Origin of the sequence: Pseudomonas sp. RHF3.3-3 (assembly GCF_048069595.1) — a bacterium.
Classification (GTDB): domain Bacteria; phylum Pseudomonadota; class Gammaproteobacteria; order Pseudomonadales; family Pseudomonadaceae; genus Aquipseudomonas; species Aquipseudomonas fuscovaginae_B.
Genome location: NZ_CP182250.1, coordinates 5,775,320 through 5,830,615, shown reverse-complemented (window position 1 = coordinate 5,830,615; position 55,296 = coordinate 5,775,320). Strand labels below are relative to the sequence as shown.

The 55,296-nt window shown below is 63.6% G+C and carries 54 protein-coding genes (2 of these 54 only partly in view); 38 read left to right on the top strand and 16 right to left on the bottom strand.

The genetic code is table 11. The features are described from left to right. From groL to ACMGT0_RS25520, 6 genes are all read left to right on the top strand, one after another. On the top strand, positions 1–1,478 hold the 3' portion of the coding sequence (groL, locus tag ACMGT0_RS25545) for a chaperonin GroEL (RefSeq protein ID WP_054057579.1). It extends 169 nt beyond the left edge of the window; the window shows 1,478 of its 1,647 coding nt (coding positions 170–1,647); its start codon lies beyond the left edge, outside the window; the stop codon is at positions 1,476–1,478. 238 nt (positions 1,479–1,716) lie between these two features. Beyond that, a complete protein-coding gene (gene colR / locus ACMGT0_RS25540; protein ID WP_054057578.1) occupies positions 1,717–2,400 on the top strand; it encodes a two-component system response regulator ColR in 684 nt (227 codons plus the stop codon). Further along, positions 2,390–3,670, top strand: coding sequence for a sensor histidine kinase (locus ACMGT0_RS25535; protein ID WP_054057577.1), 1,281 nt, complete (start codon positions 2,390–2,392; stop codon positions 3,668–3,670). The genes colR and ACMGT0_RS25535 overlap by 11 nt, the downstream gene beginning before the upstream one ends. Before the next feature lie 194 nt (positions 3,671–3,864). After that, complete coding sequence (locus tag ACMGT0_RS25530; protein ID WP_416770316.1) at positions 3,865–4,545, top strand: class I SAM-dependent methyltransferase; 681 nt, start codon at positions 3,865–3,867, stop codon at positions 4,543–4,545. A 4-nt stretch (positions 4,546–4,549) separates the two neighbouring features. Beyond that, positions 4,550–5,266 (top strand): lipopolysaccharide kinase InaA family protein, encoded by a 717-nt coding sequence (locus ACMGT0_RS25525; protein ID WP_054057575.1) that lies wholly within the window; start codon positions 4,550–4,552, stop codon positions 5,264–5,266. After that, entirely contained in the window at positions 5,266–5,493 is a 228-nt protein-coding gene (locus ACMGT0_RS25520) for a hypothetical protein (RefSeq protein ID WP_054057574.1), read from the top strand. The genes ACMGT0_RS25525 and ACMGT0_RS25520 overlap by 1 nt, the downstream gene beginning before the upstream one ends. 71 nt (positions 5,494–5,564) lie before the next feature. Here ACMGT0_RS25520 and gap read toward each other — a convergent pair whose 3' ends face one another. Next, positions 5,565–6,566: a type I glyceraldehyde-3-phosphate dehydrogenase gene (gap, locus tag ACMGT0_RS25515; protein WP_054057573.1), complete on the bottom strand. Its 1,002-nt coding sequence runs from the start codon at positions 6,564–6,566 to the stop codon at positions 5,565–5,567. A 212-nt stretch (positions 6,567–6,778) separates the two neighbouring features. On the opposite strand from gap, the gene edd reads away from it, so the two are divergent. From edd to ACMGT0_RS25495, 4 genes are all read left to right on the top strand, one after another. Next, complete coding sequence (gene edd, locus ACMGT0_RS25510) at positions 6,779–8,605, top strand: phosphogluconate dehydratase (RefSeq protein WP_416770313.1); 1,827 nt, start codon at positions 6,779–6,781, stop codon at positions 8,603–8,605. Further along, positions 8,602–9,561 (top strand): glucokinase, encoded by a 960-nt coding sequence (locus ACMGT0_RS25505; protein WP_054057571.1) that lies wholly within the window; start codon positions 8,602–8,604, stop codon positions 9,559–9,561. The genes edd and ACMGT0_RS25505 overlap by 4 nt, the downstream gene beginning before the upstream one ends. A 189-nt stretch (positions 9,562–9,750) precedes the next feature. Next, a complete protein-coding gene (locus tag ACMGT0_RS25500) occupies positions 9,751–10,482 on the top strand; it encodes a response regulator (protein ID WP_054057570.1) in 732 nt (243 codons plus the stop codon). Continuing rightward, on the top strand, positions 10,472–11,932 hold the full coding sequence (locus ACMGT0_RS25495; RefSeq protein WP_054057569.1) for a sensor histidine kinase: 1,461 nt from the start codon (positions 10,472–10,474) through the stop codon (positions 11,930–11,932). The genes ACMGT0_RS25500 and ACMGT0_RS25495 overlap by 11 nt, the downstream gene beginning before the upstream one ends. Here the strand turns inward: ACMGT0_RS25495 and ACMGT0_RS25490 are convergent. Beyond that, the gene (locus tag ACMGT0_RS25490; protein ID WP_273820271.1) at positions 11,901–12,542 is read right to left on the bottom strand and encodes an AP2 domain-containing protein; all 642 of its coding nucleotides are present in this window, start codon (positions 12,540–12,542) and stop codon (positions 11,901–11,903) included. The genes ACMGT0_RS25495 and ACMGT0_RS25490 overlap by 32 nt on opposite strands. Before the next feature lie 342 nt (positions 12,543–12,884). Between ACMGT0_RS25490 and ACMGT0_RS25485 the strand changes: the two genes are divergently transcribed. From ACMGT0_RS25485 to ACMGT0_RS25455, 7 genes are all read left to right on the top strand, one after another. Next, positions 12,885–14,153, top strand: coding sequence for an AGE family epimerase/isomerase (locus ACMGT0_RS25485; protein WP_416770309.1), 1,269 nt, complete (start codon positions 12,885–12,887; stop codon positions 14,151–14,153). A 125-nt stretch (positions 14,154–14,278) separates the two neighbouring features. Next, positions 14,279–15,565 carry an ABC transporter substrate-binding protein gene (locus ACMGT0_RS25480; protein WP_054057567.1) on the top strand — a complete coding sequence of 429 codons (1,287 nt, stop codon included), beginning with the start codon at positions 14,279–14,281 and terminating at the stop codon, positions 15,563–15,565. A 155-nt stretch (positions 15,566–15,720) separates the two neighbouring features. Further along, positions 15,721–16,629 carry a carbohydrate ABC transporter permease gene (locus ACMGT0_RS25475; protein ID WP_026145004.1) on the top strand — a complete coding sequence of 303 codons (909 nt, stop codon included), beginning with the start codon at positions 15,721–15,723 and terminating at the stop codon, positions 16,627–16,629. Next, positions 16,622–17,467, top strand: coding sequence for a carbohydrate ABC transporter permease (locus ACMGT0_RS25470; RefSeq protein WP_054057566.1), 846 nt, complete (start codon positions 16,622–16,624; stop codon positions 17,465–17,467). Before ACMGT0_RS25475 ends, ACMGT0_RS25470 begins: the two co-directional genes overlap by 8 nt. 2 nt (positions 17,468–17,469) lie before the next feature. After that, the gene (locus ACMGT0_RS25465) at positions 17,470–18,627 is read left to right on the top strand and encodes an ABC transporter ATP-binding protein (RefSeq protein ID WP_054057565.1); all 1,158 of its coding nucleotides are present in this window, start codon (positions 17,470–17,472) and stop codon (positions 18,625–18,627) included. A gap of 90 nt (positions 18,628–18,717) precedes the next feature. Further along, a complete protein-coding gene (locus ACMGT0_RS25460; RefSeq protein ID WP_416770306.1) occupies positions 18,718–20,067 on the top strand; it encodes a carbohydrate porin in 1,350 nt (449 codons plus the stop codon). 125 nt (positions 20,068–20,192) lie between these two features. Further along, complete coding sequence (locus tag ACMGT0_RS25455) at positions 20,193–21,086, top strand: D-hexose-6-phosphate mutarotase (protein WP_054057563.1); 894 nt, start codon at positions 20,193–20,195, stop codon at positions 21,084–21,086. Here the strand turns inward: ACMGT0_RS25455 and ACMGT0_RS25450 are convergent. Beyond that, complete coding sequence (locus ACMGT0_RS25450; protein ID WP_192842675.1) at positions 21,059–21,919, bottom strand: MurR/RpiR family transcriptional regulator; 861 nt, start codon at positions 21,917–21,919, stop codon at positions 21,059–21,061. The genes ACMGT0_RS25455 and ACMGT0_RS25450 overlap by 28 nt on opposite strands. 211 nt (positions 21,920–22,130) lie before the next feature. On the opposite strand from ACMGT0_RS25450, the gene zwf reads away from it, so the two are divergent. From zwf to ACMGT0_RS25435, 3 genes are read left to right on the top strand one after another with little or no spacing between them, the layout of a single operon-like run. Continuing rightward, on the top strand, positions 22,131–23,600 hold the full coding sequence (zwf, locus tag ACMGT0_RS25445; RefSeq protein ID WP_054057561.1) for a glucose-6-phosphate dehydrogenase: 1,470 nt from the start codon (positions 22,131–22,133) through the stop codon (positions 23,598–23,600). Then, positions 23,587–24,300, top strand: coding sequence for a 6-phosphogluconolactonase (gene pgl / locus ACMGT0_RS25440; RefSeq protein ID WP_054061619.1), 714 nt, complete (start codon positions 23,587–23,589; stop codon positions 24,298–24,300). Before zwf ends, pgl begins: the two co-directional genes overlap by 14 nt. 17 nt (positions 24,301–24,317) lie before the next feature. Then, complete coding sequence (locus ACMGT0_RS25435; RefSeq protein WP_054057559.1) at positions 24,318–24,983, top strand: bifunctional 4-hydroxy-2-oxoglutarate aldolase/2-dehydro-3-deoxy-phosphogluconate aldolase; 666 nt, start codon at positions 24,318–24,320, stop codon at positions 24,981–24,983. Between the two features lie 193 nt (positions 24,984–25,176). On the opposite strand, the gene ACMGT0_RS25430 is transcribed toward ACMGT0_RS25435, so the two are convergent. Further along, positions 25,177–26,361, bottom strand: coding sequence for an aminotransferase class V-fold PLP-dependent enzyme (locus ACMGT0_RS25430; protein ID WP_054057558.1), 1,185 nt, complete (start codon positions 26,359–26,361; stop codon positions 25,177–25,179). A gap of 27 nt (positions 26,362–26,388) precedes the next feature. Then, positions 26,389–26,625 (bottom strand): DUF3820 family protein, encoded by a 237-nt coding sequence (locus tag ACMGT0_RS25425; protein WP_054057557.1) that lies wholly within the window; start codon positions 26,623–26,625, stop codon positions 26,389–26,391. A 204-nt stretch (positions 26,626–26,829) separates the two neighbouring features. Between ACMGT0_RS25425 and ACMGT0_RS25420 the strand changes: the two genes are divergently transcribed. After that, positions 26,830–27,294 carry a PA2169 family four-helix-bundle protein gene (locus tag ACMGT0_RS25420; protein WP_054057556.1) on the top strand — a complete coding sequence of 155 codons (465 nt, stop codon included), beginning with the start codon at positions 26,830–26,832 and terminating at the stop codon, positions 27,292–27,294. A gap of 115 nt (positions 27,295–27,409) precedes the next feature. On the opposite strand, the gene ACMGT0_RS25415 is transcribed toward ACMGT0_RS25420, so the two are convergent. Then, complete coding sequence (locus tag ACMGT0_RS25415; RefSeq protein ID WP_017905299.1) at positions 27,410–27,886, bottom strand: MaoC family dehydratase; 477 nt, start codon at positions 27,884–27,886, stop codon at positions 27,410–27,412. 60 nt (positions 27,887–27,946) lie between these two features. After that, positions 27,947–28,891 (bottom strand): lysophospholipase, encoded by a 945-nt coding sequence (locus tag ACMGT0_RS25410; protein ID WP_416770300.1) that lies wholly within the window; start codon positions 28,889–28,891, stop codon positions 27,947–27,949. A gap of 239 nt (positions 28,892–29,130) precedes the next feature. Between ACMGT0_RS25410 and fadD2 the strand changes: the two genes are divergently transcribed. Next, complete coding sequence (gene fadD2, locus ACMGT0_RS25405) at positions 29,131–30,819, top strand: long-chain-fatty-acid--CoA ligase FadD2 (protein ID WP_054057554.1); 1,689 nt, start codon at positions 29,131–29,133, stop codon at positions 30,817–30,819. Between the two features lie 545 nt (positions 30,820–31,364). Then, positions 31,365–33,062 (top strand): long-chain-fatty-acid--CoA ligase FadD1, encoded by a 1,698-nt coding sequence (gene fadD1, locus ACMGT0_RS25400; protein ID WP_273820297.1) that lies wholly within the window; start codon positions 31,365–31,367, stop codon positions 33,060–33,062. Between the two features lie 62 nt (positions 33,063–33,124). On the opposite strand, the gene ACMGT0_RS25395 is transcribed toward fadD1, so the two are convergent. Beyond that, complete coding sequence (locus ACMGT0_RS25395; RefSeq protein ID WP_054057552.1) at positions 33,125–33,502, bottom strand: hypothetical protein; 378 nt, start codon at positions 33,500–33,502, stop codon at positions 33,125–33,127. Positions 33,503–33,700: 198 nt separating this feature from the next. On the opposite strand from ACMGT0_RS25395, the gene ACMGT0_RS25390 reads away from it, so the two are divergent. The 3 genes from ACMGT0_RS25390 to def all read left to right on the top strand — a co-directional run bounded on the left by ACMGT0_RS25390 (position 33,701) and on the right by def (position 35,554). After that, a complete protein-coding gene (locus tag ACMGT0_RS25390) occupies positions 33,701–33,892 on the top strand; it encodes a CsbD family protein (RefSeq protein ID WP_054057551.1) in 192 nt (63 codons plus the stop codon). A gap of 175 nt (positions 33,893–34,067) precedes the next feature. Beyond that, the gene (locus ACMGT0_RS25385) at positions 34,068–35,012 is read left to right on the top strand and encodes a YihY/virulence factor BrkB family protein (protein ID WP_273820301.1); all 945 of its coding nucleotides are present in this window, start codon (positions 34,068–34,070) and stop codon (positions 35,010–35,012) included. A 2-nt stretch (positions 35,013–35,014) separates the two neighbouring features. After that, positions 35,015–35,554 (top strand): peptide deformylase, encoded by a 540-nt coding sequence (gene def / locus ACMGT0_RS25380; RefSeq protein ID WP_054061614.1) that lies wholly within the window; start codon positions 35,015–35,017, stop codon positions 35,552–35,554. Positions 35,555–35,569: 15 nt separating this feature from the next. On the opposite strand, the gene ACMGT0_RS25375 is transcribed toward def, so the two are convergent. Further along, positions 35,570–36,406 (bottom strand): class I SAM-dependent methyltransferase, encoded by an 837-nt coding sequence (locus tag ACMGT0_RS25375; RefSeq protein ID WP_054057548.1) that lies wholly within the window; start codon positions 36,404–36,406, stop codon positions 35,570–35,572. A gap of 58 nt (positions 36,407–36,464) precedes the next feature. After that, positions 36,465–36,902, bottom strand: a complete 438-nt coding sequence (locus tag ACMGT0_RS25370) for a GNAT family N-acetyltransferase (protein ID WP_054057547.1) — start codon at positions 36,900–36,902, stop codon at positions 36,465–36,467. A gap of 173 nt (positions 36,903–37,075) precedes the next feature. Here ACMGT0_RS25370 and ACMGT0_RS25365 point away from each other — a divergent pair, with 173 nt between their 5' ends. The 7 genes from ACMGT0_RS25365 (at position 37,076) to ACMGT0_RS25335 (ending at position 44,206) form a co-directional block, all read left to right on the top strand. Then, on the top strand, positions 37,076–38,017 hold the full coding sequence (locus tag ACMGT0_RS25365) for a fatty acid desaturase (protein ID WP_416770296.1): 942 nt from the start codon (positions 37,076–37,078) through the stop codon (positions 38,015–38,017). A gap of 9 nt (positions 38,018–38,026) precedes the next feature. Continuing rightward, positions 38,027–38,848 carry a phosphate/phosphite/phosphonate ABC transporter substrate-binding protein gene (locus ACMGT0_RS25360; RefSeq protein WP_416770295.1) on the top strand — a complete coding sequence of 274 codons (822 nt, stop codon included), beginning with the start codon at positions 38,027–38,029 and terminating at the stop codon, positions 38,846–38,848. Between the two features lie 148 nt (positions 38,849–38,996). Next, a complete protein-coding gene (locus ACMGT0_RS25355; protein ID WP_054057544.1) occupies positions 38,997–39,551 on the top strand; it encodes a sigma-70 family RNA polymerase sigma factor in 555 nt (184 codons plus the stop codon). 187 nt (positions 39,552–39,738) lie between these two features. Next, positions 39,739–40,752: an ABC transporter substrate-binding protein gene (locus tag ACMGT0_RS25350; RefSeq protein WP_054057543.1), complete on the top strand. Its 1,014-nt coding sequence runs from the start codon at positions 39,739–39,741 to the stop codon at positions 40,750–40,752. Continuing rightward, a complete protein-coding gene (locus ACMGT0_RS25345) occupies positions 40,752–41,681 on the top strand; it encodes an aliphatic sulfonate ABC transporter substrate-binding protein (RefSeq protein ID WP_054061609.1) in 930 nt (309 codons plus the stop codon). Before ACMGT0_RS25350 ends, ACMGT0_RS25345 begins: the two co-directional genes overlap by 1 nt. Positions 41,682–41,705: 24 nt before the next feature. Beyond that, complete coding sequence (locus ACMGT0_RS25340) at positions 41,706–42,710, top strand: ornithine cyclodeaminase family protein (RefSeq protein ID WP_416770292.1); 1,005 nt, start codon at positions 41,706–41,708, stop codon at positions 42,708–42,710. Next, on the top strand, positions 42,707–44,206 hold the full coding sequence (locus tag ACMGT0_RS25335; RefSeq protein ID WP_416770290.1) for an aromatic amino acid lyase: 1,500 nt from the start codon (positions 42,707–42,709) through the stop codon (positions 44,204–44,206). The genes ACMGT0_RS25340 and ACMGT0_RS25335 overlap by 4 nt, the downstream gene beginning before the upstream one ends. 73 nt (positions 44,207–44,279) lie before the next feature. On the opposite strand, the gene gstA is transcribed toward ACMGT0_RS25335, so the two are convergent. Further along, a complete protein-coding gene (gene gstA, locus ACMGT0_RS25330; RefSeq protein WP_054061389.1) occupies positions 44,280–44,885 on the bottom strand; it encodes a glutathione transferase GstA in 606 nt (201 codons plus the stop codon). A 106-nt stretch (positions 44,886–44,991) separates the two neighbouring features. On the opposite strand from gstA, the gene ACMGT0_RS25325 reads away from it, so the two are divergent. Beyond that, positions 44,992–45,858, top strand: a complete 867-nt coding sequence (locus ACMGT0_RS25325) for a LysR family transcriptional regulator (RefSeq protein ID WP_416770288.1) — start codon at positions 44,992–44,994, stop codon at positions 45,856–45,858. A gap of 158 nt (positions 45,859–46,016) precedes the next feature. Here the strand turns inward: ACMGT0_RS25325 and ACMGT0_RS25320 are convergent, their stop codons facing one another. Next, entirely contained in the window at positions 46,017–46,568 is a 552-nt protein-coding gene (locus ACMGT0_RS25320) for a hypothetical protein (RefSeq protein WP_054061604.1), read from the bottom strand. 240 nt (positions 46,569–46,808) lie between these two features. Here ACMGT0_RS25320 and ACMGT0_RS25315 point away from each other — a divergent pair, with 240 nt between their 5' ends. After that, the gene (locus ACMGT0_RS25315; protein WP_054056522.1) at positions 46,809–48,254 is read left to right on the top strand and encodes an NAD-dependent succinate-semialdehyde dehydrogenase; all 1,446 of its coding nucleotides are present in this window, start codon (positions 46,809–46,811) and stop codon (positions 48,252–48,254) included. Here the strand turns inward: ACMGT0_RS25315 and ACMGT0_RS25310 are convergent. Next, on the bottom strand, positions 48,249–49,046 hold the full coding sequence (locus tag ACMGT0_RS25310; RefSeq protein WP_054061603.1) for an NAD-dependent epimerase/dehydratase family protein: 798 nt from the start codon (positions 49,044–49,046) through the stop codon (positions 48,249–48,251). The genes ACMGT0_RS25315 and ACMGT0_RS25310 overlap by 6 nt on opposite strands. Before the next feature lie 119 nt (positions 49,047–49,165). Next, on the bottom strand, positions 49,166–50,197 hold the full coding sequence (locus ACMGT0_RS25305; protein WP_054056520.1) for a LacI family DNA-binding transcriptional regulator: 1,032 nt from the start codon (positions 50,195–50,197) through the stop codon (positions 49,166–49,168). 227 nt (positions 50,198–50,424) lie between these two features. Between ACMGT0_RS25305 and ACMGT0_RS25300 the strand changes: the two genes are divergently transcribed. Together ACMGT0_RS25300 and ACMGT0_RS25295 are read left to right on the top strand one after the other, a co-directional pair. After that, the gene (locus ACMGT0_RS25300) at positions 50,425–50,955 is read left to right on the top strand and encodes a gluconokinase (RefSeq protein ID WP_054056519.1); all 531 of its coding nucleotides are present in this window, start codon (positions 50,425–50,427) and stop codon (positions 50,953–50,955) included. Positions 50,956–51,052: 97 nt separating this feature from the next. Continuing rightward, positions 51,053–52,405, top strand: coding sequence for a GntP family permease (locus ACMGT0_RS25295; RefSeq protein ID WP_054056518.1), 1,353 nt, complete (start codon positions 51,053–51,055; stop codon positions 52,403–52,405). 56 nt (positions 52,406–52,461) lie between these two features. Here the strand turns inward: ACMGT0_RS25295 and alaC are convergent, their stop codons facing one another. Beyond that, a complete protein-coding gene (alaC, locus tag ACMGT0_RS25290) occupies positions 52,462–53,679 on the bottom strand; it encodes an alanine transaminase (RefSeq protein WP_017905281.1) in 1,218 nt (405 codons plus the stop codon). A 161-nt stretch (positions 53,680–53,840) separates the two neighbouring features. Between alaC and ACMGT0_RS25285 the strand changes: the two genes are divergently transcribed. Further along, the gene (locus ACMGT0_RS25285; protein WP_416770283.1) at positions 53,841–54,326 is read left to right on the top strand and encodes a GyrI-like domain-containing protein; all 486 of its coding nucleotides are present in this window, start codon (positions 53,841–53,843) and stop codon (positions 54,324–54,326) included. Between the two features lie 370 nt (positions 54,327–54,696). Here the strand turns inward: ACMGT0_RS25285 and ACMGT0_RS25280 are convergent, their stop codons facing one another. Further along, positions 54,697–55,296 carry the end of a hemolysin gene (locus ACMGT0_RS25280; RefSeq protein WP_416770281.1) on the bottom strand. Its footprint extends 618 nt past the window's final position, so only the last 600 of its 1,218 coding nucleotides appear in the window; its start codon lies beyond the right edge, outside the window; its stop codon occupies positions 54,697–54,699.

Here is a 55,296-nt window from a genome sequence, read left to right as displayed (position 1 = left end):
CCAAGGAAATCGAGCTGGAAGACCGCTTCGAGAACATGGGCGCGCAACTGGTCAAGGACGTTGCTTCCCGTGCCAACGATGACGCTGGCGACGGTACCACCACCGCCACCGTTCTGGCTCAGTCGATCGTCAACGAAGGCCTGAAGGCCGTTGCCGCCGGCATGAACCCGATGGACCTCAAGCGCGGTATCGACAAGGCCACCGTGGCCATCGTCAAGGAACTGAAGGCGATGTCCAAGCCATGCGCCGACACCAAGGCGATCGCCCAGGTCGGTACCATCTCCGCCAACTCCGACAGCTCCATCGGTGACATCATCGCCGAAGCCATGGAAAAAGTCGGCAAGGAAGGCGTGATCACCGTTGAAGAAGGCTCTGGCCTGGAAAACGAACTGTCGGTCGTAGAAGGCATGCAGTTCGATCGTGGCTACCTGTCCCCTTACTTCGTCAACAAGCCGGACACCATGACTGCCGAGCTGGACAGCCCGCTGATCCTGCTGGTCGACAAGAAGATCTCCAACATCCGCGAAATGCTGCCCGTGCTGGAAGCCGTTGCCAAAGCCGGCCGCCCACTGCTGATCGTGGCTGAGGACGTCGAAGGCGAAGCCCTGGCGACCCTGGTCGTGAACAACATGCGCGGTATCGTCAAGGTGGCGGCCGTCAAGGCGCCTGGCTTCGGCGACCGTCGCAAGGCCATGCTGCAGGACATCGCCGTTCTGACCGGCGGTACCGTCATCTCCGAAGAGATCGGCCTGAGCCTGGAAAGCACCACCCTGGAGCACCTGGGCAGCGCCAAGCGCGTGACCCTGTCCAAGGAAAACACCATCATCGTCGACGGTGTCGGCGGGCAGGGCGATATCGAAGCGCGCATCGCCCAGATCCGTGCCCAGGTTGCCGAAACTTCCTCCGACTACGATCGTGAAAAACTGCAGGAGCGTCTGGCCAAGCTGTCCGGCGGCGTTGCAGTGATCAAGGTTGGCGCCGGCTCCGAAGTCGAAATGAAAGAGAAGAAGGCCCGCGTTGAAGATGCCCTGCACGCTACCCGTGCAGCCGTCGAGGAAGGCGTGGTTCCTGGCGGTGGCGTGGCACTGATCCGTGCCCTGCAGGCCATCAGCGAGCTGAAGGGCGACAACGCCGATCAGGACGTGGGTATCGCTGTACTGCGTCGTGCCGTTGAAGCACCGCTGCGTCAGATCTCCGCCAACAGCGGTGACGAGCCAAGCGTCGTGGTCAACGAAGTCAAGAACGGCAAGGGTAACTTCGGTTACAACGCTGCCAGCGGCCAATACGGCGACATGATCGAAATGGGTATCCTGGACCCAACCAAGGTCACCCGTTCGGCTCTGCAGGCTGCATCCTCCATCGGCGGTCTGATCCTGACCACCGAAGCTGCGATCGCCGAAGCACCGAAGAAAGACGCTCCAGCCGCTGGCGGCATGCCAGATATGGGCGGCATGGGCGGTATGGGCGGCATGATGTAAGCCACCCGGCTCCCGTATAAAAAAGCCCCGCCTGGTGCGGGGCTTTTTCATGCCTGCGATTTGCCTGCCGAACCGACGGCAAGGCATCGGCGGTGATCGATTTTGCCCGTGGTGTCGTGCCTGTCTCGTGAACCACGGGTGAAAAAACCATTAAATCTTCCTGCCCTAGCCGTGGGCGGAGCTACACCGTAAGCTGCGCGAGCCAAGACGCTCGTTACCGCGCACGGAGAGAGTACCCATGCGAATTCTACTGGTTGAAGACAACCGCGATATCCTCGCCAACCTGGCCGACTACCTGGGGCTTAAAGGCTACACCGTCGACTGCGCGCAGGACGGCTTGTCGGGCCTGCACCTGGCCGCCACCGAGCACTATGACCTGATCGTGCTCGACATCATGCTGCCGGGGATCGACGGCTTTACCCTCTGCAAGCGGTTGCGCGAGGATGCCCGGCGCGACACGCCGGTGATCATGCTGACCGCCCGTGACCAGCTCGATGACCGCCTGCAGGGTTTCAAATCCGGTGCCGACGACTACCTGCTCAAGCCTTTCGCGCTGTCCGAACTGGCCGCGCGGATCGAGGCCGTCCTGCGCCGTGCCCAGGGTGGTGGGCGGCGGGCCCTGCAGGTCAGCGACCTGAGCTATGACCTCGATACCCTCGAGGTGACGCGCCAGGGCCGTCTGCTCAAGCTCAACCCGGTAGGGTTGAAGCTGCTGGCGGTATTGATGCAGAAGAGCCCGCATGTATTGCGCCGGGAGGTGCTGGAGGAGGCGCTGTGGGGCGATGACTGCCCGGACAGCGACAGCCTGCGCAGCCATGTCCACCAGTTGCGCCAGGTGATCGACAAGCCATTCGACAAGCCGCTGCTGCACACCGTGCACGGTGTCGGCTACCGCCTGGCCGAGGGCCGCGATGGAGTTTAAGCAGAGTCTGGCTCAGCGCATCATCATCGCCTTCGCCCTGATGAGCGCGCTGGTGGCAGGCACTTTCGCCATGGGGATCGTGGCCACGGTCCACCTGGTCGAGGAGAAACTGATCTCCGCCGGATTGGGCGGCGATCTGCAGCGCCTGCTGCTGATGGACAACGTCAGCGACTGGAGCCACCGGCCCGAACCCGACCAGTTGTTCTATTACAGCGGTGGCAAGGGCGATTTCGAACTGCCCAAGGATCTGCGACACCTCGAACCGGGCTTCCATGAAGTGTTTCGCGAACAACTGTCCTATCACGCGATGGTCGAGGTGGTCGACGGTCGCCGCTACGTGCTCCTGCAGGACCAGAGTGATTTCGAGGAGCGCGAGCGGGTGCTGTTCGCCGTGGTACTGGTGGGCTTTGTCCTGGCGCTGGTGCTGGCGGTCTTCCTCGGCTGGATCCTGGCGCGGCGGGTAATGGCGCCGGTGGTACGGCTGGCCCGCCAGGTACGCCATCGCGACCAGTTGCTCGGTTTTGCACCGCCTCTGGCGCCGGACTACGCGGCCGACGAAGTCGGCGAGCTGGCGGTGGCCTTCGATGCGACCCTGGGCCGCCTGCGCGATGCGCTGACTCGCGAGCGCCTGTTCACCAGTGATGTCAGTCATGAGCTGCGTACGCCGCTGATGGTGCTGGCCACCTCCTGCGAGCTGCTCCTGGAAAATCCGGCGCTCGACCCGCGTGGACGCAACCAGGTCGAGCGGATCGCCCGCGCCAGCGAGGAGATGCGCGAGCTGGTCCAGACCTTCCTGATGCTCGCCCGGGCGCAGCGGGAAGATGCCAGCATGTCTCCGCAGGTTTCACTGAGTCTGGTGGCCGAGGACCTGATCGGCCTGTGGCGCACCCCGATCGAGGAGAAGGGGCTGACGTTGATCTTCGAGCCGGGCTCGCCGTTGAGTACGCGCTATAACGCCACATTCCTGCATGCGGTGATGGGCAATCTGTTACGTAATGCCCTGCACTATACGGAGCAGGGTTTCATTCGGCTGACGCTGGAACCCGAGGGGTTCGTGGTCGAAGACACGGGCGTCGGGATTCCCGAGGAGAAGCGCGAAGCCATGTTCCAGCCGTTCGTGCGGGGCGATGAAAAGCGTGGCGAAGGATTGGGGCTGGGTCTGTCGCTGGTGCAGCGGATCTGCGAGAACCAGGGGTGGCATGTCAGCCTGACGACCATGGAGCCCAATGGTTGCCGCTTCCAGGTCGACCTGGCGCGCTCCAGCACCTGAAGCCGTCCCTCCGTGCCCCGCGCCGCTGGGGCACAAACTGCCACGGGGTTTACGACTGTGGCCCCCTGCTATTATTGTTGACCTGTAAAAATTTGTAATGGTTTGCCCTGGACGGTACGAATTTTTCACGAGGGAACGACCTGTAGCTGACGCGTGCCTGCCTAACCTCTGGCCGTCACTTACAGGAGACGGTTATGAGTTCCCCGGTAAAACTTGAATTTTCCGACAAGTACGACGAGCAGCACGCTCAGGAATATTTGCACAAGCATCAGAACGGCTTGTGGCGACGGTTGTCCCACCTGCGTGACGAGCAATTGGCTTGTCATGCCCTGGCGCTGGCGGGTGAGCCGGGCCTGGTGCTCGACCTGCCCTGCGGTGCCGGGCGTTTCTGGCCCTTGCTGGCACGGAAGCCGAACCGCGTGATCATCGGCGCGGACAATTCCGCGCCGATGCTGGAAACCGCGCTCAAGGCGCAACCGGCGAATGTGGTCAGTCGGATACGCCCGCTGCAGACCTCGGCATTCGATATCGACCTGCCGGAGAACTCGGTGGACAGCATTTTCTGCATGCGTCTGCTACACCATATCGGTGAGTCGGCCCATCGGCTGGCGTTGCTCAAAGAGTTTTATCGGGTAACCCGTGACAGCGTGATCGTTTCATTGTGGGTGGACGGCAATTTCAAGGCCTGGCGCCGCAAGCGCCTGGAGCGCAGGCGGCAGGCCGCGGCGCAGCCGTCCAGCTACCGGAATCGTTTTGTATTGCCGGCCGCGCAGGTCGAAGAAGAGTTCAGGCGCGTGGGTTTTCGCGTCCAGCAACACCTGGATTTTTTCCCTTTTTACGCCATGTGGCGGGTCTATATCTTACGCAAGAGGTAGCAGGATGACCGTTGAGTACGCTTCGTATACCGCACAGACCACCACGGATCGTTTCGAGCACTTCTGGACGCGCAAGGGCGAGTGGGTCGAAGAACCCAACCGGCGTCGCGGAGGCGAAAGTGGGGTCCAGCGCGTGACGGGCAGCAGCGGTCGGCTGTTGTACGTGAAGCGTCAGGTGGGGCATATCTATCGCAGCCTGCTGCACCCCTTCGGTCGTCCGACCGTCCTGCGTGAGCAGGCGGCGCTGAACAACCTGCGCATGCTCGACGTCGGTGTCCCCGAACTGGTGTTCTGTGGGGCGCGCCGCGGTCCCGAAGGCCAATGGCAGGCCCTGCTGGTGACCGCCGCCCTGGATGGGTTCATCGAAATCGAGCAATGGTATGCCCAGGGTGGGCGTGAACGGCATGGCGAGGTGTTGCACGATCGCCTGCTCCAGGAACTGGCCGGTACGCTGGCGCGCATGCACCGTGGCCGCTGGCAGCATGGCTGCCTGTATATCAAGCACGTGTTTGTCCGGGTCGTGGGCGAGGGCGAGTCGGCCAGTGTCGAGGTGGCCCTGCTGGACTTCGAGAAAGCCCGCCAGCGCTTGAGCCGTCGCCGGGCGGCGCAGCACGACATGAAGCAACTGCGGCGCCATTCGTCGTGGAATGAAGCGGACTGGGAGCGGCTGAACTACTTTTACAGTATGGCGTTCGGCAGCACCATCAAAGGCTTACGGTGATGAAGTTAGAATTGGCTAGAGGTTTGTTTCTGATCGGGGCATTGGCTATCGCTTCCCTGGCGCTGGTGGTCTGGGAGCAGCCGCGGCCGCAGGTCCTCAGCATGACCCAGAGCGCTGAGCGTTGTCCCCTGCCACGAGTGGCCAAGGCCAGTGTGAGTGTCAAGCCCGATCATGACCTGTTGCTGCTCATGTTCGGTCTTTCACAGGGCTTGAAACCGCAAAGTTGAAACCCCGCCCTCCCCGAAAGCCTCGCGATTGACGAGGCTTTTTCTTCTGGCCGACTAAACCGGCTGTGCTGTCATTCCGCGTTGCACAGCGCCAGGCAGTTATCCAGCATGCGGTTGGAGAAGCCCCACTCATTGTCATACCAGGCCAGGACCTTGAGCAGCTTGCCACTGGCCTTGGTGTGGTTGGCGTCGAAAATCGACGATAGCGGATTGTGGTTGAAGTCGCTGGAGACCAGCGGCAGGGCGTTGTAGCCGAGAATCTTCGAATGCCGGCTGGCTTCCTTGAACAGCGCGTTGATCTCGTCGGCGCTGGCTTCGCGCTTGAGTTGCACAGTCAGGTCGACCAGCGACACGTTGATCACCGGCACGCGTACGGCCATGCCGGTCAACTTGCCGGCCAGGGTCGGCAGCACCAGACCGACGGCTTCGGCCGCGCCGGTCTTGCTCGGGATCATGTTCTGGGTCGCCGAGCGGGCGCGGTACGGGTCGGTATGGTAGACGTCGGTCAGGTTCTGGTCATTGGTGTAGGCATGGATGGTGGTCATCAGGCCACTTTCGATGCCCAGTTCGCGATGCAGCACCTGGGCCACCGGGGCCAGGCAGTTGGTGGTGCACGAGGCGTTGGAGATGATCTCGTGGGACTGACGCAGGATATCGTGGTTGACGCCATACACCACGGTGGCGTCGGCACCCTTGGCCGGAGCGGAGATGATCACCTTGCGGGCGCCGGCGCTGATGTGCGCGGCAGCCTTGGCGCGGTCGGTGAACAGGCCGGTGCATTCGAACACCACGTCGATCCTTTCGGCGGCCCAGGGCAGTTCGGCCGGGTTGCGGATCGCGCTGACCGCGATGCGGTCGCCGTTGACTGTCAGGCTTTCGTTGTCATGTTCCACGCTGGCATCGAAAGTGCCGTGGACGGTGTCGTACTTGAGCAGGTGGGCATTGATCGAGCTGTCGCCCAGGTCATTGATGGCGACGACCTGCAGGTCCTGACGGTAACCTTGGGTATAGAGTGCGCGCAGGACGTTGCGGCCGATACGGCCAAATCCGTTGATTGCGATTCTTAGCGTCATGGGAAAAGCGCCTGTCGTAATTTTGTTGTTGGAATTACAAGATTATTCGCATAGAAATAGAAAACAAGCCTTTTTAGTGGCAATATTTTGTTTTATCTACAACGGGTGACCTGAATCAACGGGTCCGGATGAACGAAAAGCCCCGCCAGCCGAGGCCTTCGCTCACCTCAGGACGCACAGGTCGCCCTATCCGTTAGCCTGGAGTTCTACACATGCATCCCCGCGTTCTTGAGGTCACCGAACGGCTTATCGCCCGCAGCCGCGCCACCCGCGAGGCGTACCTGGCTCTGATTCGTGGTGCCGCCAGCGACGGTCCCGTGCGCGGCAAGCTGCAGTGCGCGAACTTCGCCCACGGCGTCGCCGGCTGCGGCAGCCAGGACAAGGAAACCCTGCGGATGATGAACGCTGCCAACGTGGCAATTGTTTCGTCATATAACGACATGCTTTCCGCGCACCAACCCTATGAGACCTACCCGCAACAGCTCAAGCAGGCCCTGCGCGAGATCGGCTCGGTCGGCCAGTTCGCCGGCGGCGTGCCCGCCATGTGCGATGGCGTGACCCAGGGCGAGCCGGGCATGGAACTGGGGATCGCCAGCCGCGAAGTGATCGCGATGTCCACGGCGGTCGCGCTGTCGCACAACATGTTCGATGCGGCGCTGATGCTCGGTATCTGCGACAAGATCGTGCCGGGCCTGATGATGGGCTCGCTACGCTTCGGCCATCTGCCGACCATCTTCGTGCCGGGCGGGCCGATGGTCTCGGGCATTTCCAACAAGCAGAAGGCCGATGTCCGCCAGCGCTACGCCGAAGGCAAGGCCAGCCGCGAGGAGTTGCTGGAGTCGGAGATGAAGTCCTACCACAGCCCCGGCACCTGCACCTTCTACGGCACCGCCAACACCAACCAGTTGCTGATGGAGGTCATGGGCCTGCACCTGCCGGGGGCGTCCTTCGTCAACCCGAACACGCCGCTGCGTGACGCGCTGACCCGCGAGGCGGCGTTCCAGGTCACGCGCATGACCAAACAGAGCGGCAACTTCATGCCGATCGGCGAGATCGTCGACGAGCGGGCGCTGGTCAACTCCATCGTCGCCCTGCACGCCACCGGCGGCTCGACCAACCACACCCTGCACATGCCGGCCATCGCCCGCGCCGCGGGAATCCACCTGACCTGGCAGGACATGGCCGACCTTTCCGAGGTGGTGCCGACCCTGGCCCACGTCTATCCGAACGGCAAGGCCGACATCAACCACTTCCAGGCTGCGGGCGGCATGTCGTTCCTGATCCGTGAACTGCTCGAGGCCGGCCTGCTGCACGAGGACGTCAATACCGTGGCCGGTCGTGGCCTGAGCCTCTACACCCGCGAGCCATTCCTGCAGGACGGCGAACTGGTCTGGCGCGAAGGGCCGATCGAGAGCCTCGATGAAAATATCCTGCGTCCGGTGGCCCGTGCGTTCTCGCCCGAAGGTGGCCTGCGGGTGATGGAAGGCAACCTCGGCCGTGGCGTGATGAAGGTCTCCGCGGTGGCGCCGGAGCACCAGGTCGTCGAAGCGCCGGCGCTGGTGTTCCAGGACCAGCAGGACCTGGCCGATGCGTTCAAGGCCGGCCAGCTGGAGAAGGACTTCGTGGCGGTCATGCGCTTCCAGGGCCCGCGTTCCAACGGTATGCCGGAACTGCACAAGATGACCCCGTTCCTCGGTGTGCTGCAGGACCGTGGCTTCAAGGTCGCGCTGGTGACCGATGGCCGCATGTCCGGCGCCTCGGGCAAGATTCCGGCAGCGATCCATGTCTGCCCCGAGGCCCATGTCGGCGGCGCGCTGGCACGGGTGCGCGACGGTGATGTGATCCGCGTCGACGGGGTGACGGGCACGCTCAAGGTGCTGGTCGATGACGCCGAATTCGCCGCGCGCGAGCCGGCAGTCGGTCTGCTGGGTAATAATGTCGGCTGTGGCCGCGAACTGTTCGGCTTCATGCGTATGGCCTTCAGCTCGGCGGAGCAGGGGGCCAGTGCCTTCACTTCGGCCCTGGAGAGCCTTGAATGAAATTGGCCCTGGTTGGCGATATCGGCGGTACCAACGCCCGTTTCGCCCTGTGGAAAGATAACGGCCTGGACTCGGTCAAGGTGCTGGCAACTGCCGACCACGCCTGCCCCGAGGACGCCATCAGGGTCTACCTGAGTGGCCTGGGGCTGCAACCTGGCGCCATTGGCGCGGTGTGCCTGTCGGTGGCGGGGCCGGTGAGCGGCGATGAATTCCGCTTCACCAACAATCACTGGCGCCTGAGCCGCGAGGCGTTCTGCGCGACCCTTCAGGTCGACCAGTTGCTGCTGGTCAACGACTTCTCGGCCATGGCCCTGGGCATGACCCGTCTCGAACCCGGTGACTTCCGTGTGGTCTGCGAAGGGACTGCGGAACCGCGGCGGCCGGCGGTGGTGATCGGTCCGGGCACCGGTCTCGGGGTCGGCACCCTGCTGGATCTTGGCAACGGCGGTTTCATGGCCTTGCCGGGGGAAGGCGGGCATGTCGACCTGCCCCTGAGCAGCCCGCGGGAAACCCAGCTGTGGCGGCACATTCATGACGAAATCGGCCACGTCAGTGCCGAGACCGCCCTCAGTGGTGGTGGCCTGCCGCGCGTCTACCGGGCGATCTGCGCGGTGGATGGACATGAGCCGGTGCTGGAGACACCGGAGGCGATCACCGCTGCCGGCCTGGCCGGGGACCCGGTGGCCCAGGAAGTGCTGGAGCAATTCAGCTGCTGGCTCGGGCGGGTGGCGGGCAACAACGTGCTGACCACGGGGGGGCGCGGTGGTGTCTATATCGTTGGTGGGGTGATTCCGCGGTTTGCCGATTTCTTCATCAAGAGTGGCTTCGCCAAAAGCTTTGCCGACAAGGGCTGCATGAGCGACTACTTCAAGGGTATTCCGGTGTGGCTGGTGACGGCGCCGTATTCCGGCTTGATCGGGGCGGGGGTGGCCCTGCAGCAGGCGCTTTGCGGCTGATTCGGCGTGGATCTCTTCGCGGGCAAGCCCGGCTCCTACAGGCACTGCGGTGATTTCAAACTCACCGCAATCCTGTAGGAGCTGGGCTTGCCCGCGAATGGGTCCTCAAGGACAACACATCTTCACGGCTTAATCGATTGAGGCATAATCCGCGTTTCGGTCCTAACCACAACAACAGGGACATCCACCGTGAGCGCAGTCAGTAAGTCCATTCTCCTGGTCGACGACGACCAGGAAATCCGTGAACTGCTGGACACCTACCTCAGTCGTGCCGGTTTCCAGGTGCGTACGGTCGGTGATGGCGCCGGTTTTCGCCAGGCGTTCAACGAAGCTCCCGGCGACCTGGTCATTCTCGACGTGATGCTGCCCGACGAGGACGGTTTCAGTCTCTGCCGCTGGATCCGGCAGCACCCGCGTCAGGCCCATGTGCCGATCATCATGCTGACCGCCAGTTCCGACGAGGCCGACCGGGTGATCGGGCTGGAACTGGGCGCCGACGATTACCTGGGCAAGCCCTTCAGCCCCCGTGAACTGCAGGCGCGGATCAAGGCCCTGCTGCGCCGTGCCCAGTTCGGCCAGGAGCGCGCTGGCAGCGAGGTGCTGGCTTTCGACGAGTGGCGGCTGGACACGGTCAGCCACCGGCTGTTTCACATCGATGGCGAAGAGGTTATTCTCTCCGGCGCCGATTTCGCCCTGCTCAAGCTGTTTCTCGACCATCCCCAGGAAATCCTCGACCGTGACACCATCGGCAACGCCACCCGCGGGCGTGACCTGATGCCCCTCGACCGTATCGTCGACATGGCCGTCAGCCGCTTGCGCCAGCGCCTGCGCGACACCGGGAAACCACCGCGACTGATCCGCACCGTGCGCGGCAGCGGCTACCAACTGGCCGCCCACGTCACGGCCGCCAATGTTCTCTGAGCTGCGCCAGCGCCTGCCGGTGCCACGTTCGCTGCTCGGAAGGATGCTGCTGCTGACATTGCTCGCGGTGTTGCTGGCCCAGGCGCTCTCCAGCGTCATCTGGCTTTCGCAACTGCGTGCCACCCAACTCGAAGGGCTGGTCACCAGTGCCCGCAGCCTGGCCCACTCGATGACTGCCAGCGTCAGCTACCTGCGCTCGTTGCCCCTGGCCTATCGGCCGCTGGTGCTCGACCAGTTGCGCAGCATGGGGGGGACGCGCTTCGTCGTGACCCTCAACGACAAGCCGCTGGACATGCAACTGCTCGGCCCGACCCCGCGCAAGACCGCGGTGCTCGAGGCGGTCCATGAGGTGCTGCGCCAGTCCCTGGGCAACGACGTGGATATCACGGTGAATTTCGTCAGCCCCGACAATCTGCGGATCTTCAACGGCGGCCTGAAGCTCGATGAACTGCCTCGTTCGTGGGCCCACTACGCCCTGACCCTGGAGCCGGTGAACCCGCCGGTGCTGGTGACGCAGATCCAGATGTCGCCCGGCGAATGGCTGTATATCGCCTCGCTGTTGCCCGAACCCTACACCAGCCTGGAGGAGGAGGGGCTGCCGGCCCAGCAGGTCTGGTTCATCCTGCTCACCAGCGGGTTCCTGCTGCTGTTCATCGGCCTGCTGGTGCACTGGCAGAGCCGGCCGCTCAAGCGCCTGGCCCGTGCCGCGCGGGACATGTCGCTGGGAGCCGAAGAGGTGCGGCCGGTGCTTGCCGGCGGTGGCAGCGAGGTGATGGAGGTCGGGCGTGCGCTCAATACCATGCGTGAGCGCATCAGCCGCTACCTGACCGAGCGCAGCCAGCTGTTCAGCGCGATTTCCCACGACCTGCGCACGCCCATCACCCGTCTGCGGCTGCGGGTCGAGTTGCTCGAGGATGAGCAGATGCAGTTGAAGTTCGGGCGCGATCTCGATGAGCTGGAGATGCTGGTCAAGGGGGCGCTGCAATGCGTGAAGGACACCGACATCCACGAGAATATCGAGGCGGTGGACCTCAACCAGGCGCTCGATACCCTGGTCGAATGCTACCTCTCGCCTACCGGCAATGGTCTGGTCAGCCTCGAAGGCCGTGCGCTTGCCACCTACCCGGGCAAGCCGCTGGCCTTGCGCCGCTGCATGGGCAACCTGATCGACAATGCCCTCAAGTATGGCGAGCGGGCGCACCTGCACATCGAGGACGATGACAGTGCGTTCATCCTGCATGTCGACGACGAAGGTCCCGGGGTTCCCGAGCAGCGCCTGGAACAGGTGTTCGAGCCGCATTTCCGCCTGTCCGGCCAGCAGCCGGGTTATGGCCTGGGCCTGGGTATCGCCCGCAACATCGCCCACAGCCATGGCGGCGAAGTGAGCCTGCAGAACCTGCGCGAAGGCGGCCTGCGGGTTACTTTGTTCCTGCCGCGAAATGCCGACTGATCGACAGCGAGGCCTGCTCCGGGGTGATGACCAGTTGTGCCGGGTCGCCCGACAATTGGCTGTCGGCTGAGGTGCGGCGCCCCCGGGCCTGGCCGATGGCCGCCTGGATCCGGTGTTCGCGCACGCGGGCGTTGGTCTGGCTGAAATGCTGCTGCAGGATCTTCATGGCCTGTTCGTAGGGCTCTTCGCAAAGCGCCAGTTGCCGTTGCCGCTCGTTCAGCGCCAGGCGCTTGGCCTGTTCCTCGCCATAGCGTTCGACGCTGAAGCTGCGGTTCAGGTTGTAGCCATGGATCCGCGTGCTGGCCCGCCAGTAGCCGATGTTGTTGGTCTCGATCCGCATCACCCCCGGATGACCGCTGGTGTTGTTCGGCAGCAGGCGCTGGCGGCTCTCGTAGGTCAGCGCGGCCGGCATCTTCAGCACCAGTGCGTTGCGGCACGACTCGGCGGCCAGCCGCGCCGGCTCTTCGCCACCGTACTCCTCGAACGTGAATATTTCGCTCAGCAGCTTGCCGCCCCGCCGCACTTCCACCTTCCAGGCGTACTGCCGGTTGCCCTGGCGCAATGGAAAGATGCAGCACTGGCGTGCCAGGCGTGGATTGTCGTTGACCATGGGGAGTGCCTCCTTAACGGGTGTCGGCTTTTCATGGGGCATGTCAGGGATGACGGATGGCGAGATTCGCTCAGGCAAAGTCGAGCTTCAATGTGGGAAAAGGCTTTAGGGATAGCTCCTACAGAGAAAAGGGAAGCGGCCTAATCGGCATTTTTCCTACTTTGCGTCATGAAAGAACCTTACAGGCATCGCGTTGCAGAGCCCGGGAATTGTCACCGGTTGGTGACATTCTCGTCAGCCTTCGTTACCTGTCGTCACCAGGCCGCTGGTTAGAATCCTCGGCACGACAGGCGCGCGACCTGCCCCTGAACAAGCTCCTGAATAACAAGAACGGTGAAGCGCATGACAGGCGACAGCCTTGAATTTTCGTTCGGCAGCTGGCTGAACGCACCTGCCCACAGTGCCTGGTTGATGGACGAAGGACGGCGCCTGCTGGCGTTCGCCAGGGCCGCCAGGCTCGATGAAGGATTTGGCAATCTCGACGGCCAGGGGCGCCTGCCGGCCCACGCCATGGCCGAGACCATGAATACCGCCCGCATGACCCACTGTTTTGCCATGGCCCATGTCCAGGGCATTCCCGGCTCCCTGCCGCTGGTCGAGCACGGTGTCGCCGCGCTCTGGGGGCCGCTGCGCGATGCGACCTTCGGTGGCTGGTACGCGGTACCGGAACATCGCGATGGCAACAGTGGCAAGGCCGCCTACCTGCATGCCTTCGTCGCGCTCGCCGCCAGTTCGGCGGTGGTCGCCGGCAGCCCGCAGGCCCCGGCCCTGCTGGCCGAGGCGATCCGGGTGATCGACACGCATTTCTGGAGTGAGGAGGAGGGCGCACTGCGCGAGTCCTTCGCCCGCGACTGGAGCAACGAGGAAGCCTATCGCGGCGCCAACAGCAACATGCACGGCACCGAGGCCTTCCTCGCCCTGGCCGACGTGACGGGCGACAGTCGCTGGCTGGACCGCGCCCTGCGGATCGTCGAGCGACTGATCCACCGGCAGGCGGCGGACAACGGTTTTGCGGTCATCGAACACTTCGACCGGCATTGGCAGCCGTTGCGCGAGTACAACCTGGACAATCCGGCGGACGGTTTCCGCCCCTACGGCACCACCCCGGGACACGCCTTCGAGTGGTCGCGGCTGCTGCTGCATCTTGAAGCGGCCCGCCGCGCAGCCGGGCTGGCAACCCCGGCCTGGCTGCTGGAGGACGCCCGTGGACTGTTCGCCGCCGCCTGTCGCCATGCCTGGGCGGCGGATGGCCGGCCGGGGGTGGTCTATACCCTGGACTGGGACAACCGCCCGGTGGTCAGCGAGCGCCTGCACTGGGTGCACTGCGAGGCCAGCGCGACCGCGGCGGCCCTGCTGCGGCGTACGGGAGAGCAGCAGTACGAAACCTGGTACCGACGTTTCTGGGACTTCAACGAGCTGCATTTCATCGACCGGCAGTATGGCAGCTGGCATCACGAACTGGACGATCACAACCGGCCCAGCGCGCGGATCTGGGGTGGCAAGCCCGATCTCTATCACGCCTACCAGGCACTCCTGTTACCCTGCCTGCCGTTGGCGCCAAGCCTGGCAAGCGCTCTGGCCCGGCACTTTGCGTCGAAAACCGCGGTCTGAGTCATGTAACCAGACGGTGACATTTGCGCGTCCCTTCGTTACCTGCGAGGGCACTCGCCTTTACTAGAATCCGATGCAGCGCAAGCACCAGACTTGCATGCATAACAACAAGAAAGGTACTTCAGATGAATTCGATTTCTCGCCTCGCCGCAATGATTTCCCTCGCCTCGTTGTTCCCCCTCAGTGCACTGGCTGCCGACTCCAAAGGGAGTGTGGAAGTGGTTCACTGGTGGACGTCCGGTGGGGAAAAAGCGGCTGTCGATGTGCTCAAGGCCCAGGTCGAAAAAGACGGCTTCACCTGGAAGGACGGGGCTGTCGCCGGCGGTGGCGGTGCCACGGCCATGACCGTGCTGAAAAGCCGTGCCGTAGCCGGCAACCCGCCTGGCGTCGCGCAGATCAAGGGGCCCGACATCCAGGAGTGGGCCTCCACCGGGCTGCTCGACACCGACGTCCTCAAGGACGTGGCCAAGGAAGAGAAGTGGGACAGCCTGCTCGACAAGAAAGTCTCCGATACCGTGAAGTACGACGGTGACTACGTCGCCGTGCCGGTGAACATCCACCGCGTCAACTGGCTGTGGATCAACCCCGAGGTCTTCAAGAAGGCCGGCATCGCCAAGGCGCCGACCACGCTCCAGGAGTTCTACGCAGCCGGCGACAAGCTCAAGGCGGCGGGTTTCATCCCATTGGCCCACGGTGGCCAGCCTTGGCAGGACAGCACCGTGTTCGAAGCGGTGGTGCTCTCGGTGATGGGGGTCGATGGCTACAAGAAAGCCCTGGTCGACCTGGACAACGCTGCCCTGACCGGTCCTGAAATGGTCAAGGCCCTGACCGAGCTGAAGAAAGTCGCGACCTACATGGACGTCGACGGCAAGGGCCAGGACTGGAACCTGGAAGCGGCCAAGGTCATCAACGGCAAGGCCGGCATGCAGATCATGGGTGACTGGGCCAAGAGCGAATGGACCGCGGCCAAGAAAGTCGCCGGCAAGGACTACGAGTGCGTAGCCTTCCCGGGTACCGACAAGGCCTTCACCTACAACATCGATTCCCTGGCGGTGTTCAAGCAGAAGGACAAGGGCACCGCGGCCGGCCAGCAGGACATCGCCAAGGTGGTGCTGGGCGAAAACTTCCAGAAGGTCTTCAGCATCAACAAGGGTTCGATCCCGGTGCGCAACGACATGCTGGGCGACATGGCCAAGTATGGCTTCGACTCCTGCGCGCAGACCGCTGCCAAGGACTTCCTGGCCGATGCCAAGACCGGCGGCCTGCAGCCGAGCATGGCGCACAACATGGCGACCACGCTGGCTGTTCAGGGCGCGTTCTTTGATGTGGTGACCAACTACATCAACGACCCGAAAGCCGACCCGGCCGACGCGGCGAAGAAGCTCGGCGCGGCGGTCAAGTCCGCCAAGTAACCCGTAGGCAAGCCCTCCCCGTAGGAGCGCGGCTTGCCCGCGAAAGCGGTCTGTCAGCCTGTTCATCCGTTGACTGATACACCGCTTTCGCGGGCAAGCCACGCTCCTACAGGGGGCGCTGAAGCAGTTCCTTTTTTCCTGTAGTGGATTTTCCCATGAGCTCTGTTGCTGTGTTCAGCAAGGCCTCGCCGTTCGATTTCCTGCAGCGCTGGCTACCCAAACTGGTGCTGGCGCCGAGCATGTTCATCGTGCTGGTGGGCTTCTACGGCTACATCCTGTGGACGTTCGTGCTGTCGTTCACCAACTCGACTTTCCTGCCGACCTACAAGTGGGTCGGCCTGGCGCAATACGCGCGGTTGTTCGACAACGACCGCTGGTGGGTGGCGAGCAAGAACCTGGCGCTGTTCGGCGGCCTGTTCATCGCCATCACCCTGGCGATCGGCGTGATGCTGGCGGTGTTCCTCGACCAGCGGATCCGTCGCGAAGGCTTCATCCGTACCATCTACCTGTACCCGATGGCGTTGTCGATGATCGTCACCGGTACCGCCTGGAAATGGCTGCTCAACCCGGGCATGGGCCTGGACAAGCTGCTGCGTGACTGGGGCTGGGAAGGCTTCCGCCTGGACTGGCTGATCGACCCCGATCGCGTCGTCTACTGCCTGGTGATCGCCGCGGTCTGGCAGGCCTCGGGCTTCATCATGGCGATGTTCCTCGCCGGCCTGCGTGGCGTCGACCAGTCGATCATCCGTGCCGCCCAGATCGATGGCGCGAGCATGCCGAAGATCTACTGGAAGGTGGTGCTGCCCAGCCTGCGTCCGGTGTTCTTCAGTGCGGTGATGATCCTGGCGCATATCGCGATCAAGAGCTTCGACCTGGTGGCGGCGATGACCGCGGGCGGTCCCGGCTACTCGTCCGACCTGCCGGCGATGTTCATGTACTCCTTCACCTTCAGTCGCGGCCAGATGGGCATGGGTTCGGCCAGTGCGATTCTGATGCTCGGTGCGATTCTCGCGATCATCGTGCCTTACCTGTACTCCGAGCTTAGGACCAAGCGTCATGACTAGTCTCACCGACAAACCTTCCATCAGCCTGAGCCGCATCGCCATCCACGCGGTCCTGATCATCGCCGTGCTGCTGTACCTGGTGCCGCTGGTGGTGATGCTGCTGACCAGCTTCAAGTCGCCGGACGACATCAGCACCGGCAACCTGCTGAGCTGGCCGACGGTGTTTACCGACATCGGCTGGATCAAGGCCTGGGCCACGGTCAACGGCTACTTCTGGAACTCGATCAAGATCACCGTTCCGGCGGTGCTGATCTCCACCGCCATCGGTGCGCTGAACGGCTACGTGCTGTCGATGTGGCGCTTTCGCGGTTCGCAGCTGTTCTTCGGGCTGCTGCTGTTCGGCTGCTTCCTGCCGTTCCAGACCGTGCTGCTGCCGGCCTCTTTCACCCTCGGCAAGATGGGCCTGGCCAGCACCACCACCGGCCTGGTGTTCGTGCACGTGGTCTATGGCCTGGCCTTCACCACGCTGTTCTTCCGCAACTACTACGTGAGCATCCCCGATGCGCTGGTCAAGGCGGCACGCCTGGATGGCGCGGGGTTCTTCACCATCTTCCGGCGGATCATCCTGCCGATGTCGACCCCGATCATCATGGTCTGCCTGATCTGGCAGTTCACCCAGATCTGGAACGACTTCCTGTTCGGCGTGGTGTTCTCCAGCGGTGATTCGCAACCGATCACCGTGGCGCTGAACAACCTGGTCAACACCAGCACCGGGGTCAAGGAATACAACGTGGACATGGCGGCGGCGATGATCGCCGGGCTGCCGACGCTGCTGGTCTATGTGGTCGCAGGCAAGTATTTCGTGCGCGGGCTGACGGCCGGCGCAGTCAAGGGGTAATCATGGCAACGCTCGAACTTCGCAACGTAAACAAGACCTATGGCGCCGGCCTGCCGGACACCCTGAAGAACATCGAACTGTCGATCAAGGACGGTGAGTTCCTGATCCTCGTCGGCCCTTCGGGTTGCGGCAAGTCGACCCTGATGAACTGCATCGCCGGCCTGGAGAACATCACCGGCGGCGCGATCATGATCGGCGACCAGGACGTCAGTGGCATGAGCCCCAAGGATCGCGACATCGCCATGGTGTTCCAGTCCTATGCGCTGTACCCGACCATGAGCGTGCGGGAAAACATCGAATTCGGCCTGAAGATCCGCAAGATGAGCCAGTCGGCCATCGACGAGGAAGTCGCCCGGGTCGCCAAGCTGCTGCAGATCGAACACCTGCTCAACCGCAAGCCGGGCCAGCTCTCCGGTGGACAGCAGCAGCGCGTGGCGATGGGCCGGGCGCTGGCGCGGCGGCCGAAGATCTACCTGTTCGACGAACCGCTGTCGAACCTCGATGCCAAGCTGCGGGTCGAGATGCGCACCGAAATGAAACTGATGCACCAGCGCCTGAAGACCACCACGGTCTACGTCACCCACGACCAGATCGAGGCGATGACCCTGGGCGACAAGGTGGCGGTGATGAAGGACGGCATCATCCAGCAGTTCGGTACGCCGAAAGAGATCTACAACGACCCGGCCAATCAGTTCGTCGCCAGCTTCATCGGTTCGCCGCCGATGAACTTCATTCCGCTGCGCCTGCAGCGCAAGGACGGTCGCCTGGTGGCGCTGCTCGACAGTGGCCAGGCGCGCTGCGAACTGCCGCTGAACACCAGCCAGGCCGGCCTTGAGGATCGTGAAGTGGTACTGGGCCTGCGCCCCGAGCAGATCCTGCTGGCCAATGGCGATGCCGATCTGCCGAACATCCGCGCCGAGGTACAGGTCACCGAGCCGACCGGCCCGGACACCCTGGTGTTCGTCACCCTCAACGACAGCAAGGTCTGCTGCCGCCTGGCGCCGGATGTGGCGCCGCAGGTGGGCGAGACCCTGACCCTGCAGTTCGACCCGGCCAAGGTGTTGCTGTTCGACGCCGCGACCGGCGAGCGCCTGGGCCAGGTGGTGCAGTCCCGGCCCCAGGCCAGTGGCGACAATGTGGCGCAATTCAAGGGCCGCTGAATTCAGGGCGGGCGGCTCGCCGCTCGTCGCGTTCGATGTAAACCACGTTCAATAAAGACTGTTAATAACAATAAAGACGAGGATGTAGGGATGAAAAAGAGGAACACCAACACCCGCTTGATCTGCCAGTTGTCAGCGGCGGCGGCCTTGGTCATGGCTGGCCATGCGGTGGCGGACGAGGCGTTCAGCGCCGACTCCAAGTGGATGACCGGCGACTGGGGGGGCGAACGTACCCGGCTCATCGAGCAGGGCATCGATATCAAGGCCGACTACGTCGGTGAAGTCGGTGGCAACCTGCATGGCGGCTACAACGACGACAAGACCGCACGTTACGCCGACCAGTTCGGCCTCGGCGTGGCGCTGGACCTGCAGAAACTGTGGGGCTGGGACAACACCCAGGCAAAGATCCAACTGACCAACCGCAACGGCTACAACATTTCCAATGACCGGGTCGGTGACCCGCGTGCCGGCACCCTCAGTTCCTCCCAGGAAGTCTACGGCCGTGGCCACATGGTCCGCCTGACCCAACTGTGGATCCAGCACCAGTTCCTCGACGGCAAGCTCGACGTCAAGGCCGGTTACTTCGGCGAAGGCGAAGACTTCAACACCTTCCCCTGCGACTTCCAGAACCTGACGTTCTGTGGCTCCCAGGTGGGCAACTGGGCAACCGGCATCTGGTACAACTGGCCGGTCAGCCAGGCGGCGCTGCGGGTCAAGTACCACATCACGCCTGAGCTGTATGCGCAGGTCGGCGCCTACAACCAGAACCCATCGCAGCTGGAGCATGGCAACGGCTTCAAGCTCAGCGGCAGCGGCACCAAGGGTACCGTGCTGCCGGTCGAACTGGTCTGGTCGCCGAAGCTGAACAGCCTGCCGGGCGAATACCGGGTCGGCTACTACAAGAGCACCGCGCCGGCCAATGACGTGCGCGAGGACGTCAATGGTGCCGATGCCGCAACCACCGGCAACGCCTATCGCGTTCACGACAGCAAGCACGGCTACTGGTTCGTTGCGCAGCAGCAGCTGACCAGCCACAACGGCGACGCCTCCCGTGGCCTGAACATCGCCGCCAACGCGACCTTCCACGACAAGGACACCAACGTCGTCGACAACTATCAGTCGCTGATGCTGGTGTACAAGGGGCCGTTCGATGCACGTCCCAAGGATGACATCGGCTTCGGCGTCGCCCGTATCCATGTCAACGACGACGTGAAGAAAAACGCCGAGCTGGCCAACGCCGCCATCGGTGTCAGCGACTATGACAACCCGCTGTACTCGCCACTGCGCGAAACCGAGTACAACTACGAGCTCAACTACGGCATCCATGTCACCAACTGGCTGACCGTACGGCCCAACCTGCAGTACATCACCCATCCGGGTGGTGTGGATCAAGTCGACAACGCCCTGGTGGCCGGCCTGAAAATTCAGTCGGTTTTCTGAGGCGTCGGCTGATAAGCTCTCTCTCTATGTGCGCATCTTGCGGATGGTCACCCGACCGTCCGCTTTTTTTTGCGCATCAGGACGCGTTGGCTTCACGACGATAGAGATTCCAGGATTCGCGGCACATGCACGAGCAACCGCTACAACGTTTCTTCAAATCCCGGCGCGAACAGCCGGTGTTCCAGTGGGAGCGCTTCCAACAGCGTGAAGTGCTGGTGATCGACCATCCGCTGTGCCAGGCGGTGTTCAGTCGCCAGGGGGCGCAGTTGCTGCACTTCCAGCCGCGCGGGCAGAAGCCCTGGTTGTGGTGTGCGGCGAAGTGGCCGCAGGTCGGGGCGATTCGCGGCGGGGTGCCGGTGTGCTGGCCGTGGTATGGCCGCCATCCGAGCGAAAATGCCTGGCCGTCCCATGGCTGGGCGCGGCTGATCGACTGGAAGTTGCTGGAGAGCAGTTCCGACGAACAGGGGGTCAGCCTGCACTGGCGCCTGCAACTGTGCGACTGGCAGGTGGATCTGCAGGCGCGCCTTGGCGAAAGCATGGAGCTGCGCCTGAGCACCGAGCACCAGGACAGCGAACCTTGCCAGTTGAGTCATGCCTTGCACGCCTATTGGCGTATTGGCGACGTGGGTGAGGTAGCGCTGTCTGGGCTCGATGGCGCCGAGGGATACGACCATCTGAGTCGCCAGGTCTGCCGGCAGCGCGGCGAGTTGCGGGTCGAGGGTGGCTGTCAGCGGGTGTTCCAGCACGAGGGCGAATTGCACCTCAAGGACCATGCCTGGCAGCGTGAGTTGTGCATCGATACCGGGGAGAGCGGCGATACCGTGGTCTGGCACCCGGGGCCGCGGCCGTTGCTCGGGGTGAGCTGGAACGAGGTGATGGGCTTCGTCTGTGTCGAAGCCGCCGGTGGCGGCACCGACAGCCTGTGCCTGGCCCCGGGGGAGCAGGCGCACCTGAGCCTGCAGGCACGCGCGCAGGCTGTCGGTTCACATCGTCAGTCGTACTCGTCGCCCACCGGGTAACGGCTGGCGTTGAGGCTTTCCTTGATCTTGCGCAGGTGTGGCTGGAAGTCCACGCCGCGGCGCAGGGTCATGCCGGTGGCCAGCACGTCGAGCACGGTCAACTGGACGATCCGCGAAGTCATCGGCATGTAGATGTCGGTGTCCTCCGGCAATGGGATGTTCAGGCTCAGGGTGCTGGCCTTGGCCAGGGGCGAGCCGGCAGCGGTCAGCCCCAGGACCGAGGCGCCGTTGGCCCGGGCGATGCGCGCCACTTCCACCAGTTCCCGGGTGCGGCCGGTGTAGGAGATGATCACGAACAGTTCGCCGGTATGGGCCACCGAAGCGATCATGCGTTGCATCAGTACGTCGGCGTGGGCCGTGACCGCAATGTTGAAACGGAAGAACTTGTGCAGGGCGTCCATGGCCACCGGTGCCGAAGCGCCGAGGCCGAAGAAGTGGATCTGCCGGGCCTGGGTCAACAGGTCGACGGCCCGGTTGACCTGCTCGGGGTCGAGCACCTTGCTGACGCTGTCGAGGGAGGCGATGGCGCTGGCGAAGATCTTCTGCGTGTAGGCCTCGGAATTGTCGTCGGCTTCCACCGCCCGGCTGACATAGGCCGCGCCGCTGGCCAGGCTCTGCGCCAGTTGCAGCTTGAGTTCCGGGTAGCCGCTGACGTCGAACGAACGACAGAAACGGTTGACCGTCGGTTCGCTGACCGATGCCGCCTGGGCAAGGGCGGCGATGCTGTAGCGGGTCGCCTGCTGCGGGTTGAGCAGGATGACTTCGGCGACCTTGCGCTCGGCCTTGTTCAGGTCTTCGAGGCGATTCTGGATCTGTTCCAGCAGATTTCGCACGCGGTCCATGTTGGTGTTCCTTGGTTCTGCAATGCATGGGAGAACGCGTTTTGGCAGTTCTCGGCGGTGGCCTATCCTACTGATGGCGCTTGTGGACCACCACTCGCAATCGTGATTTTGAAGAAATGTTGTGGTTATTACTACATTTTTTCCTTGAGTGATGCCTCGAAAAAAGGTATTTATCGTTTAACTTGATAAAAGAACAAACATCATGCCTTCGATAACGGTTGAACCGTGCACCTTTGCCTTGTTCGGCGCCCTGGGCGACCTCGCGCTGCGCAAGCTGTTTCCTGCCTTGTACCACCTGGATGGCGCCGGCCTGCTGCATGAGGACACGCGCATTCTCGCCCTGGCCCGTGAGCCGGGCAGCGTCGACGAGCACCTGGCGACCATCGCCAGCGAGCTGCGCGAGTTCGTCGAGGCGAAGGAGATCGATGAGGCGGTTGTCGAGCGTTTCCTCGGCCGCCTGAGCTACCTGCATGTGGACTTCCTCAAGCCCGACGACTATGTGGCCCTGGCCGATACCGTCGGGCGCAACGAACAGCTGATCGCCTATTTCGCCACGCCGGCCGCGGTGTATGGCGCGATCTGCGAGAACCTGGCGAAGGTCGGCCTGGCCGACAACACCCGGGTGGTGCTGGAGAAGCCGATCGGCTCGGACCTGGAGTCGTCGCGCAAGGTCAACGACGCGGTGGCGCAGTTCTTCCCGGAGAACCGCACCTATCGCATCGACCACTACCTGGGCAAGGAGACGGTGCAGAACCTGATCGCCCTGCGTTTCGCCAACAGCCTGTTCGAGACCCAGTGGAACCAGAACTACATTTCCCACGTGGAAATCACCGTGGCCGAGAAGGTCGGGATCGAAGGCCGCTGGGGCTACTTCGACAAGGCCGGGCAACTGCGCGACATGATCCAGAACCACCTGCTGCAGCTGCTGTGCCTGATCGCCATGGACCCGCCGGCCGACCTGTCCGCCGACAGTATCCGCGACGAGAAGGTCAAGGTGCTCAAGGCCCTGGCGCCGATCAGCCCGGAAGGGCTGACCACCCAGGTGGTGCGTGGCCAGTACATCGCCGGGCACAGCGAAGGCCGCTCCGTGCCGGGCTACCTGGAAGAAGAGAATTCCAACACCCAGAGCGACACCGAAACCTTCGTCGCCCTGCGCGCCGACATCCGCAACTGGCGCTGGGCCGGCGTGCCGTTCTACCTGCGGACCGGCAAGCGCATGCCGCAGAAGCTGTCGCAGATCGTCATCCACTTCAAGGAACCGTCGCACTACATCTTCGCACCCGAGCAGCGCCTGCAGATCAGCAACAAGCTGATCATCCGCCTGCAGCCGGACGAAGGCATTTCCCTGCGGGTGATGACCAAGGACCAGGGCCTGGACAAGGGCATGCAACTGCGCAGCGGGCCGCTGCAACTGAATTTCTCCGACACCTATCACAGTGCGCGGATTCCGGATGCCTACGAACGTCTGCTGCTGGAAGTGATGCACGGCAACCAGAACCTGTTTGTCCGCAAGGATGAAATCGAGGCCGCGTGGAAGTGGTGCGACCAGTTGATCGCCGGCTGGAAAAAATCCGGCGATGCGCCCAAGCCCTACGCCGCCGGGTCCTGGGGACCGATGAGCTCCATTGCACTGATCACGCGGGATGGGAGGTCGTGGTATGGCGATATCTGAACTGAAACTGCCCAAGGGCGTGGTCGGGCACGAGTTCCGCACGCCGGTGCTGTTGGCCGAAGGCCAGGCCCTGGCCGTGGCGCAACAATTGCGTACGGCGATTGCCGCCCGTGGCGTGGCAACCCTGGTGGTTTCCGGCGGGCGCAGCCCGGTGGCGTTTTTCCAGCACCTGGTCAAACAGGATCTGGACTGGAGCAAGGTGGTGATCAGCCTGGCGGACGAGCGCTGGGTACCGGTCGAGCACGCCGACAGCAATGCCGGGTTGCTCAAGCGTTATCTGCTGCAGGGTGCGGCGGCCAAGGCGCGCTTCATCGGCCTGTACAACGCCGCGGCCAACCTCGACGAAGCGGCGCAGCAGGCCGACCAGTTCCTCGCCGAACTGCCGGACATCGACGTGCTGGTGCTCGGCATGGGCGATGACGGCCACACCGCGTCGCTGTTCCCGGACAGCCCGAACCTGCAGGCCGCCTTGCAGGTGGACGGCAGCCGGCGGGTCTGGCCGATGCTGGCACCGACCGTGCCGCATCAGCGGCTGAGCATGAGCCGGGCCTTGCTGGCTTCGGCGACCTTTACCGTATTGGCGATTTCCGGTCAGTCGAAACTGACCACCCTGAATGCCGCCCTGGCCGGCGATGACCTCGCCGCCATGCCGGTTCGTGCGTTTCTGCAACCCCCCCTAGAGATTTACTGGTGCCCATGAGCCAAGGATCAGCCGCTATGACAAAAAATGCCCCGACCGTCTCCATGGCAGACAAGGTCGCCCTGATCGATCAGTTGTGCACCCGTGCGCGGATCCTGCCGGTCATCACCATCAACCGCGTGGCGGACGTGCTGCCACTGGCCGATGCCCTGGCCGCTGGTGGCCTGACCGCCCTGGAAGTGACCCTGCGCTCGCAGTTCGGCCTCAAGGCCATCGAGATCCTGCGTGAGCAGCGTCCGGAACTGGTGACCGGTGCCGGTACCGTGCTCGATCGCCAGATGCTGGCGGCAGCCGAGGCGGCGGGTTCGCAGTTCATCGTCACGCCGGGCATTACCCGTGATCTGCTGGAGGCTGGCGTCGACAGCCCGATCCCGCTGTTGCCGGGCATCAGCAGCGCCTCGGGGATCATGGAGGGCTACGCCCTGGGCTATCGCCGCTTCAAGCTGTTCCCGGCGGAAGTCAGCGGTGGCGTGGCAGCGATCAAGGCCCTGGGCGGGCCGTTTGGCGAAGTGAAATTCTGCCCGACCGGCGGTGTCGGTCCGGGCAACATCAAGAGCTACATGGCGCTGAAAAACGTCATGTGCGTCGGCGGCAGCTGGATGCTCGATCCGGAGTGGATCAAGAACGGTGACTGGGGCCGCATCCAGGAATGCACGGCCCAGGCCCTGGCGCTGCTGGACTGATTCACCCCTTACCGAATTCGTTGTGTGTTCTACGGCTTTACGGTGCGCTTGGTCGGCGCACCGTTTTTTTTTGCCTTGGGAAAGTGGCGGGGCTGTTCGCGGATGAGTCCGGCTCCCAGTGGCCAACCCGGTGTCGGGTGTACGCCGGTGGGCGCTGGACTCATCCGCGAACGGGCTTCACACCGACCCCAGGTCAGCCACTCAGTTCGGCCAGCGCCCTGATCAACTGACCCATCTCCTGCGGCGAAGTGGTAAAGCCCGGAGTAATCCGGATACAGGGCCCGCAAGCCGACCCGCTGCGCATCACGGTGAACAGGTTGTATTCCTTGAGCAACCGCTCGACCATCACCTGCTGGTTCGCCTGGCGGGTGAAGCGCAGCGAGGTGATCGCGCCATACAGTCGCGGATCGTCCGGGGTCAGCACCTCGATGCCGGGCAGCTGGCGTGCCTCGCTCACCCACAGGTCGCGCAGGTAGGCCAGGCGCGCACCCTTGGCCGCGGCGCCGCCGATTTCCCGATGCTCGGCGAGCACCGTCGGCAGGGTCATCAGTGCCGGAATGTTCGCTGTGCTGTGGGGCGTGCGCGAGCGTACGTCGGTGATGGGGAAGTGCGTTTCGCCCATGTCCGGGTCGATGTCGCCCAGGCGCTCGGGGGCGATGTAGAGCACCCCCAGGCTCAGTGGCGCGCCGATCCATTTCTGCAGGTTGAAGCCGGCGAACGCCACACCCAGTTCCTGCAGGTCGAAGTCGAGCTGCCCCAGGGCATGGGCGCCGTCGAGAATCACATCGACCCCATGCTCGGTGGCCGCTTCGACGATGGCCTTGACCGGCATCACCAGCCCGGTGCGGTGGGTGACATGGGTCAGCGCCATCAGCTTCAGGCGCGGGTAGCGGGCGAACGCCTCGCGATAGCTCGCGAGCAGGCTGTCGTAGCTGGCCGGATGCGTGTGCCCGATACGGACCACCTGCACGCCACGATGGCGCTCCAGCCAGTTCAGCGCGCCCTTGACCGTCTCGTATTCCAGGTCGCTGTACAGCACCTGGTCGCCTGGCTGCAGGCGGTTGTAGTTACGGATCAGCACCTGCAGGGAATCGGTGGCGTTCTGGCTGAAGGTGATCGCCTGTTCGCTGACGCCCATGAGCTCGGCCAGCTCGGCGCGAATCGCCGCGCCCCCGGTCCTGTCGAAATGCTGGCGGACATGCACCGAGTTGCTGCGGTTGATGAAGTCGATATTGCGCTGGTACTCCTCGACCACCCGGCGGGTCATGCGGCCGAAGTAGCCGTTCTCCAGGTTGATCGGGCCCGGCTCGACGTCGTAGCGCCGGGCCACTGCCTGCCAGAAGTGTTCGTCGCGGGCGTTGTCTTGATTCCTTGGCATGCGTGCACTTTCCTTCGGGGGCGGGTTTCAGTGACGGGGCTTGGGCTTGCCGTGTTTGGCGCGCAGCGGGTCGAGCAGGTCGCCGAGGCCGTTGTGGTCGATCTCGTGCATCAGCGCCAGCAGGCCCCCGAGTTCGCCGTGGGGAAAGCCTTCACGGGCGAACCAGTTCAGATAGGGGCCGGGCAGGTCGGCGAGGATGCGTCCCTTGTACTTGCCGAAGGGCATCTCGCGCGTGACCAGCAGTTCGAGTTTTTCAGGGTTCATGCGGGCTTGCCTCAGGTGTTCAAGCAATGGGAAAAATACCGGCATTCTGCATGCAGGCCAATTGACAGATCATGCAAATAGCAGTGATACAGATTTTTCGGATATTCGTAAGTTATTGAAAATAAAAGGTAAAAATCCAGCTTCAAGGCTGGCATGCGCTCTGCAATATACGACTCAACTTCCACCACCAGAAGGAATTGAGTCATGACCGACGTGAACAAAGAAGCCATTTCGATCCTCAACCACCTGATCGAGGTCAGCAAAGATGGCCAGGAAGGCTTCAAGACCTGTGCCGAGGATATCAAGCACCCTGAACTGAAGGCGCTGTTCGTCAAACGCTCCAGCGAATGTGCCGCCGCGGCGGCAGAGTTGCAGGCTGAAGTGCGCAAGCTGGGCGGCGACCCGGAAACCACCACCAGCCTTTCCGGTGACCTGCACCGGCGCTGGGTCGATGTGAAGGCGCTGTTCACCGGCAAGGGTGAGGAAGCGGTGCTCAACGAGGCCGAGCGCGGTGAGGACCATGCCAAGAAGGCCTATCGCGAGGCGCTGGAGAAGCTGGTCAAGCACAACATGCTGGGGCTGCGTGATCTGGTCGATCGCCAGTACCAGGGCGTGTTGCGTAACCATGACCAGGTCAAGGCGCTGCGCAACATCGCTCGCGCGAGCTGAGTGTCTGCCTGAATGAAAAACGCCGGCTCAGCCGGCGTTTTTTCATGGGTTCCCGGTAACGTTGAAGCGCTGTGGGCCGACCCTGGTATTCGCGGGCGGCCCGCGAAGGGGCCGGTCAGACGCCGCCGATGGTGATCGGTGGCGGGCTGGTCAGGGTTACGGTCTGCTGTTTACGCGGCGCCAGGATCTCCGCCTCCCCGTCCACCACCAGCTCATCGCGCTGGTTGAACACGCGGGTGGCGATACGCACGCGGAACTTCGGCAGCTTCTCGAGGATTTCCAGGCGTACGGTCAGGGTGTCGCCGATTTTCACCGGCTTCTGGAAGCTCATCTGCTGTCCCAGGTAGATGGTGCCCGGCCCGGGCAGTTCGCAGGCGACCGCCGCGCTGATCAGCGCGCCGCTGAACATGCCGTGGGCGATGCGCTCCTTGAACATGCTGGCGGCGGCGAACTCGGCGTCCAGATGCACCGGGTTGTGGTCGCCGGACATCGCGGCGAACAGCTGGATATCACGTTCTTCCACGGTCTTGCTGTAGCTGGCGGTCTGGCCGACTTCGAGTGCCTCGTAAGGCGTGTTGGTCACCTGGGTCATCTGATACCTGTCCTGTGAAGAGATTCTTAAAATCAAACCATTGATTTTAAACGTTGGAAATTATTCGGCATGCCCCGGCCGACGATGCGCCAGGGTCTGTTCCAGCCACTGCAGCACGTCGGCGGTCACTTCGTCGCGGTTGGTTTCATTGAACAGTTCATGCCGCGCCTGTGGGTAGACGCTCAATTGCAGGTTCTGGCTACCTGCACTGCGCAATGCATCGGCAAGATCCTTCAGGCGCCTGCCTTCGCTCACCGGGTCATGTTCGCCGCCGATCACCAGCAAGGGCAGGCCGGGATCGATCTGCGCCAGGTTGCTGGCCTTGCTGATCTGCTGCAGGCCACCCAGCATGTCGATCCACATCTGGTTGGTGCAACGGAAGCCACAGAGCGGGTCGGCGACGTACTTGTCGACCTCCTCCGGGTCGCGGCTGAGCCAGTCGAAGGCCGTGCGATTGGGCTTGAAGGCCTTGTTGAAGGAGCCGAACGACAGCCAGTCGATCAATGCGCTGCGGCCGGTCGGTCCCTGGCGCCAGCGTTCGAAACGGGCGATGGCGCGGGCGGCGCGATAGAGCGCCACGGGCTGGAAGTTCGAGCCGCTGAGGATCGCCCCCTGCAGGCTGGCGCTGTGGTGCAGCAGGTAGGCCTGGGCAATATAGCTGCCCATGCTGTGGCCGAGCAGGATGATCGGCTTGCCCGGATACTCTTCGCCGATGCGCTGGTTGAGGCTGGCCAGGTCACTGACCACGGTACTCCAGCCATCCCGGTCGGCGTAGTGTCCGAGCACGCCCTGTTCGGCGGTTTTGCCATGCCCGCGCTGGTCGGGGGCATACAGGCCATACCCGGCCTCGCACAGCGCTTGGGCCAGGCGTGCATAACGCCCGCTGTGCTCGGCCATGCCATGGGACAGCATCACCAGCGCCACGGGCTCGCCCTGGGGCAGCCAACGATTGACGTAGAGGCGGCTGTGGTCACTCACGCTCAGCCAGAAAGTGTCATGGATCATGGCGGTTCCTTTGCACGGGACGAAACGGGGCAGGTGATGGAATACACAGTCGCCCCATTGTATAGCGCATCCTCGGTCAGGAAGCAGACCAAGCTGCACATTGGCGGCAAGATTCATGATGTTAATGAGTGTGTCCGGCATATTTGCCTGATTCCCCATTGCTGCTACCGTCCGCTAAGCAGCGCTTTTTCGCTTTGGCGAAGCGACTCCGGATAGGCTCAGGCAAGAGGACAAGAACAATGCAACCTGATTTCTGGAATGACAAACGCCCGGCCGGCGTACCCCTGGACATTGACGTGGGGGCCTTCAGGTCGGTGGTCGAGGTTTTCGAGCGTTCCTGCAAGAAATTCGCCGATCGCCCGGCCTTCAGCAGCATGGGCGTGACCCTCACCTACGCCGAGCTGGAGCGCTACAGCGCGGCCTTTGCCGGTTACCTGCAAGCCAACACCGACTTGCGTCCGGGCGACCGCATCGCGGTCCAGTTGCCCAACGTCCTGCATTACCCGATCGCCGTGTTCGGCGCCATGCGCGCCGGGCTGATCGTGGTCAATACCAATCCGCTGTACACCGTGCGCGAGATGCGCCACCAGTTCAAGGACTCCGGTGCCCGTGCACTGGTCTACCTGAACCTGTTCGGTGCGCGGGTCCAGGAAGTGCTGCCCGATACCGGCATCGAGTTCCTCATCGAGGCGAAGATGGGCGACCTGATGTCGCCGGCCAAGGGCTGGCTGACCAACCTGGTGGTCGACAAGGTCAAGAAGCTGGTGCCGCCCTACCAGTTGCCCCAGGCCATCTCGTTCAAGAGCGCCTTGCACATGGGCCGCGGCCAGAGCATCCGGCCGCTTCAGGTCGGCCTCGACGATATCGCGGTGTTGCAGTACACCGGCGGCACCACGGGCCTGGCCAAGGGCGCGATGCTCACCCACGGCAACCTGGTGGCGAACATGCAGCAGGCGCGGGCCTGCATGTCCCAGACGGGCACCGACGGCCATCCGCTGCTCAAGGAAGGCCAGGAGGTGATCATTGCGCCGCTGCCGCTGTACCACATCTATGCCTTCACCGCGAACTGCATGTGCATGATGGTCACCGGCAACCACAACGTGCTGATCGGCAATCCGCGGGACATCGGCGGCTTCGTCAAGGAGCTGAAGAAGTGGCGATTTTCCGCATTGCTGGGGCTCAACACGCTGTTCGTCGCGCTGATGGAGCATCCGGAGTTCAAGAACCTGGATTTCTCCGCACTCAAGCTCACCAATTCCGGCGGCACCGCACTGGTCAAGGCCACTGCCGAGCGTTGGCAGAAGGCCACGGGCTGCCGCATCACCGAGGGCTACGGGCTCACCGAAACCTCACCAGTGGCCTGCACCAACCCCTATGGCGAGCTTGGCCGCCTGGGCACGGTCGGCCTGCCGCTGCCGGGCACGGCGCTGAAGGTCATCGATGACAACGGTGTCGAGCAACCGCTGGGGCAGCCTGGCGAGCTGTGCATCAAGGGCCCGCAGGTGATGAAGGGTTACTGGCAGCAGCCACAGGCGACGGCCGAGGTGCTCGATGACGAGGGCTGGTTCAAGACCGGCGATATTGCGGTGATCGACCCGGATGGGTTTGTCCGCATCGTCGACCGCAAGAAGGACATGATCATCGTCTCCGGTTTCAACGTGTACCCCAATGAAATCGAGGACGTGGTGATGGCTCACCCGAAAGTCGCCAACTGCGCGGTGATCGGCGTACCGGACGAGCGTTCCGGCGAGGCGGTGAAGCTGTTCGTGGTGGCGCGGGAGGCCGGGGTCAGCGTCGAGGAGCTCAAGGCATACTGCAAGGAGAACTTCACCGGCTACAAGGTACCCAAGCACATCGTGCTGCGTGATTCGTTGCCGATGACGCCGGTGGGCAAGATTCTGCGGCGGGAGTTGCGCGATATCGCCTAGCGGGAAACAGCGGCGGTCTTGCGGGCCCATTCGCGGGCAAGCCACGCTCCTACAGTTCAGGGTCATCCATCAATGGAACGTACGACATTGAACTGTAGGAGCGCGGCTTGCCCGCGAAGCTTTTTTGCTCCTGAAAACCCCGCTCTAGAGCGGAAAATCAGAAGAATAGAATTTTTGCTCTAAAATGACTGATTGGTATTCTTGAGTCATGTTTATGACTGTAGGGGCCATGTTTGGCTCTAGTCGACCCTCGGCAAAGCTGCTACTCTCGGCGCGCTTTGTGACTTCTCGGCGTAGGTTAGGCTGTGTACGAAATTGCTTGAAACGCAGGTTAGGCAAGGCAAAAAGCGGCGAGGAACGCCCGGGGTCGCGCCCGACTTGACTGGTTGTCAATGAGCATTCCGAGCCGGTTTCTAACGCAGCATAACCAAGTTTCAAACGATTTCGTACATAGCCTAAAGCCAGATCACTCAATAACAAACATAGACAAATAATAATCGCATCAAATGCGGTGCTGAATTCGCGTTGCTGAGGAGTGGGCTTCCATGATCGAAGACTTTTGGAAGGATAAGTACCCAGCGGGGATTGCTGCCGAAATCAATCCCGATGAGTACCCGAATGTTCAGACGGTATTGAAACAGTCTTGCCAACGATTCGCCAGCAAGCCGGCCTTTAGCAACCTCGGCAAGACGCTCACCTATGGCGAGCTGTACGAGCTGTCCGGGGCTTTTGCCGCCTACCTGCAACAGCACACGGACCTGCAGCCGGGCGACCGCATCGCCCTGCAGTTGCCGAACCTGCTGCAATATCCGATCGCCGTATTCGGTGCCATTCGCGCCGGCCTGATCGTGGTCAACACCAACCCGCTGTACACCGCGCGGGAAATGGAACACCAGTTCAACGACTCCGGCGCCAAGGCCCTGGTGTGCCTGGCAAACATGGCGCACCTGGCCGAGGCGGTGGTGCCCAAGACCGGCGTACGGCATGTGATCATTACCGAAGTGGCCGACATGCTGTCACCGCTCAAGCGTCTGCTGATCAACAGCGTCGTCAAGTACGTGAAGAAGATGGTGCCGGCCTATCACCTGCCCAAGGCTGTCAGGTTCAACGACGTGCTGAGCAAGGGCCTGGGCCAGCCGGTCAAGGAAGCTAACCCGGCGAGCAGCGACGTGGCCGTGTTGCAGTACACCGGTGGTACCACCGGCGTGGCCAAGGGAGCGATGCTGACCCACCGCAACCTGGTCTCGAACATGCTGCAGTGCAGGGCACTGATGGGTTCGGAGCTCAAGGAAGGCTGCGAGATCGTCATCACGCCGTTGCCGCTGTATCACATCTACGCCTTCACCTTTCACTGCATGGCGGTGATGCTGCTGGGCAACCACAACATCCTGATCACCAACCCGCGCGACCTGCCGGCGATGGTCAAGGAACTGTCGAAGTGGAAGTTCAGCGCCTTTGTCGGCCTCAACACCCTGTTCGTTTCGCTGTGCAACAACGAGGCGTTCCGCAAGCTGGACTTCTCCGCGCTCAAGGTCACCCTGTCCGGTGGCATGGCGTTGCAACTGGCGGCGTCCGAGCGTTGGAAGGCGGTGACCGGCTGCTCCATCTGCGAAGGCTACGGCATGACCGAGACCAGCCCGGTGGCCTCGGTGAACCCGAGCCAGAAGATCCAGCAGGGCACCATCGGCATCCCGATGCCGTCGACCCTGTGCAAGGTGGTCGACGACGCCGGCGTCGAGCTGCCGCTGGGTGAGGTCGGGGAGCTGTGCATCAAGGGCCCGCAGGTGATGAAGGGCTACTGGCAGCGCCAGGATGCCACCGACGAGATCCTCGACAGCGAAGGCTGGCTGAAGACCGGCGACATCGCGATCATCCAGCCGGATGGCTACATGCGGATCGTCGACCGCAAGAAGGACATGATCCTGGTGTCGGGCTTCAACGTCTATCCGAACGAGCTGGAAGACGTGCTGGCGACCCTGCCGGGCGTGCTGCAATGCGCGGCCATCGGCGTGCCGGACGAGAAATCGGGCGAAGTGATCAAGATCTTCATCGTCGCCAAGCCGGGCGTGACCCTGACCAAGGACCAGGTGATGGAGCACATGCGCGCCAATGTCACCGGCTACAAGGTGCCCAGGTTCGTCGAGTTCCGCGATGCCCTGCCGACCACCAACGTCGGCAAGATACTGCGCCGCGAACTGCGTGACGAGGAACTGAAGAAGCTCGGTCTGAAGAAGACCGCCTGAGGCCCAGGCCAAAAAAATACAAAGCCCCGCATTGCGGGGCTTTGTCGTTTGCAGCGGTCGGTTTACTGCTGGAACTGCGCAAAACTCACGCCGGTACCGTTCGGTCGCACGTCCTGGAGGAAGGCGTCCTTGTCCGCGCTCAGTTCCAGGCTCACGGTTGGCTTGCGCTTGCCGGCATTGCGCACCACCAGGCCTTCAAGCTTCTCGCGCAGGAACACTGTCGGTACCTTCAGGTGCAGCAACTGGTCGGTGCTGGGCGTGTGCAGCAGCAGATGCACCCATTCGTACTGGCCGATAGCCAGGCGCCCCAGCGGGATGTCGAACCACCAGATGTTCCGGTTGCGGCTCAGTTCGGTGAAGTGGCAATTGTTCGTGCCCAACACCGCACCGCCCAGTTCCTGGTTCCTGCGGGCAATAGCCTGCTTTTTATCGAGTTTCATCACTTTCCTACCGTTATCGATCTTCAGCGCCGGAGCCTGAATCTGCCGCCTATTCTCGGGGGTTGGCGGACAAACATAAAGGTAAACCTGACTGCTCTGATGAAAGAACCGACGAAAAAAATGAAACTCCTGGCGAAAGCCTCGGGTCAACCTTGTGTAGCGACACTGATACCCCGCATTTCCCCATGGAGAAATATCATGAGCAGCACTGGCGATAAGATCAAAGGCACAGCGAACGAAGCGGTTGGTAACGTCAAGCAAGGCATCGGCAAGGCCACCGACAATGATCGGCTGCGGGCCGAAGGCAAGGCCCAGGAGTTGAAGGGCCAGGCCCAGAAGGCCAAGGGCAACGTCAAGGAAACGATCAAGAAGGGCATCGACCGGGCCTGAAGTCCTGACCGATGAGTGACCGAGCGGCCATCCCAGGATGGCCGTTCTGCTGTTCCGGCAGGCTGGTGTCAAATCCGGAAATTGTTTACCGCTTGCCAACTGCGCTACCGTGAGTGAAAAACCGCCCTTGAGTCGCCTGCTGACTGACTCCGTGATTGCGGCGAAAGGAGACGCTATGATTTTTCCGGACTTGCGTGGTCTGCCCCTGCATCGCGTGCTGATACGCACGGTCCAGGAGTTCGTCGACGACGAGATGTCGACCTATGCTTCGGCACTGGCCTATCAGATGCTGTTTTCGCTGTTCCCCTTCCTGCTGTTCCTGATCGCCCTGATCGGTTTCCTGCACCTGCCGGACTTCTTCAGCTGGTTGCGCATGCAATCGGAACTGGTGTTGCCGCCCCAGGCGCTGGACCAGGTCAACCCGGTGATCGACCAGTTGCAGCAATCCAAGGGGGGCCTGTTGTCGGTGGGTATCGTCATCGCCCTGTGGACCGCCTCGGCAGGTGTACGGTTGATGATGAGCGCGATGAATGCCGCCTACGACGTGAACGAAGGCCGGCCTATCTGGAAGCGCCTGCCGTTGTCGGTCTTCTATACCGTGGGCATCGCCGGCATGTTGCTGGCGGCCGCCGCGCTGATGGTCCTCGGGCCGCAGGTGATGAGCTGGCTGGCCGGGCAGATCGGCATGGAGGAGTTCGTCGTGACCCTCTGGACCGTCCTGCGCTGGCCGGTGATCGTGCTGCTGCTGATGTTCGCCGTGGCGTTGATGTACTACGTGATGCCGGACGTGAAGCAGAAGTTCGTGTTCATCACCCCCGGCTCGGTACTGGCGGTGGTGGTATGGATCATCGCCTCGCTGGGCTTCGGCTACTACGTGAAAACCTTTGCCGACTACAACGCGATGTATGGCAGTATCGGTGCGATCATCGTGTTGCTGCTGTACTTCTACATCTCGGCGGCAGTGTTGCTGTTGGGGGCGGAAATGAATGCGGTGATCGAGCACATGTCGGCCGAAGGCAAGAATCCCGGCGAGAAGGATTTTCATGAACAGGCCGATCGGACGACGGTGCTCGGCCACGTGCATGAGCACTCCCCCAAACCGACTACTGACGAAAGCTGATCATGATCCGTGAAATCCTGAAAATGGGCGATCCGCGCCTGTTGCGTGTAGCGCCGCCGGTTCCCCCGGAAATGTTCGACAGCGCCGAGCTGTGGCAACTGATCGACGACATGTTCCAGACCATGGAGCACGTCGGCGGAGTCGGCTTGGCCGCGCCGCAGATCGGGGTCGACCTGCAACTGGTGATCTTCGGTTTCGAGCACAGCGAGCGTTACCCGGACGCCGAGGCGGTGCCGCAGACGATCCTGATCAATCCGCTGATCACCCCGCTGGGGCCGGAAGTGGAAGAAGGCTGGGAAGGCTGCCTGTCGGTGCCGGGCCTGCGCGGCGCGGTGGACCGTTACCGGCGTATCCGCTACGAAGGCTTCACCCCCAAGGGCGAGCCGCTGGTGCGGGTCGCCGAGGGCTTTCATGCGCGGGTGGTGCAGCACGAGTGCGATCACCTGATCGGCCGCCTGTATCCGTCGCGGATCACCGACTTCAGCAAGTTCGGGTTTACCCAGGTGCTGTTCCCCGAGCTCGACCCGGCTGCCGACGACTGAGTGGCTGACCGGCCACTAGCGGGCCGCCACCTTGTCCGGTTTGACGAAGCGCAGGGTCAGGCGGTCCGATTCACCGATGGCCTGGTATCTGGCCTTGTCCTGTTCACCCAGGCGTAGGGTAGGAGGCAGGGTCCAGACACCGTCGGGATAATCCTTGGTGTCCCTGGGGTTGGCGTTGATCTCGCTTTGCCCATCCAGCACGAACCCGGCATCGCTCGCCAGTTTCACCACGTAGGCGGTAGGCAGGTAGCCGCTGCGCTTGATGCTTTCCAGATCCGCGCCATCCTTCGCGCGATGGTCCACCACCCCCAGCACGCCACCCGGCTTGAGCACCTGGAAGAAGGCCGAGAACATCGCCGGCGCGTCATCGGCCATGACCCAGTTGTGCACGTTGCGGAAGGTCAGTACCCGGTCGGCCGAGTTCGGCTTGCCGAGCACCGGCGCCTGGGGATCGAACTCGACGAGGCTGGCCCGCACGTATTGGCTCGGATCCCTGGCGAACTTCTGCTTCAGGCTGTCGGCCGAGCGTCTGGCGTATTCGCTGCTCGACGGCGCCTGCACGGCGGCGATGTACTGGCCCTGGCCGCGCAGCAGCGGCGCGAGCACTTCGCTGTACCAGCCGCCGCCGGGGGTGATTTCGATCACCGTCTGGTTGGCCTGCAGACCAAAGAACTGCAAGGTCTGGCGGGGATGGCGATAGACATCGCGCACGCTGTTTTCCGGCGCACGCCAGCTGCCCGCCAGGACCTTGGCATATTGGGCATCGGTGATGGTCGTGTCGGTGCTTGCCGCCTGGCCGAGAGCGGGAGCGAGCAGGGCGGTGAGGGATAAGGCCACGAGGGTACGGTTCATGATCATCCTGTCAGGAACGGGTGGAAACCGAGGCTATCACGGGGTTACCGGCGGCTGATCACACATTTTCCGCAGTCGAGCTAACCGATGGTTCTATACCCAGGGCAATCAGCGGCTTGCTGCGCGAGTAGCGGGCCAGTCGGTCGGCGAGGGCCTGGGGCAGTTGGCGGGTGGGGCTGAAACCGAGTTTCCCGTAGAAGTCGCGCAGGTCCGGATGGCAGAACAGCCAGGTGCGGCCGGTGAGTGTGGCCAGGGCATGGGCGACCAGTTGCCCGGCGATGCCCTGGCCGCGCCGTTGTGGGTCGACGAACAGGCCGGTCAGCCAGAAACCGTCGGCGACTGCGGTCAGCGAAAGCCCGGCGATGATTCCACCGTCGCGGGCCACCCACAGTTGCCCTTCGCCGTTGGCGCGCATGGAGGAACCATGGGCCCGGTAGAACTTGTCGAGCAGAGGGCGCAGCGAGGGGGATAGTAGGGCGTAGTCGAGGTTTGGCATGGGGCTTGTCGGTTGAGGCGGAAAGCCGATTATAGGGGCAGGGGCGGACATCTCCCGGTCACTTCGGGTTCTAAGCTGATAACCAATCGATCTGCAAGATTTTGCCGGCTCGTCGCACACCAGCAGATGAAGCCGAAGTGTGTCCTTCGGCCTGTCTCATGCGAAGCCGATCGATGCCCAACTACCTCGACCCCGTTCACCGCGAAGAAATTCTCTCTCTGTCGCGCTCCTTCACCGGCCGTAGCGAATGGCCGACCTGGTTGCTGCTGGCGCTTGTCTACGGCGGCTGGTTCGCCGTCGTACTCGGCAGTGCCCGGTTGGGCCTGTGGCCGAGCACTGCCTTGCTGATTGTCCTGGTTACGCTCTGGCTGTCGCTGCAGCATGAATTGCTGCACGGCCATCCGACCCGTCGGGACTGGTTGAACAAGCTGCTGGGCTACGCACCGTTTGCCGTCTGGTATCCCTACACCCTCTACCGCGACAGCCACCTGCTCCACCATCGCGATGAAGACCTGACCCTGCCGGGTATCGACCCGGAGAGCCGTTACCTGCGCCAGCAGGACTGGCAACGCTGCTCGCTGTTCGAGCGGAGCCTGTTCCGGCTGAACAAGACGGTCCTTGGTCGGCTGCTGATCGGCGCCCCGCTGGCCCTGTTCGACCTGCTGCGCGAAGAGGGCCGGCGCTTGCGCCAGGGCGAGCGCAAGGCCTGGCTGATGTGGTCGACCCATGGCCTGCTGACGCTGCTGATGCTGGCCTTCGTCGTCCGCTACAGCATCATTGCGGCCTGGCACTACCTGCTGCTGATCAGCATCCCGGCATTGTCGCTGGCGATGGTGCGTTCCTACCATGAACATCGGCCCCATGCCGCTCCCGAGCAGCGCACGGTGATCAACGAGGCCGGCTGGCCCTGGAGCTGGCTGTTCCTGCACAACAACCTGCACCTGCTGCACCATGATCTACCCGGGCTGCCCTGGTATTTCCTGCCGCGGGTCTACCGGGCCCGGCGCGAACAGTGGCTGGCGCGCAGCGGTGGCTTTCTGGTGAAAGGCTATGGCGAACTGCTGCGCCAGCATGGGCTGAAAGCCATCGACAGCCCGCAACATCCGTTCGCCTGAGGAGGCCCCATGACCGCTGGTTACGCCGAACTGCTGATGTACGTGGCTCCGGAGGCCGTGCAACAGGCCAACGAACAATGGCTCGGGCGCATTCTCGACAAGCTCGGGGCGAGTCGCCGCCCGGTTGGCGGTTTGGACCTCATGGCGCTGTGGCTGGCACCGGACCTGCTGCTGACCCAGACCTGCGGTTACCCGCTGATGACCCGGCTACGCGGCCAGGTGAGTGTCGTCGGTCGCCCGCATTACCGGTTGCCGGATGCGGCCGACGGTCAGCATTGCAGCCTCCTGCTGGCTCGTGCGGACAATCCGCGCTCGGCGTTGGCGGAGTTTTTCGGCAGCCGTGGGGTGATCAATGACGATGGCTCCAACAGCGGCATGAACCTGTTGCGCCATAGCCTGGCGGCGCTGCACAGGGATGGGCGCTTCTTCGCCAGTGTCGGGCGCAGCGGCGCCCACCGCGAAAGCCTGCGCTGGCTGCGGGAAGACCTGGCTGACCTGGCCGCGGTGGACAGCGTGACCTTCGCCTATCTGGCCCGCTTCGCCCCGCAGGAGGTCTCCGGCTTGCGGGTGGTGGCGCGCAGTGCGTTGAGTCCCTGCCTGCCGTACATCGGCGTGGCGGGGTTGGCAGAGGAGGAGGTGGTGCGGATTCGCGAAGCGATGAACCAGGCGTTGCGGGAACTGCCCGAGGTTGGCGAGGTGCTGGGGTTGCGCGAAGTGTTGCCGGCCTGCGAGGCGGACTACCAGGTGTTGCTCGACTATCGCGATGAGGCTGAGCGTTCGGGGTTTCGCCTGGACCTTCCCGAGCAGGGCGGTGTGAGCGTTCGCGGATGAACCGGAGCGCCTGCTTCCATCAGGGGGCGTTTGTTAGTTTTGTTATATAAAAATATTTTTTAAGTATTATTAAAGAATAAGCAGGGTTGGTAGCATCCCGCCACCGGACCACCGGACATATAGCGCAACTCTTTTTCCAGGAGCCACTATGTCCGGCGCCGACACACCTCACAGCGACTACGTGGGCGGATTGTTCCGCAGCCATTACGACTGGCTCTGCGGCCGCCTGCGCCGTCATCTCGACTCCAGCGCCAGTGCCGAAGACATCGCCGCCGACACCTTTGTCCAGTTGCTGACGGCCGCAGACGGCTTGTCGATCCGCCAGCCCCGCGCCCTGTTGACCACCCTCGCGCAGCGACTGATGTACCAGCTCTGGCGCCGCCGGGATCTGGAGCGGGCCTATCTTGATGCCCTGCAACAGGACGCCGAAGTACCGGTGCCATCGCCCGAGGACCTGGCGCAAATGCTTGAAGCGTTGGAACGCGTCGAGCGCTTGCTCGGCGGGTTGCCGGACAAGGTCAAGGCGAGCTTCCTGCTGTCCCGGGTCAATGGCCTGACCTATCCCGAGATCGCCGCCGAGCTGGGTATCTCCCAACGCTCGGTCAGCGACTACATGACCCGGGCGTTCAGCCGTTGCCTGCGGGCGAGACTCGATGGCGGTGAGTCGGGAGTCGGAAACGCCGCAACCACGGGGGCGGGCTAACGGTAATCGCCTGTTGGTCCGTGAGCACAATGCCATGCCTAAAGGTTGGTGTCGGGCACAGCCCATCACTCCCTGAAGCGCCGCCGAGGGCGCGGCGGGGCTCAATGCGCATTCACATTGCCAACGGTCGCAGCAGCCCCTGTTTTGTTTCGCCCAACCCTGAAAACCAGACCACCACGAGGTGACCATGACATCCATCAAGACCCTGCTCGGCAGCTCGCTGCTGGCACTGAGCCTGCTGGCCCAACAGGCCCCCGCCGCCGACCAGCCGCCCCCCATCCATTTCGGTGACATCACCTGGGAAAGCGGCAGCCTGATCACCGAGGTGCTGCGGCTGATCGTCGAGAAAGGCTACGGCTATCCGACCGACACCCTGCCCGGCAGTACCGTGAGCCTGGAGGCCGCCCTGGCGAAGAACGATATCCAGGTGATCGGTGAGGAATGGGCCGGTCGCAGCCCGGCCTGGGTCAAGGCCGAAAGCGAAGGCAAGGTGTTCGGCCTCGGCGATACCGTCAAGGGGGCCACCGAAGGCTGGTGGGTACCGGAATACGTGATCAAGGGTGACCCGGCGCGGGGTATCAGGCCGCTGGCGCCGGATCTCAGGTCGGTGGCCGACCTGCCACGCTACAAGGACGTGTTCGCCGACCCGGAAGACCCGTCCCGCGGCCGTTTCCTCAACAGCCCCACCGGCTGGACTTCGGAAATCGTCAACAGCCAGAAGATCAAGGCCTACGGCCTGAGCGACAGCTTCGTCAACTTCCGCACCGGTTCCGGCGCGGCGCTGGACGCCGAGGTCAGCTCCGCGGTCAAGCGCGGCAAGCCGGTGCTGTTCTACTACTGGTCGCCCACCCCGCTGCTGGGGCGCTTCAATCTGGTCAAGCTGGAGGAGCCACCCTTCGACGCCGAGGCCTGGAAGACCCTGGCCGATGCCAGCAACCCGCATCCACGTGGCACCCGCTCGCTGCCGGCGCATTTGGCGATTGGTGTTTCCGCCGCTTTCAAACAGCAGTACCCGGAGTTGGTCGAGGTGTTCGAGAAGGTCGACCTGCCCATCGACCTGCTCAACCGCACCCTGGCGCAGATGAGCGAGAAGCGCCTGGCGCCGCGGGCGGTAGCGACCACCTTCCTGCGTGAACAGCCGCAGGTCTGGAGCCAGTGGGTACCCGCTGCCGTTGCCGAACGCGTCAAGGGGGCCCTGTGATGCTCAAGCGAATCTGGCTGGCCTTGTCCCTGGTCCTGCTGAGCCAACTGGCCCAGGCTGCCGAGCCCGCTACCCTGCGGATCGGTTACCAGAAGAGTTCGGTGAGCATGGTCCTGGCCCGCGAGCACAAGCTGCTGGAAAAGGCCCTGCCCGGCACCCAGGTGCAATGGGTCGAATTCCCGGGCGGTCCGCAACTGATCGAAGCGCTCAACGGCGGTAGCCTGGATGTAGGCAACATTGGCGATATCCCGCCGATCTTCGCCCAGGTCGCCGGTATCGATTTCGTCTACATCGGCATCGAACCCACCGATGGCCAGACCGAGGCGATCATCGTGCCCAAGGCCAGCGACGTGCAGGACGTGGCGGGTCTCAAGGGCAAGCGTGTCGCGCTGCTCAAGGGCTCCAGCGCGCACAACCTGTTCCTCAAGAGCCTGGGCAAGGCCGGCCTCAAGCTCAGCGACGTGAACCTGGTCTACCTGTCGCCGGCCGATGCCCGGGCGGCCTTCGAACAGGGCAAGCTGGATGCCTGGGTGATCTGGGACCCATACTACTCCGCGGCCCTGCTCGATGGCAGCGCGCGCCTGCTCAGCGACGGCCAGGGGCTCAACTCCGGCGGTTCGCTGTACATCGCCAGTGGCGCGTTCGCCCGCCATTACCCGCAAAGCATCGCGCCCATCCTCAAGGCCATCGGCCAGGGCCAGCAGGTGTCCTTCGACCAGCCTGATGCGAGCATCGACCTGATGACCCAGGCCCTCGGCCTGCAACGGCCGGTGGTCCAGCGTTACTTCGAGCATCGCTCGCGGGTACCGCTGCGCGCCATCGACCAGGCCACCGTCGATAACCAGCAGCGTACCGCCGACCTGTTTTTCGCCAATCACCTGGTGCCCAAGTCGATCAAGGTGCAGCAGAACGTGTTCAAGGCCGAATGAGCCCAGCAGAGGAAAACACCTTCCATGCAACCTGTTTACATCGACTTTCTCAACGGTCCGGACATCGACGCCCTGGACCTGGGCAATGACGAAATTCTCGACGCCATCGACGCCAGCCTGGCGATCCAGGGCCGCGGCGAAGCGGTGATCGAACCGCGTACCCACCTGATTCCCGGTGACGCGATCAAGGGGCACTTCAATATCCTGCGTGGTGTGCTGGGTGGCGATATCGGCTATGCCGGGGTCAAGGTGGTCGGCGATTTCGTCGACAACTATCGTCAGGGCCTGCCGTCGGAACTGGCGATCCTCAACCTGATGGACCCGGCCACCGGGGTGCCGAAGGCGATTCTCGATGCCTCGGCGATCACCGACATGCGCACCGGCGCGGTGACGGCCATCGGTGCCAAGTACCTGGCCCGTCCCGACAGCAAGGTGCTCGGGCACATCGGCGCACGGGGCACCGCCTACTGGAACGTGCGACTGCTCGATCACCTGTTCGACTTCGACGAGATCCGTGTGCATTCGCGTCGCGAGGAAAGCCGCGAGGCTTTCGCCGAACGCCTGCGTCGCGATCTTGGCAAGCCGGTGACGGTCACCCACGACTGGGAAAGCACGGTGCGCGGAGCCGATATCGTGGTCGAGGCCTCGCGCCTGGACCAGCCGCAACCGCTGTTGCGCACCGAGTGGATCAAGCCCGGCGCCTTCGTCGTGCCCTACGGCACCATGAGCGCGGTGGAGCTGTCGCTGACCGATATCATGGACAAGCTGGTGGTCGACGACTGGGGCCAGTGCAAAGGCGGTCTGTTCGGTGCGCTGCGAGCCCATGTCGAGGCGGGCAAGCTCAGTGAACAGACCCTGCATGCGGAGTTGGGGCAGATCGTCGCCGGCTTGAAGAACGGTCGACAGAGCCCCGGGGAACGTATTCTGTTCTGGCATCGCGGGCTGAGCCTGAGCGATATCGCCCTGGGCCATGCGCTGTTGCGCAAGGCGGCCAGGCTGGGGATCGGCCAGCGGTTGCGTTTCGCATGACGGCCATCGAACTGGGTGAGCGACCGTTGTCTGTGCAGGACCTGCTACGGGTTGCCCGGGGTACCGCCGCACTGCGCCTGGGCGAGCCGGCGCGCCAGCGGATCGACCAGTCCCACCGCTTGTTGCTGGCCCGGGCCGAGGCGGGTGCGGCGATCTATGGCGTCACCACCGGCCTTGGCGCGGCGGTGGATCTGCGCCTGCCGACGGATGACCCGCGGCGGCAGCCACGCATTGCCTTGGGGCGTGCGGTCGGGGTCGGACGCCTGGCCAGTCGCGAGGAGGTTCGGGCTATCGCCGCGGCTCGCCTGGCCGGGTTGGCCGAGGGGCGTTCGGGCATTTCCCTGGCGACGGCAGAGGCACTGCTGGCGTTGCTCGACGCCGATATCTGCCCGGAGATTCCGTTGACCGGTTCGCTCGGCGAAAGCGACCTGGCACCGCTGGCGCACCTGAGTCTCGGGCTGCTCGGCGAAGGCTGGGTGCAGTGGCGCGGGCAGCGCGTGCCGGCGGCGCAGGCACTGGCCGAATGCGGCCTGGCGGTGCCGGCGTTGTCCGGCAAGGATGGCCTGGCGCTGGTCTCGGCCAATGCGGCGAGCCTCGGACTCGGCAGCTTGCTGCTGGACGAGGCGGACCGGGCGCTGGACTCGTTGCTGGCGGCACTGGCTTTGTCCTGTGAGGGCTACCGGGCCAATCTCGGCCCGTTCCGGCCGCGGGCCGCGCAACTGCATCCGGTCAGTGGGCACGCCGCACAGGCGGCGTTGTTGCTGGCGCTGTTCGAAGGTGGTGAGCTGACGCAGCCACAGGCCGCGCGACGCTTGCAGGACCCACTGAGTTTTCGCTGTGCCGCGCAGGTTCAGGGCGCTGCCCGGCAGGCCTGGCAACAGTTGCGCGACACACTGGCGACGGAGCTGGCGAGCGGTGCCGACAATCCGGCGTTGGTGGTCGAGGATGGACAGGTACTGGCCAATGGCAATTTCGACAGTACCCATCTGGCACTGGCAAGTGAGGGTCTGGGCCTGGCTTTCAGTCGCCTGGCGGCGTGCTCGGCGGAGCGCCTGGCGAAGTTGTTGTCGCCGGCCTCCAGCGAGCTGCCGCGCTTTCTGATCGAGACGCCGGGGCATGTCGGGCTGGCGGCGTTGCAGCGGACTTCGGCGGCGCTGCTGGCGCAGATCGGGCACCTGGCCAATCCGTTGCCGGCCGTGTGTATCGCGGTGGCGGATCGGGTGGAGGATTATGCCGGGCAGGCGTTGGCGGTGATCGACAAGACCCGCGAACTGGTGCGCCTGGTGCAAACCCAGGCGGCCATCGAACTGATCGCCGCCGCCCAGGCGGTGGACCTGCGTGGCGATGTGCGCCTGGGGCAGGGGACCGCCGGGATCCATCGGGCGGTGCGCAGCCAGGTGGCCCGGCTGGAGACGGACCGGCCGGGCGCCTGGGATGTGCAGGCATTGCTGGCGTTGATCGAGAGCCGGGGGTGGCCGGAGCTGCGCAGGTCGTGAGTCTTGTGTCGGTCGAATCGGCGCTATCGCCCGCAAGCGGAGCGCCGCCCGGCCCTCTCCCGCAAGGGGAATATCACGGCGCCGACTCGACCTCCAGCGCCAGCTTGACGTTAGGCCGTTCGCCAATCCGTGTCATGAAGCGCACCAGGGCCGGCCAGGGCGCCAGGTCGACGGCGAAGAAACGGTTCCAGCGCATCACCGTGAACAGATAGGCATCCGCCACGCTGAAATCGCCTTCGAGCAGATAGTCCTGCTTCGCCAGGGTGTTTTCCAGCAAGTCGAAGCGCTGGAACAGCCGTGTGCGGAAGATCGCCTTGACCTCCTCGGGGATCGTCACGTTGAACAACGGCCCCATGGTCCCGTGGATCTCGCTGCCGAGAAAGTTCAGCCACTCCTGCAGGCGCACCCGTTGCCAACTGCCATGGGGTGGCGCCAGCCCGGCCTCGGGCCTGAGGTCGGCGAGAAACTGCAGGATGGCCGCCCCCTCGGTCAGCACCTCGCCGTTGTCCAGTTGCAGCGCCGCCACATAGCCCTTGGGGTTGATGCGGCGGAAATCGTCACCGTGCTCGGTGAGCTTGCTGCGGTTGTCGACCCGCACCCGTTCGAACGGCAAGCCGAGTTCGCGGAGCACGATATGAGGGGCCAGGGAGCAGGTTTCAGGAGCGTAGTACAACTTCATGGGCGATGGACTCCAGGGGGAAAACACAGTGGCGACAGTCTCGTCTGCGTCTGCAGTCCGGGTAAAATCGATCCTTCAGAAACGTGCCATAAGGACAGCTACTGGAATGATGAATCTGGTGCACTGGCGTCTGCTGGTGGCGGTGCTCGACAGCGGCACCATCAGCCGCGCCGCCGAGCAGGTCGGCATGACCCAGTCGGCGGCCAGCCAGGCCCTGGCCGGGATGGAGGAAACGCTCGGCGTACAACTGTTCGTGCGTGAGGCGCGCCAGGCGGTGCCGACGGCGATCGGGTTGCAGGTGCTGGAGCAGGCGCGGCTGATGCTGGGGGCCCTGCAGAACATTCGCCAGCGGGTCGACAGTGCCCGCGGATTGACCGGAGGCACCATCCGCCTGGCGAGTTTTCCCATGGTCCTGAGCAGCTTGCTGCCACCCTTGCTGCAGCGTTTCCGCCAGCGCCATCCGGGCATTGAGGTGGTCGCGCTGGAGGTCAGCGACCATGAGGTCGAGGCCATGCTCGCCGCTGATCTGGTGGATGTCGGCGTGGTCCTCAACCCGGAGCCGGGGCGCGTGGCCCATGAGCTGGGGCGCGATCGCTGGGTCGCGGTGGTGCCCCTGGGGCACCGCCTGGCGGCCCGTGGCCCCGAGGGCCGGGTCAGCCTCGCGGAACTGGTGGCCGAACCCTTTGTGCTGGCGACCGGGGGTTGCACGGTCAACGCCCGCAGCCTCGCGGCCGAGGCCGGCCTGCCGCTCGCGGATGTACGGGTCGAAGTGCGGGAGTGGAGCAGCGCCTTCGCGCTGGTGCGCGAGGGGCTTGGCGTGAGCCTGGTGCCGGAACTGACGCTACCGAAGGAGCGCCGGGGGCTGCGGGTGCTGCCGCTGGCAGTACCGGTAGAGCGCCGGTTCGCCCTGGTGGCGTGCCCGACGATAAGCCAGTGCGCGGCCGTGACGGCGTTGTTCGAGATGCTGGAATGACTCCGCCGGGTTCATCAATCAGCGGCCCTGGCGGGTGAGCGAAAGCGGGCGTAAGCCCCATCTGCACCAGGCACCGCCACTGCAGGAGCCGGACTGGCCCGCGAAGCTGTTGGCGGCCTCTGGGCCCCTTCGCGGACAAGCCGGCCACTGCGGCCCGATCAGCTATTGCTGGTGAGGAACGCGCTGGCCACCTGCTTCTCGACCGGGTTGGGGCTGTTCTTCTCGGTCTGGGCGTTGAACTGTTCCTTGATGCGCTCGGCGATCTTGTTGTTGATCGCCTGCTGCTGCTCGGGCGGCAACTGCTTGAAGCTTTCCTCGGTCAGCCCCTGGTCCTTGAGCATCTGCTCGCGCAGGCGTTCGGCCGGCGATTTGCTCATGTAGTCCTTGAATTCCTTCATCGCGTCGCTGTCGGTACTGGTGGCAGACGGCGCGGTGCGAGTGGTCGGCGGCGTGGCGCTGAGGGTCGCGGCGGCGGCCACGTCGGGGATCTTGGCCTGCAGGTGCACGCGGGTCTTGGCGAACGCGGCATTGACGTTGTCGGCGACCTTGTCGGCGGCGTTCTGGCTGGTCGGGTTCGAGCTGAGGCCGGCGGCGGCCTGTGCGGTTGGCACGTAGCCGCTGGCCAGCACGTTGTTGGCGGCGGTGGTGGGGTCCAGATCCGAACGGTTGGTGGGTTGGATCACCGGATTGTTACGGGCATTGACCAACATGGGATAAATACCTGAGTGTTAAGAGACCCCAGGCACCGAGCAATTTGTATGCCGGCTGGTACAAAGCCCGGTTTTCCACGCCTTGGGCGATACACGCCTGCAGGCGCTGGCCGGAAAGCGGAGAATCCTTGCCGCCGGGTTTGCCGCTCTGGCATGTTGAACATTCACTTGCAGCCCTGGGCGATAGCGCGTTCAGTAGCCTGCATCCGACGCCGTGAACGATTATTTGGGAGATAACCGATGACCGAAGCGAACTATGTGAACACGCAGTTGCTGATCGATGGCCAGTGGTGCGATGCGCAAGACGGCAAGACGCTCGACGTGCTGAACCCGGCCACCGGCCTGGTGATCGGCCAGGTCGCCCGTGCCGACATCGCCGATCTGGATCGGGCCCTGGCGGCGCTGCAGCGCGGTTTCGACGTATGGCGCTGGGTGCCGGCCAACGAGCGGGCGGTGATCATGCGCAAGGCGGCGCAACTGGTTCGCGAGCGTGCCGAGGGCATCGCGCAACTGCTGACCCAGGAGCAGGGCAAGCCGCTTTCGGAGTCGCGGATCGAGGTCAATTCCGCTGCGGATATCATCGAGTGGTTCGCCGACGAGGGCCGACGTGTGTACGGTCGTGTCGTGCCCTCGCGTAACGTCGCGGTGCAGCAGACCGTGGTACGCGAACCGGTCGGCCCGGTCGCGGCCTTCACCCCGTGGAACTTCCCGGTCAACCAGGTGGTGCGCAAGCTGTGTGCCGCGCTGGCCACCGGCTGCTCCTTCCTGGTCAAGGCCCCCGAGGAGACGCCGGCGTCGCCGGCGGCCCTGCTGCGCGCGTTCGTCGATGCCGGCGTGCCGCCTGGCGTGGTCGGGCTGGTGTTCGGCGACCCGGCACAGATTTCCTCCTACCTGATCGCCCACCCGGTGGTGCGCAAGGTCACCTTCACCGGCTCGACGCCGGTGGGCAAGCACCTGGCGGCGCTGGCCGGGCAGCACATGAAGCGGGCGACGATGGAACTGGGCGGGCATGCCCCGGTGATCATCGCCGAGGATGCCGACGTGGAAGCGGCGGTCAAGGCCATGGCCGGGGCCAAGTTCCGCAACGCCGGGCAGGTGTGCATTTCGCCGACGCGGTTCCTGGTGCATAACAGCATCCGCGAGGAGTTCACCCGGGAGATGGTCCGTTATGCCCAGTCGCTCAAGGTCGGTAACGGCCTGGAGGCCGACACCACCCTCGGTGCGCTGGCCAACGGCCGTCGCCTGAGTGCCATGACCCAGGTGGTCGAGAGTGCGCTGGCCAGCGGTGCGCGCCTGGAGACCGGTGGCGAGCGGATCGGCAACACCGGTAACTTCTTCGCGCCGACCATCCTGTCCGGTGTGCCGCTGGAGGCGGACGTGTTCAACAATGAACCGTTCGGCCCGGTGGCCGCGGTGCGGGGCTTCGACTCGCTCGACGAGGCCATCGCCGAAGCGAACCGGCTGCCCTACGGTCTGGCCGCCTACGCCTTCACCCGTTCGTTCGCCAATGTGCACCGGCTGACCCAGCGGGTCGAGGCCGGCATGCTGTGGATCAACCAGGCGATGACTCCCTGGGCGGAGATGCCGTTCGGCGGGGTGAAGGATTCGGGCTACGGCTCCGAAGGTGGACCCGAGGCGCTGGAACCCTACCTGGTGGCGAAGTCGGTCTACGTCAACTCGCTATGAATGGATGGCCATCCAGCTGGGTGGCCGCTCTCCACTGCCAGGGTTTCTCATCACCGGCTTCGGGTTGTTTGGGTGGGAACCCCGGGAACTGCCATCCAGCGGCTGGTAGCCCAGCACCCGACGGGTTTCGGCCAGGTCGAGGCGTTTGCCGTGATTGTCGGATATCCCGTGGGCAACCAGGTGCTGCACTCCTTGCACTTCGATGGCCCGTTGCAGCAATTGCACGGCGTCGCGCGGGCTGAGCCAGGTGCCCAGCTCGCGGGTATGCTGCCAGTCGTGATCGTCGGGGAGCCCGAAGACACCGAGGCGCAGGACGATGGTCGATAGGCCGTGCTGGCTGGCATACAGCGCGCATAGCGCTTCGCCATAGCATTTGCTGGCGCCGTACAGGCTCGCCGGCATTACCGGCATGTCCGGGGTGATCGGTCGATCCGGCGCATGGCCTTCGACGACCTGGGTGTTGCTGGCGAACACCAGCCGCTGGCAGCCGGCCTTCGCCGTGGCCTCCAGCAGGTAGGTGGTGGCGAGGATGTTGTTGGGCAGCAGCTCTTCGAAGGAGGCGTCCAGATGGGGGGAGCAGGCCAGGTGCACGACCACGTCGATGCCTTCGAGCAGCGACGGCAACGAGTCCTTTTCATCCAGGTCCAGCCGCACGAACCGGTGCTCTGCGATGGGGAAGTCCGGCAGGTGGCGATCGACGAGCAGGAACTCGTAACGGTCTTTGCTGGCGAGAAAAAACGTCTTGCCGATACGGCCGCAGGCGCCGGTGAGCAGGACTCTGGGCAGGTTCATGCGGGCTTCCTCGTCGGCGCTCCGGCCGGAATATGACCCATTGATGAACACTCACGTTAGCCCATCGCCCGTAACTTGCATGCCGCTCATCGGCTTTGTGCGAATGGGCCACCGAGATCCTAGCTGCTTTCGCGCACCATCAGTTCGAAGCCCATGTCCACCACCGGCTGGGGCACCGCATTGCCGGCCATCAGATGCAGCAACTGCTCCGCCGCCCGTTGGCCGATGGCTTCGCGTGGGGTGCGGATGCTGCTCAGGCGCGGGACCATGAAGGCCGACACCGGCAGGTCGTTGAAGCCCAGCACCGCCACCTGTTCCGGCACCTTGATGCCGCAGCGCATGGCTTCGAGCAGGGCGCCCTGGGCCAGGTCGTCGTTGCCGAAGAAGATCGCGTCGACCTGTGGATGGCTGTTCATCATTTGCAGGAACAGCTCGCCGCCCAGGCCGACCGAGGATGGGCGTGGGGTCAGCAGTTCCAGGTCCGGGTCATAGAGCCCGGCCCGTTGCAGGGCCTGGCGGAAACCTTCGCCGCGCAGCAGGGTACGCTGGTCCAGCTGGGCGCCGATGTAGGCCAGGTGCCGGCGGCCCCGGGAGATCAGGTGCTCGGCGGCGGTGGCACCGGCGCTCTGTTGCGAGAAGCCGACGCAGTTCACGCCGGCGCCGGGATCGAGGTCCATCATGTAGACACATGGCACATTGCTGGCCTCGACCATCCGTCGGGCGCTTTCCGAGCGGTCGAAGCCGGTCAGCAGCAGCCCGCGGGGCTGATAGGCCAGATAGTTGCGCAGCAGGTTCTCTTCTTCGTCACGGGAATAGTGGCAGTTGCCGATCAGCACTTCGAAACCGCGCGGACGCAGTACCTTGTGTATCGCTTCGAGGGTGTCGATGAACAGCAGGTTGGACAGCGACGGCACCAGCACCACCACCGAATGGCTTTGTGCCGAGGCCAGGGCGCGGGCCGCCGGGTTGACCACGTAATTCAGCTCGTCAGCCGCCCGTTGGACCTTTTCCACCAGTTCCGTGGCCACTGTGCTGATACCGCGCAGCGCGCGGGACGCGGTGATCGGACTGACGCCGGCCAGGCGTGCGACTTCGTTGAGGGTGGGGCGTCCCGTGGTGCGGGCATTCTTGTCGTTCTTGGTGGAGGTCATCGGACGGCTTGCCAAACAAAATTCGAGGCACTAAGGTAGCGCTGTCTCGATGGGCCTGCAATTGGCTGGGCGTGGTTGGCCTGAACCCGCTCGGTAACACCTGCAAGCTGTAGCGCGGCAATCGATAAAAACGACAAGAAGACGTCGGCAACGAATGTTTTGTGCTTTGCTTTTGCAGTATCAAGAGCTCTGGCAAAGACAGCGCTGTCTTCGTGCTGAGGTGTTAGATGAGTCAACCCATCACTGCCCTGGTTATCATGGGTGTTTCCGGTTGTGGCAAGTCCAGCGTGGGTGAGGCTATCTGCCGGCTCGGCGCTGCCACCCTGATCGAAGGCGACAGCTTTCACCCTGCGGCGAACATCGCCAAGATGAGCGCCGGTATCCCCCTTACCGATGAAGACCGTGCCGGTTGGCTCGATACGCTGAGCGACGAGCTGCGTCGTGCCGTAGCGGCCGGCCAGCACCCGGTGCTGACCTGTTCGGCGCTGAAGCTGCGCTACCGCGACCGCCTGCGTAGCGCCGTGCCGGGCCTGGGCTTCGTGTTTCTCGAACTGACTCCGACGGTCGCCGCCGAGCGGGTCAACCATCGCCCTGGCCATTTCATGCCCGGCACCCTGATCGACAGCCAGTTCGCCGCCCTCGAATCGCCGGTGGGCGAACCCTTGACCCTGGCGCTCGATGCGACGCGGGAGGTCGAGCAACTGGCCCAGTCGGCCAATCGCTGGTGGCGGGACAACGGCCTGGAACGGATTGCCTGATGCCGGGAGCGAAAATCCCGGCCGGAAAAGATAGCGCTGTCCCCAGGGCTGTCGAACATTCACGAACACCATAAGAACAACAACCAGGAGACACCTCATGTTTGGACTGTCCCACGAGACCTACCTGCTGCTCGATGCAGTGGTCACGATTATCGGGCTGATCGTGCTGATCACCCGCTTCAAGATACATCCCTTCATTGCCCTGATCATCGCCTCGGCCTTCCTCGGGCTGACCTCGGGCATGCCGGTGGACAAGATCATCAAGGCCTTCCAGGACGGCTTCGGCGGGGTGCTGGGCTTCGTCGGCATTATCCTCGCGCTGGGGACCATGCTCGGCAAGATGATGTCGGATTCGGGCGGTGCCGATCAGATCGCCCAGACCCTCATTCGTGCCTTCGGCAAGGAGCGGGTGCAATGGGCGATGATGTTCGCGGCGTTCCTGGTGGGCATTCCGCTGTTCTTCGAGATCGGCTTCGTGCTGCTGATTCCGCTGGTGTTCATCGTTGCCCGGCGCACCGGTGTGTCGCTGATCAAGATCGGTATCCCGTTGCTGGCCGGCCTGTCCGCGGTACATGGCCTGGTGCCACCGCACCCGGGGCCGCTGCTGGCGATCGGGGTGTTCAACGCCGACATCGGCAAGACCATTCTCTACGGGCTGATCGTCGCCCTGCCGACCGCCATCGTTGCCGGTCCGATCTTCGGCACCTTCATTGCCCGGCACATTCCCGGCAATCCATCGCAGGAACTGGTGGACCAACTGGCCCGCGAGCCGGTGTCCAGCACCTTGCCCAGCTTCAGCGTGACCCTGTTGACCGTGCTGTTGCCGGTGTTCCTGATGCTGCTCAAGACCTTCGCCGACATTGTCCTGCCGGACGGACATTTCTTCCGCCTCTGGATGGACATGATCGGCCACCCGATCAGCGCCTTGCTGCTGGCCCTGCTGCTGGCGCTGTATACCTTCGGCAAACGCCAGGGCATGGATTCCAAACGGATCCTCAAGCTGCTGGATGCGAGCCTGGCGCCGACCGCGGCGATCATCCTGATCATCGGTGCCGGTGGTGGCTTCAAGCAGATGCTGGTGACCAGCGGCGTGGGCGATGTGATCGGCCATATCGCGGTGAATGCACAGATCTCGCCGATCCTGCTGGCCTGGCTGGTGGCGGCGGTGATCCGTGTGGCAACGGGCTCGGCCACGGTGGCGACGATCACCGGTGCCGGGATCGTGATGCCGGTGGTCGACCTGATTCCCGGTGTGAACCGTGAGCTGCTGGTGCTGGCGACGGGAGCGGGCTCGCTGATCCTGTCTCACGTCAACGATGCGGGGTTCTGGCTGGTCAAGCAGTACTTCAACATGACCGTGACCGAGACCTTCAAGACCTGGACGGCGATGGAAACCATCCTGTCGGTGGTGGGGCTGGTGTTCATCCTGCTGCTGTCGCTGGTGGTCTGATCGACTGATCACGCTCGTTCCCACGCGGAGCGTGGGAACGAGCGGCAAGTAGGGCATCAGCCTTCGGCTTTCTTCACCAGGCCATCGGCGCGGAACATTGTGCGAATCCCGCGTACCGCCTGACGGATACGGTCCTGGTTCTCGATCAGGGCGAAGCGCACGTGGTCGTCGCCGTATTCACCGAAACCCACGCCCGGCGAGACACAGACCTTGGCCTCGGCCAGCAGCTTCTTGGCGAATTCCAGCGACCCCAGGTGCGCATAGGCTTCGGGGATCTTCGCCCAGACATACATCGAGGCCTTGGGGTTCTCGACCATCCAGCCCAGTTCATGCAGGCCCTTGACCAGTACGTTGCGACGTTGCCGGTACTGCTCGGCGATATCCCGCACGCACTGCTGGTCGCCTTCCAGCGCGGCAATGGCCGCCACCTGCAACGGGGTGAAGGTACCGTAGTCGTGGTAGCTCTTGATCCGCGCCAGGGCGCTGACCAGCTCGGGATTGCCGACCATGAAGCCGATCCGCCAGCCGGCCATGTTGTAACTCTTGGACAGGGTGAAGAATTCCACCGCGATATCCTTGGCGCCCGGCACCTGCATGATCGACGGCGCCTTCCAGCCGTCGTAGACGATATCGGCGTAGGCCAGGTCGTGGATCACCAGCACGTCATACTGCTTGGCCAGGGCGATCACCCGCTCGAAGAAGTCCAGCTCGACGCACTGGGCGGTGGGGTTCGACGGGAAACCGAGAATCATCATCTTCGGCTTGGGGATCGAGCCGCGAATGGCCTGTTCCAGTTCGGCGAAGAAATCGACACCCGGCACCAGCGGCACCGACCGTACCTGGGCACCGGCGATCACTGCGCCGTAGATATGGATCGGATAGCTCGGGTTGGGCACCAGCACGGTGTCGCCATGGTCGAGGGTGGCGAGCATCAGGTGGGCCAGGCCCTCTTTCGAGCCGATGGTGACGATGGCTTCGCTTTCCGGGTCGATCTCGACGTCGTAGCGGTCCTTGTACCAGTGGGAAATCGCCCGGCGCAGCCGTGGGATGCCCTTGGACGTGGAGTAGCCGTGGGTGTCTTCGCGCTGGGCGACGGTCACCAGTTTTTCGACGATATGCGGCGGAGTCGCGCCGTCGGGGTTACCCATGCTCAGGTCGATGATGTCCTCGCCACGGCGGCGGGCGGCCATCTTCAGCTCGGCAGTGATATTGAATACGTAAGGGGGGAGTCGATCGATGCGCGCAAAGCGGCGCGGCGAACCTTGGTCTGCCATGTTGGCCTCTGAGACGTAAGCGCCCGGAACCGTCCGAGCGACGTTGGCCACTGCGGTGGCCTGCGCGGCAGAAGATAATGGCGCTGATGGCACTCTGTCCAGAGTCTTTTTTACTTCTATACTGCGACGCGGCTTCCTTTCTCTGACGGAGATCTGTACCCATGGATGATACCTCGCGCCATGTATTGGCACCGCCACGCTTCGAGCATGGCCACTTTCAATTGATCGCAGGACTGGGCGGGCGCTTCAACGCCGATACCTCGGCAGCCATCCCGGATCTTTGGGATGCCTTCGTACCGCATATCGGAAATGTGCCGGGCCAGTTGGGCGACGAGACCTACGGTATCTGCTGCAATCCCGATGGCAAGGGCGGCTTCGAGTACATTGCCGGCGTCGCGATCAGCAGGCTCGACGATCTGCCCGAACTCTATCGTTGGGTCGAACTGCAGCCCCAGTATTACGCGGTGTTCGAACACCATGGCCCGCTTGCGACCCTGAAACAGACCTTCGAGGCCATCTGGCAGCAGTGGTTGCCCACCTCCGGGCATACCGCAGCCGATGCGCCGGAATTCGAGCGCTACAGCGCCGACTTCGATCCGCAGGCCGGTACCGGCAAGGTGGAGGTCTGGCTGCCGATCCGCCACTGACCTGCGCCTTCGCCCGGTTGATCTGCGCGGCGCTATTCCCGCTCCTTCTGCGTTCTGGTTTCGCGCCAGAAGTCGAGGTAGAAGGTGACGACGCCAAAGACACTGATGCCGATCAGCACCGTCAGACCAATCTGGAAATTGCTCATGGCTGGACTCCGCAAAACACCGCATCAGGCGGCGACCTGCAGAGAAATAGTGGAAAACCGGCGCGAATGATATCGATTATACGGAAGCTTTACGGGGCGCTCGCGCAATAATACGGCGCGGATATGAAACGCCCCGAAAGTGCTGCCCGCGACCGTCTGCCCCGATCGAGACCGCCGGTGCCGAGCCTCCGGGCATCCGTTGGAAGACCGTAGGCGGTGCCGGTTCAGCGTCCGTGACAGCGAATGACCGCCGAGTGGGTCGCATAACGCCCGGATATCAGGATCTTGCCGTCGGGTTGCAGTTCCAGATGGGAGAAGTAGCTGGTGTCCCCCGGAATGCGGTTGACGTGGCTGATGCCCCGGTCGCCAAAGCCACCATCCACTTCACCATTGCCCTGGTGACGCATCAGCCAGGTCTGGCCGCCATTGTCGACATGACCGACACTGAGGATCATGCCGTCTTCCTGGATGAGGGTTGCCAGACACGACCCGATGCCGGGGAAGGCGAGCGGGCTGCCGGCGTTGAATCCGGGGTCCAGCGTGCCCTCCGTGGTGCTGCGTACCAGCAGGGCGACATCCTCCGAGCGGTTGGCCGAGCCGGCTGCGACGATTTTCTGGTCTGGCTGTACGGCCACGGCGAAGAACGTCGCGTTGCCTTCGCTGATGGATTCGAATTCCAGATAGCCCGCCTCGCCGAAGCGGGTGTCCGGCAGGCCGGTGCTGCCGTAACGCATCAGTACGGCCCGGCGGCCGCGGCGACCGGCGATCACCAGCCCGCCATCCGCCTGGAGCGCCAGTGCCTCGAAGGCGATGCCGGCTTCCCG

Coding starts and splice junctions, on each gene's coding strand:
- colR (WP_054057578.1), top strand. CDS start 1,717: ATGCGAATTCTACTGGTTGAAGACAACCGCGATATCCTCGCCAACCTG.
- ACMGT0_RS25535 (WP_054057577.1), top strand. CDS start 2,390: ATGGAGTTTAAGCAGAGTCTGGCTCAGCGCATCATCATCGCCTTCGCC.
- ACMGT0_RS25530 (WP_416770316.1), top strand. CDS start 3,865: ATGAGTTCCCCGGTAAAACTTGAATTTTCCGACAAGTACGACGAGCAG.
- ACMGT0_RS25525 (WP_054057575.1), top strand. CDS start 4,550: ATGACCGTTGAGTACGCTTCGTATACCGCACAGACCACCACGGATCGT.
- ACMGT0_RS25520 (WP_054057574.1), top strand. CDS start 5,266: ATGAAGTTAGAATTGGCTAGAGGTTTGTTTCTGATCGGGGCATTGGCT.
- gap (WP_054057573.1), bottom strand. CDS start 6,566: ATGACGCTAAGAATCGCAATCAACGGATTTGGCCGTATCGGCCGCAAC.
- edd (WP_416770313.1), top strand. CDS start 6,779: ATGCATCCCCGCGTTCTTGAGGTCACCGAACGGCTTATCGCCCGCAGC.
- ACMGT0_RS25505 (WP_054057571.1), top strand. CDS start 8,602: ATGAAATTGGCCCTGGTTGGCGATATCGGCGGTACCAACGCCCGTTTC.
- ACMGT0_RS25495 (WP_054057569.1), top strand. CDS start 10,472: ATGTTCTCTGAGCTGCGCCAGCGCCTGCCGGTGCCACGTTCGCTGCTC.
- ACMGT0_RS25490 (WP_273820271.1), bottom strand. CDS start 12,542: ATGGTCAACGACAATCCACGCCTGGCACGCCAGTGCTGCATCTTTCCA.
- ACMGT0_RS25485 (WP_416770309.1), top strand. CDS start 12,885: ATGACAGGCGACAGCCTTGAATTTTCGTTCGGCAGCTGGCTGAACGCA.
- ACMGT0_RS25480 (WP_054057567.1), top strand. CDS start 14,279: ATGAATTCGATTTCTCGCCTCGCCGCAATGATTTCCCTCGCCTCGTTG.
- ACMGT0_RS25475 (WP_026145004.1), top strand. CDS start 15,721: ATGAGCTCTGTTGCTGTGTTCAGCAAGGCCTCGCCGTTCGATTTCCTG.
- ACMGT0_RS25470 (WP_054057566.1), top strand. CDS start 16,622: ATGACTAGTCTCACCGACAAACCTTCCATCAGCCTGAGCCGCATCGCC.
- ACMGT0_RS25465 (WP_054057565.1), top strand. CDS start 17,470: ATGGCAACGCTCGAACTTCGCAACGTAAACAAGACCTATGGCGCCGGC.
- ACMGT0_RS25460 (WP_416770306.1), top strand. CDS start 18,718: ATGAAAAAGAGGAACACCAACACCCGCTTGATCTGCCAGTTGTCAGCG.
- ACMGT0_RS25455 (WP_054057563.1), top strand. CDS start 20,193: ATGCACGAGCAACCGCTACAACGTTTCTTCAAATCCCGGCGCGAACAG.
- zwf (WP_054057561.1), top strand. CDS start 22,131: ATGCCTTCGATAACGGTTGAACCGTGCACCTTTGCCTTGTTCGGCGCC.
- pgl (WP_054061619.1), top strand. CDS start 23,587: ATGGCGATATCTGAACTGAAACTGCCCAAGGGCGTGGTCGGGCACGAG.
- ACMGT0_RS25435 (WP_054057559.1), top strand. CDS start 24,318: ATGACAAAAAATGCCCCGACCGTCTCCATGGCAGACAAGGTCGCCCTG.
- ACMGT0_RS25430 (WP_054057558.1), bottom strand. CDS start 26,361: ATGCCAAGGAATCAAGACAACGCCCGCGACGAACACTTCTGGCAGGCA.
- ACMGT0_RS25425 (WP_054057557.1), bottom strand. CDS start 26,625: ATGAACCCTGAAAAACTCGAACTGCTGGTCACGCGCGAGATGCCCTTC.
- ACMGT0_RS25420 (WP_054057556.1), top strand. CDS start 26,830: ATGACCGACGTGAACAAAGAAGCCATTTCGATCCTCAACCACCTGATC.
- ACMGT0_RS25415 (WP_017905299.1), bottom strand. CDS start 27,886: ATGACCCAGGTGACCAACACGCCTTACGAGGCACTCGAAGTCGGCCAG.
- ACMGT0_RS25410 (WP_416770300.1), bottom strand. CDS start 28,891: ATGATCCATGACACTTTCTGGCTGAGCGTGAGTGACCACAGCCGCCTC.
- fadD2 (WP_054057554.1), top strand. CDS start 29,131: ATGCAACCTGATTTCTGGAATGACAAACGCCCGGCCGGCGTACCCCTG.
- fadD1 (WP_273820297.1), top strand. CDS start 31,365: ATGATCGAAGACTTTTGGAAGGATAAGTACCCAGCGGGGATTGCTGCC.
- ACMGT0_RS25395 (WP_054057552.1), bottom strand. CDS start 33,502: ATGAAACTCGATAAAAAGCAGGCTATTGCCCGCAGGAACCAGGAACTG.
- ACMGT0_RS25390 (WP_054057551.1), top strand. CDS start 33,701: ATGAGCAGCACTGGCGATAAGATCAAAGGCACAGCGAACGAAGCGGTT.
- ACMGT0_RS25385 (WP_273820301.1), top strand. CDS start 34,068: ATGATTTTTCCGGACTTGCGTGGTCTGCCCCTGCATCGCGTGCTGATA.
- def (WP_054061614.1), top strand. CDS start 35,015: ATGATCCGTGAAATCCTGAAAATGGGCGATCCGCGCCTGTTGCGTGTA.
- ACMGT0_RS25375 (WP_054057548.1), bottom strand. CDS start 36,406: ATGAACCGTACCCTCGTGGCCTTATCCCTCACCGCCCTGCTCGCTCCC.
- ACMGT0_RS25370 (WP_054057547.1), bottom strand. CDS start 36,902: ATGCCAAACCTCGACTACGCCCTACTATCCCCCTCGCTGCGCCCTCTG.
- ACMGT0_RS25365 (WP_416770296.1), top strand. CDS start 37,076: ATGCCCAACTACCTCGACCCCGTTCACCGCGAAGAAATTCTCTCTCTG.
- ACMGT0_RS25360 (WP_416770295.1), top strand. CDS start 38,027: ATGACCGCTGGTTACGCCGAACTGCTGATGTACGTGGCTCCGGAGGCC.
- ACMGT0_RS25355 (WP_054057544.1), top strand. CDS start 38,997: ATGTCCGGCGCCGACACACCTCACAGCGACTACGTGGGCGGATTGTTC.
- ACMGT0_RS25350 (WP_054057543.1), top strand. CDS start 39,739: ATGACATCCATCAAGACCCTGCTCGGCAGCTCGCTGCTGGCACTGAGC.
- ACMGT0_RS25345 (WP_054061609.1), top strand. CDS start 40,752: ATGCTCAAGCGAATCTGGCTGGCCTTGTCCCTGGTCCTGCTGAGCCAA.
- ACMGT0_RS25340 (WP_416770292.1), top strand. CDS start 41,706: ATGCAACCTGTTTACATCGACTTTCTCAACGGTCCGGACATCGACGCC.
- ACMGT0_RS25335 (WP_416770290.1), top strand. CDS start 42,707: ATGACGGCCATCGAACTGGGTGAGCGACCGTTGTCTGTGCAGGACCTG.
- gstA (WP_054061389.1), bottom strand. CDS start 44,885: ATGAAGTTGTACTACGCTCCTGAAACCTGCTCCCTGGCCCCTCATATC.
- ACMGT0_RS25325 (WP_416770288.1), top strand. CDS start 44,992: ATGATGAATCTGGTGCACTGGCGTCTGCTGGTGGCGGTGCTCGACAGC.
- ACMGT0_RS25320 (WP_054061604.1), bottom strand. CDS start 46,568: ATGTTGGTCAATGCCCGTAACAATCCGGTGATCCAACCCACCAACCGT.
- ACMGT0_RS25315 (WP_054056522.1), top strand. CDS start 46,809: ATGACCGAAGCGAACTATGTGAACACGCAGTTGCTGATCGATGGCCAG.
- ACMGT0_RS25310 (WP_054061603.1), bottom strand. CDS start 49,046: ATGAACCTGCCCAGAGTCCTGCTCACCGGCGCCTGCGGCCGTATCGGC.
- ACMGT0_RS25305 (WP_054056520.1), bottom strand. CDS start 50,197: ATGACCTCCACCAAGAACGACAAGAATGCCCGCACCACGGGACGCCCC.
- ACMGT0_RS25300 (WP_054056519.1), top strand. CDS start 50,425: ATGAGTCAACCCATCACTGCCCTGGTTATCATGGGTGTTTCCGGTTGT.
- ACMGT0_RS25295 (WP_054056518.1), top strand. CDS start 51,053: ATGTTTGGACTGTCCCACGAGACCTACCTGCTGCTCGATGCAGTGGTC.
- alaC (WP_017905281.1), bottom strand. CDS start 53,679: ATGGCAGACCAAGGTTCGCCGCGCCGCTTTGCGCGCATCGATCGACTC.
- ACMGT0_RS25285 (WP_416770283.1), top strand. CDS start 53,841: ATGGATGATACCTCGCGCCATGTATTGGCACCGCCACGCTTCGAGCAT.